Annotated in this window: 58 protein-coding genes and 1 pseudogene (1 of these 59 only partly in view); 45 read left to right on the top strand and 14 right to left on the bottom strand. The window is 66.1% G+C overall.

Annotated elements, in window-relative coordinates:
• A protein-coding gene (locus A5699_RS03425; RefSeq protein WP_231965551.1) for a DUF3060 domain-containing protein crosses the window boundary here: on the bottom strand, positions 1-136 show its 5' end (the start). 281 nt of this gene lie to the left of the window's left edge; 136 of the gene's 417 nt are visible here — the first part of the coding sequence; the start codon lies at positions 134-136; its stop codon lies beyond the left edge, outside the window.
• A 32-nt stretch (positions 137-168) separates the two neighbouring features.
• The gene (locus A5699_RS03420; RefSeq protein ID WP_067765367.1) at positions 169-558 is read right to left on the bottom strand and encodes a DUF3060 domain-containing protein; all 390 of its coding nucleotides are present in this window, start codon (positions 556-558) and stop codon (positions 169-171) included.
• Between the two features lie 162 nt (positions 559-720).
• On the opposite strand from A5699_RS03420, the gene A5699_RS03415 reads away from it, so the two are divergent.
• The 11 genes from A5699_RS03415 (at position 721) to A5699_RS03365 (ending at position 10,992) form a co-directional block, all read left to right on the top strand.
• Entirely contained in the window at positions 721-1,296 is a 576-nt protein-coding gene (locus A5699_RS03415; protein WP_067765364.1) for a DUF3558 domain-containing protein, read from the top strand.
• 55 nt (positions 1,297-1,351) lie between these two features.
• A complete protein-coding gene (locus A5699_RS03410; protein ID WP_082957552.1) occupies positions 1,352-1,828 on the top strand; it encodes a DUF3558 domain-containing protein in 477 nt (158 codons plus the stop codon).
• Between the two features lie 95 nt (positions 1,829-1,923).
• Positions 1,924-2,547 carry a TetR/AcrR family transcriptional regulator gene (locus A5699_RS03405; protein WP_067765361.1) on the top strand — a complete coding sequence of 208 codons (624 nt, stop codon included), beginning with the start codon at positions 1,924-1,926 and terminating at the stop codon, positions 2,545-2,547.
• 269 nt (positions 2,548-2,816) lie between these two features.
• Positions 2,817-3,191 (top strand): 30S ribosomal protein S12, encoded by a 375-nt coding sequence (gene rpsL / locus A5699_RS03400; protein ID WP_066901499.1) that lies wholly within the window; start codon positions 2,817-2,819, stop codon positions 3,189-3,191.
• On the top strand, positions 3,191-3,661 hold the full coding sequence (gene rpsG, locus A5699_RS03395; protein ID WP_018601866.1) for a 30S ribosomal protein S7: 471 nt from the start codon (positions 3,191-3,193) through the stop codon (positions 3,659-3,661). Before rpsL ends, rpsG begins: the two co-directional genes overlap by 1 nt.
• Positions 3,662-3,748: 87 nt before the next feature.
• Positions 3,749-5,851: an elongation factor G gene (gene fusA, locus A5699_RS03390; RefSeq protein WP_067765357.1), complete on the top strand. Its 2,103-nt coding sequence runs from the start codon at positions 3,749-3,751 to the stop codon at positions 5,849-5,851.
• 88 nt (positions 5,852-5,939) lie between these two features.
• Positions 5,940-7,130, top strand: coding sequence for an elongation factor Tu (gene tuf / locus A5699_RS03385; protein WP_067765353.1), 1,191 nt, complete (start codon positions 5,940-5,942; stop codon positions 7,128-7,130).
• Between the two features lie 165 nt (positions 7,131-7,295).
• Positions 7,296-8,195, top strand: a complete 900-nt coding sequence (locus A5699_RS03380; protein WP_067765345.1) for a hypothetical protein — start codon at positions 7,296-7,298, stop codon at positions 8,193-8,195.
• A gap of 118 nt (positions 8,196-8,313) precedes the next feature.
• Entirely contained in the window at positions 8,314-9,150 is an 837-nt protein-coding gene (locus A5699_RS03375) for a cutinase family protein (protein WP_231965550.1), read from the top strand.
• A 56-nt stretch (positions 9,151-9,206) separates the two neighbouring features.
• Positions 9,207-10,043 (top strand): SHOCT domain-containing protein, encoded by an 837-nt coding sequence (locus A5699_RS03370; protein WP_067765342.1) that lies wholly within the window; start codon positions 9,207-9,209, stop codon positions 10,041-10,043.
• A gap of 91 nt (positions 10,044-10,134) precedes the next feature.
• Positions 10,135-10,992: a mycofactocin-coupled SDR family oxidoreductase gene (locus A5699_RS03365; protein WP_067765334.1), complete on the top strand. Its 858-nt coding sequence runs from the start codon at positions 10,135-10,137 to the stop codon at positions 10,990-10,992.
• On the opposite strand, the gene A5699_RS03360 is transcribed toward A5699_RS03365, so the two are convergent.
• From A5699_RS03360 to ddaH, 3 genes are read right to left on the bottom strand one after another with little or no spacing between them, the layout of a single operon-like run.
• Complete coding sequence (locus A5699_RS03360; RefSeq protein ID WP_067765331.1) at positions 10,982-12,478, bottom strand: amino acid permease; 1,497 nt, start codon at positions 12,476-12,478, stop codon at positions 10,982-10,984. The two genes, A5699_RS03365 and A5699_RS03360, sit on opposite strands and share 11 nt — an antisense overlap.
• A 27-nt stretch (positions 12,479-12,505) precedes the next feature.
• Positions 12,506-13,744 (bottom strand): ornithine--oxo-acid transaminase, encoded by a 1,239-nt coding sequence (gene rocD, locus A5699_RS03355; protein WP_067765328.1) that lies wholly within the window; start codon positions 13,742-13,744, stop codon positions 12,506-12,508.
• Positions 13,741-14,607, bottom strand: a complete 867-nt coding sequence (gene ddaH, locus A5699_RS03350; RefSeq protein WP_067765322.1) for a dimethylargininase — start codon at positions 14,605-14,607, stop codon at positions 13,741-13,743. The genes rocD and ddaH overlap by 4 nt, the downstream gene beginning before the upstream one ends.
• Before the next feature lie 113 nt (positions 14,608-14,720).
• Here ddaH and A5699_RS03345 point away from each other — a divergent pair, with 113 nt between their 5' ends.
• Positions 14,721-15,182 (top strand): Lrp/AsnC family transcriptional regulator, encoded by a 462-nt coding sequence (locus A5699_RS03345; protein ID WP_067765427.1) that lies wholly within the window; start codon positions 14,721-14,723, stop codon positions 15,180-15,182.
• Positions 15,183-15,247: 65 nt separating this feature from the next.
• Entirely contained in the window at positions 15,248-16,435 is a 1,188-nt protein-coding gene (locus A5699_RS03340) for an NAD(P)/FAD-dependent oxidoreductase (RefSeq protein ID WP_067765320.1), read from the top strand.
• Positions 16,436-16,572: 137 nt separating this feature from the next.
• Here A5699_RS03340 and A5699_RS03335 read toward each other — a convergent pair whose 3' ends face one another.
• The 3 genes from A5699_RS03335 to mftR are packed head-to-tail and all read right to left on the bottom strand — an operon-like array spanning position 16,573 to position 19,049.
• Complete coding sequence (locus tag A5699_RS03335; protein WP_067765318.1) at positions 16,573-17,862, bottom strand: VOC family protein; 1,290 nt, start codon at positions 17,860-17,862, stop codon at positions 16,573-16,575.
• A complete protein-coding gene (locus A5699_RS03330; RefSeq protein WP_067765317.1) occupies positions 17,859-18,386 on the bottom strand; it encodes an RNA polymerase sigma factor in 528 nt (175 codons plus the stop codon). Before A5699_RS03330 ends, A5699_RS03335 begins: the two co-directional genes overlap by 4 nt.
• 54 nt (positions 18,387-18,440) lie before the next feature.
• On the bottom strand, positions 18,441-19,049 hold the full coding sequence (mftR, locus tag A5699_RS03325) for a mycofactocin system transcriptional regulator (protein ID WP_067765424.1): 609 nt from the start codon (positions 19,047-19,049) through the stop codon (positions 18,441-18,443).
• A 104-nt stretch (positions 19,050-19,153) separates the two neighbouring features.
• Here mftR and mftA point away from each other — a divergent pair, with 104 nt between their 5' ends.
• From mftA to mftG, 7 genes are all read left to right on the top strand, one after another.
• Positions 19,154-19,249 (top strand): mycofactocin precursor MftA, encoded by a 96-nt coding sequence (gene mftA / locus A5699_RS03320; protein WP_076241817.1) that lies wholly within the window; start codon positions 19,154-19,156, stop codon positions 19,247-19,249.
• A gap of 2 nt (positions 19,250-19,251) precedes the next feature.
• Positions 19,252-19,566 carry a mycofactocin biosynthesis chaperone MftB gene (mftB, locus tag A5699_RS03315; protein WP_067765313.1) on the top strand — a complete coding sequence of 105 codons (315 nt, stop codon included), beginning with the start codon at positions 19,252-19,254 and terminating at the stop codon, positions 19,564-19,566.
• Positions 19,563-20,765, top strand: a complete 1,203-nt coding sequence (gene mftC / locus A5699_RS03310) for a mycofactocin radical SAM maturase (RefSeq protein ID WP_067765311.1) — start codon at positions 19,563-19,565, stop codon at positions 20,763-20,765. Before mftB ends, mftC begins: the two co-directional genes overlap by 4 nt.
• 3 nt (positions 20,766-20,768) lie before the next feature.
• Complete coding sequence (gene mftD / locus A5699_RS03305) at positions 20,769-21,962, top strand: pre-mycofactocin synthase MftD (RefSeq protein WP_067765308.1); 1,194 nt, start codon at positions 20,769-20,771, stop codon at positions 21,960-21,962.
• A gap of 134 nt (positions 21,963-22,096) precedes the next feature.
• Positions 22,097-22,840: a mycofactocin biosynthesis peptidyl-dipeptidase MftE gene (gene mftE, locus A5699_RS03300; protein WP_082957549.1), complete on the top strand. Its 744-nt coding sequence runs from the start codon at positions 22,097-22,099 to the stop codon at positions 22,838-22,840.
• Positions 22,837-24,249, top strand: coding sequence for a mycofactocin biosynthesis glycosyltransferase MftF (gene mftF / locus A5699_RS03295; RefSeq protein ID WP_067765303.1), 1,413 nt, complete (start codon positions 22,837-22,839; stop codon positions 24,247-24,249). The genes mftE and mftF overlap by 4 nt, the downstream gene beginning before the upstream one ends.
• 33 nt (positions 24,250-24,282) lie before the next feature.
• Positions 24,283-25,698 (top strand): mycofactocin system GMC family oxidoreductase MftG, encoded by a 1,416-nt coding sequence (gene mftG, locus A5699_RS03290; protein WP_067765301.1) that lies wholly within the window; start codon positions 24,283-24,285, stop codon positions 25,696-25,698.
• Here the strand turns inward: mftG and A5699_RS03285 are convergent.
• A complete protein-coding gene (locus A5699_RS03285; protein ID WP_067765298.1) occupies positions 25,628-27,268 on the bottom strand; it encodes an MFS transporter in 1,641 nt (546 codons plus the stop codon). The genes mftG and A5699_RS03285 overlap by 71 nt on opposite strands.
• A gap of 82 nt (positions 27,269-27,350) precedes the next feature.
• Here A5699_RS03285 and A5699_RS03280 point away from each other — a divergent pair, with 82 nt between their 5' ends.
• A complete protein-coding gene (locus tag A5699_RS03280) occupies positions 27,351-27,998 on the top strand; it encodes a TetR/AcrR family transcriptional regulator (protein WP_067765296.1) in 648 nt (215 codons plus the stop codon).
• Here the strand turns inward: A5699_RS03280 and A5699_RS03275 are convergent.
• A complete protein-coding gene (locus A5699_RS03275; protein ID WP_067765293.1) occupies positions 27,983-29,236 on the bottom strand; it encodes a cytochrome P450 in 1,254 nt (417 codons plus the stop codon). The two genes, A5699_RS03280 and A5699_RS03275, sit on opposite strands and share 16 nt — an antisense overlap.
• Before the next feature lie 107 nt (positions 29,237-29,343).
• On the opposite strand from A5699_RS03275, the gene A5699_RS03270 reads away from it, so the two are divergent.
• Entirely contained in the window at positions 29,344-30,945 is a 1,602-nt protein-coding gene (locus tag A5699_RS03270; RefSeq protein ID WP_067765290.1) for a carboxylesterase/lipase family protein, read from the top strand.
• Between the two features lie 5 nt (positions 30,946-30,950).
• Positions 30,951-31,304, top strand: coding sequence for a nuclear transport factor 2 family protein (locus tag A5699_RS03265; RefSeq protein ID WP_067765421.1), 354 nt, complete (start codon positions 30,951-30,953; stop codon positions 31,302-31,304).
• A 64-nt stretch (positions 31,305-31,368) separates the two neighbouring features.
• On the opposite strand, the gene A5699_RS03260 is transcribed toward A5699_RS03265, so the two are convergent.
• Positions 31,369-31,803, bottom strand: coding sequence for a hotdog fold domain-containing protein (locus A5699_RS03260; RefSeq protein ID WP_369806649.1), 435 nt, complete (start codon positions 31,801-31,803; stop codon positions 31,369-31,371).
• 504 nt (positions 31,804-32,307) lie between these two features.
• Between A5699_RS03260 and rpsJ the strand changes: the two genes are divergently transcribed.
• Genes rpsJ through rpsQ form a run of 11 tightly spaced genes read left to right on the top strand, consistent with a single transcriptional unit; the run spans position 32,308 to position 37,672 of the window.
• Positions 32,308-32,613, top strand: a complete 306-nt coding sequence (gene rpsJ, locus A5699_RS03255; RefSeq protein ID WP_003883485.1) for a 30S ribosomal protein S10 — start codon at positions 32,308-32,310, stop codon at positions 32,611-32,613.
• A 13-nt stretch (positions 32,614-32,626) separates the two neighbouring features.
• Positions 32,627-33,277: a 50S ribosomal protein L3 gene (gene rplC, locus A5699_RS03250; RefSeq protein ID WP_067765285.1), complete on the top strand. Its 651-nt coding sequence runs from the start codon at positions 32,627-32,629 to the stop codon at positions 33,275-33,277.
• Positions 33,277-33,924 carry a 50S ribosomal protein L4 gene (rplD, locus tag A5699_RS03245; protein ID WP_067765282.1) on the top strand — a complete coding sequence of 216 codons (648 nt, stop codon included), beginning with the start codon at positions 33,277-33,279 and terminating at the stop codon, positions 33,922-33,924. Before rplC ends, rplD begins: the two co-directional genes overlap by 1 nt.
• A complete protein-coding gene (gene rplW / locus A5699_RS03240; protein WP_067765279.1) occupies positions 33,924-34,226 on the top strand; it encodes a 50S ribosomal protein L23 in 303 nt (100 codons plus the stop codon). The genes rplD and rplW overlap by 1 nt, the downstream gene beginning before the upstream one ends.
• Positions 34,227-34,256: 30 nt before the next feature.
• Positions 34,257-35,093, top strand: coding sequence for a 50S ribosomal protein L2 (gene rplB / locus A5699_RS03235; RefSeq protein ID WP_066901425.1), 837 nt, complete (start codon positions 34,257-34,259; stop codon positions 35,091-35,093).
• Positions 35,094-35,114: 21 nt separating this feature from the next.
• Positions 35,115-35,396: a 30S ribosomal protein S19 gene (gene rpsS / locus A5699_RS03230; RefSeq protein ID WP_003883480.1), complete on the top strand. Its 282-nt coding sequence runs from the start codon at positions 35,115-35,117 to the stop codon at positions 35,394-35,396.
• Positions 35,393-35,863 carry a 50S ribosomal protein L22 gene (gene rplV / locus A5699_RS03225; RefSeq protein ID WP_067765274.1) on the top strand — a complete coding sequence of 157 codons (471 nt, stop codon included), beginning with the start codon at positions 35,393-35,395 and terminating at the stop codon, positions 35,861-35,863. Before rpsS ends, rplV begins: the two co-directional genes overlap by 4 nt.
• Positions 35,863-36,708 (top strand): 30S ribosomal protein S3, encoded by an 846-nt coding sequence (rpsC, locus tag A5699_RS03220; RefSeq protein WP_003883478.1) that lies wholly within the window; start codon positions 35,863-35,865, stop codon positions 36,706-36,708. Before rplV ends, rpsC begins: the two co-directional genes overlap by 1 nt.
• Positions 36,709-36,711: 3 nt before the next feature.
• Complete coding sequence (gene rplP / locus A5699_RS03215; protein ID WP_065461613.1) at positions 36,712-37,128, top strand: 50S ribosomal protein L16; 417 nt, start codon at positions 36,712-36,714, stop codon at positions 37,126-37,128.
• Positions 37,128-37,361, top strand: a complete 234-nt coding sequence (gene rpmC, locus A5699_RS03210; RefSeq protein WP_067765272.1) for a 50S ribosomal protein L29 — start codon at positions 37,128-37,130, stop codon at positions 37,359-37,361. Before rplP ends, rpmC begins: the two co-directional genes overlap by 1 nt.
• A 2-nt stretch (positions 37,362-37,363) precedes the next feature.
• Positions 37,364-37,672: a 30S ribosomal protein S17 gene (rpsQ, locus tag A5699_RS03205; RefSeq protein ID WP_067765270.1), complete on the top strand. Its 309-nt coding sequence runs from the start codon at positions 37,364-37,366 to the stop codon at positions 37,670-37,672.
• Positions 37,673-37,858: 186 nt separating this feature from the next.
• Here rpsQ and A5699_RS03200 read toward each other — a convergent pair whose 3' ends face one another.
• The gene (locus A5699_RS03200; RefSeq protein ID WP_369806648.1) at positions 37,859-38,368 is read right to left on the bottom strand and encodes a fasciclin domain-containing protein; all 510 of its coding nucleotides are present in this window, start codon (positions 38,366-38,368) and stop codon (positions 37,859-37,861) included.
• Positions 38,369-38,639: 271 nt separating this feature from the next.
• On the opposite strand from A5699_RS03200, the gene A5699_RS03195 reads away from it, so the two are divergent.
• The 8 genes from A5699_RS03195 (at position 38,640) to A5699_RS03160 (ending at position 50,235) form a co-directional block, all read left to right on the top strand.
• Positions 38,640-40,355, top strand: a complete 1,716-nt coding sequence (locus tag A5699_RS03195) for a cytochrome c biogenesis protein DipZ (RefSeq protein ID WP_067765265.1) — start codon at positions 38,640-38,642, stop codon at positions 40,353-40,355.
• A gap of 42 nt (positions 40,356-40,397) precedes the next feature.
• The gene (locus A5699_RS03190; protein ID WP_082957551.1) at positions 40,398-40,955 is read left to right on the top strand and encodes a sigma-70 family RNA polymerase sigma factor; all 558 of its coding nucleotides are present in this window, start codon (positions 40,398-40,400) and stop codon (positions 40,953-40,955) included.
• A 1-nt stretch (position 40,956) separates the two neighbouring features.
• Positions 40,957-41,652, top strand: coding sequence for an anti-sigma factor (locus A5699_RS03185; protein ID WP_067765261.1), 696 nt, complete (start codon positions 40,957-40,959; stop codon positions 41,650-41,652).
• A gap of 339 nt (positions 41,653-41,991) precedes the next feature.
• The gene (locus A5699_RS03180; RefSeq protein WP_067765255.1) at positions 41,992-43,542 is read left to right on the top strand and encodes a hypothetical protein; all 1,551 of its coding nucleotides are present in this window, start codon (positions 41,992-41,994) and stop codon (positions 43,540-43,542) included.
• Between the two features lie 78 nt (positions 43,543-43,620).
• The gene (locus tag A5699_RS03175; RefSeq protein WP_067765252.1) at positions 43,621-45,543 is read left to right on the top strand and encodes a hypothetical protein; all 1,923 of its coding nucleotides are present in this window, start codon (positions 43,621-43,623) and stop codon (positions 45,541-45,543) included.
• Entirely contained in the window at positions 45,540-47,072 is a 1,533-nt protein-coding gene (locus A5699_RS03170; protein ID WP_157561060.1) for a hypothetical protein, read from the top strand. Before A5699_RS03175 ends, A5699_RS03170 begins: the two co-directional genes overlap by 4 nt.
• Complete coding sequence (locus A5699_RS03165; RefSeq protein ID WP_067765249.1) at positions 47,069-48,553, top strand: glycosyltransferase; 1,485 nt, start codon at positions 47,069-47,071, stop codon at positions 48,551-48,553. The genes A5699_RS03170 and A5699_RS03165 overlap by 4 nt, the downstream gene beginning before the upstream one ends.
• Positions 48,550-50,235, top strand: coding sequence for a glycosyltransferase family 39 protein (locus A5699_RS03160; RefSeq protein WP_067765247.1), 1,686 nt, complete (start codon positions 48,550-48,552; stop codon positions 50,233-50,235). Before A5699_RS03165 ends, A5699_RS03160 begins: the two co-directional genes overlap by 4 nt.
• On the opposite strand, the gene A5699_RS03155 is transcribed toward A5699_RS03160, so the two are convergent.
• Both A5699_RS03155 and A5699_RS03150 read right to left on the bottom strand, forming a co-directional pair.
• Positions 50,232-51,581: an alpha/beta hydrolase family protein gene (locus A5699_RS03155; RefSeq protein ID WP_067765242.1), complete on the bottom strand. Its 1,350-nt coding sequence runs from the start codon at positions 51,579-51,581 to the stop codon at positions 50,232-50,234. The genes A5699_RS03160 and A5699_RS03155 overlap by 4 nt on opposite strands.
• 21 nt (positions 51,582-51,602) lie before the next feature.
• A complete protein-coding gene (locus A5699_RS03150; protein WP_067765239.1) occupies positions 51,603-52,796 on the bottom strand; it encodes a lipase family protein in 1,194 nt (397 codons plus the stop codon).
• 97 nt (positions 52,797-52,893) lie between these two features.
• On the opposite strand from A5699_RS03150, the gene A5699_RS03145 reads away from it, so the two are divergent.
• The 3 genes and pseudogenes from A5699_RS03145 to A5699_RS28330 form a co-directional block, all read left to right on the top strand.
• On the top strand, positions 52,894-54,177 hold the full coding sequence (locus A5699_RS03145) for a glycosyl hydrolase family 28-related protein (RefSeq protein ID WP_082957546.1): 1,284 nt from the start codon (positions 52,894-52,896) through the stop codon (positions 54,175-54,177).
• 120 nt (positions 54,178-54,297) lie between these two features.
• Complete coding sequence (locus A5699_RS03140; RefSeq protein WP_231965549.1) at positions 54,298-56,379, top strand: alkyl/aryl-sulfatase; 2,082 nt, start codon at positions 54,298-54,300, stop codon at positions 56,377-56,379.
• 35 nt (positions 56,380-56,414) lie between these two features.
• Positions 56,415-56,621 (top strand): annotated as a pseudogene (locus A5699_RS28330) (NUDIX hydrolase); the annotation flags it as partial.
• Between the last annotated feature and the right edge of the window lie 76 nt (positions 56,622-56,697).

Genomic DNA, 56,697 nt, shown 5'->3' with positions numbered 1-56,697 from the left:
TGACGCCGGAGGATCCGGCGGTGGCACTCGGGCTGGTGGTGTCCGAACTTTCCGAGCCACACGCCGCAAGCGTGAGCGTGGCGACGGCGGCACCGGCGCCGAGGATCAACGGGGCGGGGCGAAAACGGGCGATCACGGGTCTGTCTCTACTTTCTTCCTCAGGCTTCCTCAAGCGGGTACGCGGCTGATCTGGTTGACCAACGCCAGTTCACGGCCGCGGTCGATCAGCGCCGGGTCACCGTTCTTGAAGAACACCGTCTGATCCCAGCCGTACACGGTGATGTCGTTGATGACGTTCTCCGCGATCACCACGTTGGAGGACCCCTGCACCGTCACGGCCCAGCAGGTACCCATCGCGTTGATCCGGTTACCGGTGCCGTTCACCAACAGCGTGGAGTTGTTGCAGTCCAACGTTTGTTCGAGGCCCTGGCCGGTGATGTGGGTGTCGCCGTTCTTGGCTGCTGCGCTGGGCACCCCGACGGTCGAGGCGAGCGGCAATACGAGCACACCGACGGCCAGCCCAACGAGCTTCGTCCGTCCCACAGCTGTCCAATTCACGGTGAGATCCCCTTCCGATCCGCTGCGACTCTGCTGCAACGCACAGTCCGCTGCAACGAAGAGTACGGGGCGGCCTCGGCGCGGCGGCAGGTGTTGCCCAGTTTGGCGCGGGCGGCGCCGACGAGTCGCGGGCGGTGTCCGTGCTGGGTACCGTGGTCAGCAATGCGTCGGTGTGTTGCTCGGGCTGCTGCCGTGGCGGTCACAGCCGTGGTGACCGTCGCGGGGTGTGCGCACACCATCGACGGGGCGGCTCAGCGCGCGTCGACTGACACCGCCGATCCAGACCGCAGCTTCGGATACGTCGACGACCGGTGCGGGCTGTTGGTCGACAGCACGATCCAGGAGATTCTCACCGCCGACAACATCGTCCGGCCCTACAGCGGCGCGGTGTGTCAGTACGTGCTGTCACGCAAGCTGAACCCCGGCGCCGGGCCGGATTCCGAATCGCTGGCGATGCTCGACGTCATCTTCGCGTGGTTCGAGGAGGGGTCTTTGGCGCGTGAGCGGGCGGTGGCCCGCAGCCGCAACGCCGAGATCACCGATGTCGTGGTGGAACGGCACCAGGCGTTCCTGGCGCGGCGGGACGTCACCGGTGCGGCCTGTTCGGCGACCGCGGCCGCCGGATCAGGCGTGATCAGCTGGTGGGTGCAGTTCCGGGGCGCCGGCAGCGTCGGCAAGGGCGACCCGTGCCGCGACGCCAAGAAGCTGCTTTCGGCCACCCTGCAATCGGAACTCTGACGTGGCGCACCGCTCCCGCACTGCGTTGTGCCTGGCCGCCGTGGCGGCCGGGCTGATGACGCTGGCCGCCTGTGGTCGGTCCGACACCGCGCCGCCCCCGGAGCCGGAATCCATCGGCGGGGGCTTTCACGGCGCGGATTGCAACGGCATCACCGATGCCGACATCGTCGAGGCGGTGGGCTCGTCGATGTTCAGCAAGGCCGTGGTCAGCGACACCGGCTGCTTCTGGCAGGAGAACTCGATGCTGGGCACCTTCGGCGCGGGCATGGGCATCTCCACCTGGTGGTACCGGGGTAGTGACATGGACACCGAGCGCACGTTGGAGACGCGAGCCGGACGGACTCTGACGGAGCTGACGATCGACGGGAACAAGGGTTTCCGTGCCTCGGACGCGAACGTGTGCAGCATCTATGTGGCCAAGGGCCACGACGTCATCACCTGGTCGATTCAGACGATGAACCCGGCCACACTGCCCGATCTGTGTCAGATCACGGAGAAACTCGCCCGGCTCAGTCAGGGCCGGGTGAACTGATCTGACCTGCCTGAGGGGCTAGAGTTTCACGGCGACCCCACGGGGGCCGTACTTCGTGAACCCCAAGATCCCCTCGACCCGAAGGCAGTGCCCACATGTCAGCTCGGCCGGAGCCACAGGCGGCTGGCACCAAACGTGCCCAGGTACGGCCGGCGCGGACCACCAAGCTCAGCCGCGAGACCATCGTCAACGCGGCACTGACGTTTCTGGACCGTGAAGGTTGGGATGCGCTGACGATCAACGCGCTCGCCGGGCAGCTCGGCACCAAGGGGCCGTCGCTCTACAACCACGTGCACAGCCTCGACGACCTGCGCCGGACGGTGCGCATGCGGGTCATCGACGACATCATCGAAATGTTGAACACCGTCGGCGCCGGCCGGACCCGCGATGATGCGGTGTCGGTGATGGCCAGTGCCTACCGCAGCTATGCGCACCACCATCCGGGCCGCTACTCGGCGTTCACCCGCATGCCGTTCGGCGGCGACGACCCTGAATACTCGGCAGCCACCCGGGCCGCGGCCGGACCGGTGATCGAGGTCCTGGCCTCCTACGGGCTGCAGGGGGAGGACGCGTTCTACGCCGCCCTGCAGTTCTGGTCGGCCCTGCACGGTTTCGTGCTGCTGGAAATGACGGGTGTGATGGATGACATCGACACCGATGCGGTGTTCACCGATATGCTTCGGCGGTTGGCCTCCGGTATGGGGCAAACGGGGTCGTAGCGTCTGACCTGGGAATAGGTCGTCGTGAGCGGGTTTGGTTCGGCACGGCCAGCCCTGGTATTGTGGTAGATCGTGCCTGGCCGGAAGGCGCACGCGGCTGAGTGCTTCGCAAGCGTGCCCGCACGCCGGGCCACTCTGCATGTCTATCACGCATCGGAATTCCGCCGGTGTAGGAACGTGCGACACGCCCGGACGCGGGGTACGCGGTCGGGGGATAACTGCAGTACAGAGACTTAAACAGCAAGAAGCAACACAGAGAAAGCCGGTACATGCCAACCATCAACCAGCTGGTCCGCAAGGGTCGCCGCGACAAGGTCGCCAAGGTGAAGACGGCGGCTCTCAAGGGCAGCCCGCAGCGCCGCGGCGTGTGCACCCGCGTGTACACCACCACCCCGAAGAAGCCGAACTCGGCGCTTCGCAAGGTCGCACGCGTGAAGCTGACCAGCGCGGTCGAGGTCACCGCCTACATCCCCGGTGAGGGCCACAACCTGCAGGAGCACTCGATGGTGCTGGTGCGCGGCGGTCGTGTGAAGGACCTCCCCGGCGTTCGCTACAAGATCATCCGCGGGTCGCTCGACACCCAGGGCGTCAAGAACCGCAAGCAGGCCCGTAGCCGTTACGGCGCGAAGAAGGAGAAGAGCTGATGCCGCGCAAGGGACCCGCGCCGAAGCGTCCGTTGGTCAACGATCCGGTCTACGGGTCGCAGCTGGTCACCCAGCTGGTCAACAAGGTTCTGCTGGACGGCAAGAAGTCGCTGGCCGAGCGCATTGTCTACGGTGCGCTGGAGCAGGCCCGCGACAAGACCGGTACCGACCCGGTCGTCACCCTCAAGCGCGCGCTGGACAACGTCAAGCCCGCCCTGGAGGTGCGCAGCCGTCGCGTCGGTGGTGCCACCTACCAGGTTCCGGTCGAGGTGCGCCCCGATCGCTCCACCACGCTGGCCCTGCGCTGGCTGGTGAGCTTCTCCAAGGCCCGTCGCGAGAAGACCATGGTCGAGCGCCTCGCCAACGAGATCCTGGATGCCAGCAACGGCCTCGGTGCCGCTGTGAAGCGTCGTGAGGACACTCACAAGATGGCCGAAGCGAACCGGGCTTTCGCGCACTACCGCTGGTGATATCCGCGCCCGGCATCCAGCGTCGGGTGCAGGCGGGCGCGTAATCGAACACCTAATCAAGCAAGCGAAAGAGTTGGGAAGACTTCCGTGGCACAGGACGTGCTGACTGACCTGAACAAGGTCCGCAACATCGGCATCATGGCGCACATCGACGCCGGCAAGACGACGACGACAGAGCGCATCCTCTATTACACCGGCGTCAACTACAAGATCGGTGAGACGCACGACGGTGCCTCCACGACCGACTGGATGGAGCAGGAGCAGGAGCGTGGTATCACCATCACCTCCGCCGCCGTCACCTGCTTCTGGAACGGCAACCAGATCAACATCATCGACACCCCCGGGCACGTCGACTTCACCGTCGAGGTGGAGCGCAGCCTGCGCGTGCTCGATGGTGCCGTCGCCGTGTTCGACGGCAAGGAAGGTGTCGAGCCGCAGTCCGAGCAGGTGTGGCGTCAGGCCGACAAGTACGACGTGCCGCGGATCTGCTTCGTCAACAAGATGGACAAGCTCGGTGCGGACTTCTACTTCACCGTGCAGACCATCAAGGACCGCCTCGGCGCCAAGCCGCTGGTGATCCAGCTGCCGATCGGTGCCGAGAACGACTTTGAGGGCATCGTCGACCTGGTCGAGATGAAGGCCAAGGTGTGGCGCGGCGAGACGAAGCTCGGTGAGAGCTACGAGACCGTCGAGATCCCGGCCGACCTGGTCGAGAAGGCCGAGCAGTACCGCAGCGAGCTGCTGGACACCGTCGCCGAGACCGACGAGGAACTTTTGGAGAAGTACCTCGGTGGCGAAGAGCTCACCATCGATGAGATCAAGGGCGCCATCCGCAAGCTGACCGTGAACAGCGAGCTGTACCCGGTGCTGTGCGGCAGTGCGTTCAAGAACAAGGGTGTGCAGCCGATGCTGGACGCCGTCATCGACTACCTGCCCTCGCCGCTGGACGTCGAGTCGGTCAAGGGTCACGTCCCCGGCAAGGAGGACGACGAGGTCCTGCGCAAGCCGTCGGTCGACGAGCCGTTCGCCGCACTGGCATTCAAGATCGCCGTGCACCCCTTCTTCGGCAAGCTCACCTACGTCCGGGTGTACTCGGGCAAGGTCGAGTCCGGTGCGCAGGTCATCAACGCCACCAAGGGCAAGAAGGAGCGGCTGGGCAAGCTGTTCCAGATGCACGCCAACAAGGAGAACCCGGTTGAGTCGGCCTCCGCTGGTCACATCTACGCGGTGATCGGTCTGAAGGACACCACCACCGGCGACACCTTGTGCGATCCGAACCAGCAGGTCGTGCTCGAGTCGATGACCTTCCCGGATCCGGTGATCGAGGTGGCCATCGAGCCCAAGACCAAGAGTGACCAGGAGAAGCTGGGCACCGCGATCCAGAAGCTCGCCGAAGAGGACCCCACCTTCAAGGTGCACCTGGACGCCGAGACCGGCCAGACCGTCATCGGCGGCATGGGCGAGCTGCACCTCGACATCCTCGTCGACCGTATGCGTCGCGAGTTCAAGGTCGAGGCCAACGTCGGCAAGCCGCAGGTGGCCTACCGCGAGACCATCCGCCGCAAGGTGGAGAAGGTCGAGTTCACCCACAAGAAGCAGACGGGTGGCTCGGGCCAGTTCGCGAAGGTGCTGATCGACCTCGAGCCGTTCGTCGGCGAGGACGGTGCCACCTACGAGTTCGAGAACAAGGTCACCGGTGGCCGCATCCCGCGTGAGTACATCCCGTCGGTGGATGCCGGTGCGCAGGACGCGATGCAGTACGGTGTGCTCGCCGGTTACCCGCTGGTGAACCTGAAGGTGACGCTGCTCGATGGCGCCTACCACGAGGTCGACTCCTCGGAAATGGCGTTCAAGGTGGCGGGTTCGCAGGTGCTGAAGAAGGCCGCTCAGGCGGCCCAGCCGGTCATCCTGGAGCCCATCATGGCTGTCGAGGTCACGACGCCCGAGGACTACATGGGCGACGTGATCGGCGACCTGAACTCCCGCCGTGGTCAGATCCAGGCCATGGAGGAGCGCAGCGGTGCGCGTGTCGTCAAGGCACAGGTGCCGCTGTCGGAGATGTTCGGCTATGTCGGCGACCTTCGGTCGAAGACCCAGGGCCGGGCGAACTACTCCATGGTGTTCGACTCGTACGCCGAGGTTCCGGCGAACGTGTCGAAGGAGATCATCGCGAAGGCGACGGGTCAGTAAGCTCTGGCCCGCCCCTCAGCGGAATCACAACTGAACACATCAACACTGCTTAAGTACAAGCACCAACACAGTCCAGGAGGACACCACAGTGGCGAAGGCGAAGTTCGAGCGGACGAAGCCGCACGTCAACATCGGGACCATCGGTCACGTTGACCACGGCAAGACCACGCTCACCGCAGCAATCACCAAGGTTCTGCACGACAAGTACCCCGATTTGAACGAGTCGCGCGCATTCGACCAGATCGACAACGCGCCTGAAGAGCGTCAGCGCGGTATCACCATCAACATCTCGCATGTTGAGTACCAGACCGAGAAGCGCCACTACGCACACGTGGACGCCCCCGGCCACGCCGACTACATCAAGAACATGATCACCGGTGCCGCCCAGATGGACGGCGCGATCCTGGTGGTCGCCGCGACCGACGGCCCGATGCCGCAGACCCGCGAGCACGTGCTGCTGGGCCGTCAGGTGGGTGTGCCCTACATCCTCGTGGCGCTGAACAAGTCGGACATGGTCGACGACGAGGAGCTCCTCGAGCTCGTCGAGATGGAGGTCCGCGAACTGCTGGCCGCCCAGGACTTCGACGAGGATGCCCCGGTCATCCGGGTCTCCGCGCTGAAGGCGCTCGAGGGTGACCCCAAGTGGGTCAAGTCGGTCGAGGACCTCATGGAGGCCGTCGACGAGTCGATCCCGGATCCGGTTCGTGAGACCGACAAGCCGTTCCTGATGCCCGTCGAGGACGTCTTCACCATCACCGGTCGTGGCACCGTGGTGACCGGTCGCGTCGAGCGTGGCGTGATCAACGTCAACGAAGAGGTCGAGATCGTCGGCATCCGCCCGACCACGACCAAGACCACCGTCACCGGCGTGGAAATGTTCCGCAAGCTGCTCGACCAGGGCCAGGCCGGCGACAACGTCGGTCTGCTGGTTCGTGGCATCAAGCGCGAGGACGTCGAGCGTGGCCAGGTTGTGGTCAAGCCCGGCACCACCACCCCGCACACCGAGTTCGAGGGCAGCGTCTACATCCTGTCCAAGGACGAGGGCGGCCGCCACACGCCGTTCTTCAACAACTACCGTCCGCAGTTCTACTTCCGTACCACGGACGTGACCGGCGTGGTGACCCTGCCCGAGGGCACCGAGATGGTGATGCCCGGTGACAACACCGACATCTCCGTCAAGCTGATCCAGCCCGTCGCCATGGACGAGGGCCTGCGCTTCGCGATCCGCGAGGGCGGCCGTACCGTCGGCGCCGGCCGGGTTACCAAGATCATCAAGTGATGATCTGACCTAGCACGACGAACGGCGCTCACCCGAAAGGGTGGGCGCCGTTTGCTATTCCACGAACTTCTGGCCTTGAAACGTGGGGACTCGATATAGTGCGCCATTAGCCGATGGCGAATAGAGTTGACGGCTACGAGCTCCCGCCGAAAGCCGAGGTGTGACGTGGACGTCGAGGTAACCGAACCGACGCCGACGGTGACGACGCGCGCCGAACAGATCCGCGGTCAGCTGACCCCGTCGCGAATCGTCGCGGGCATCTCGACGACAGTCGCCGTTGTCGCGGTAGCGGCCCTGATCGGGGTCACCACAAAGCGGCCGGAGACCGCGCCGGCCGAGAACACGGGCCCGGCCGTCGCCGCGTCGTCGCCCGCGGCACCGGCGCCAGCGCCAGCGCCAGCGAAACCGGTTGCCGCCCACTCGGTCGCACCCAACTTGGAAGCACTTCTGCCGACGTCACCGTCAACCTCCGCCCCGAAGCCCGTCGCTGCGGCCACACCTGCGATCGATTCGGGTGGGGGACTGGCCGACATCTTCGCCGTCCCGACCGTGCCGCCGGCCAAGGTCGTTTCGCCGGCTCCGCCGGCCCCGGCTGTGTCGGCGGCTCCTGCTGCCGTGCCCCCAGCATCGGCGGCCGCGCCGGCCTGGCCGGCTCTCGACTTCGGCCTCGGGCCGGTGAACCCCGCCTGGCAGTCCGCCATAGCGGCGGCGAACGCCCAGCCCGGTATCGACGCGTTGATCAGTGCCGTGACCGGGACGACGGGGTGGGTCGGCAACGGGGCGCTGAACGTGTTGGCCAACTTCCTCATCGCGTGGGACAACCAGAACCGCCAGAATCCCTGGGGAAATCCGGCGGTACCTCCGGCGGATGGGCTGTCGGCGTTGATGCTGGGCCCGGCCGTTGCAGCCGGTGCGAACCTTCCTGCGGTGGACTGGACGAAGGTCCCCCCGCCGCAGCTGCCGCCGATTGATTGGACGAAGATCCCGCCGCCGCAGCTGCCGCATTTCGAGGATCCGTTCGCCAAGCTGCCGAGCATCACCCGGGCGATCGGGCTCCCGTTCTAATCCCTCCCATGTGGTGGGCGCCGTTTCGTGCGCTGGCCTGGATTCTCGTTCGGTGTAACGCGTGTGACGGCTGAGCCGATCTCTATTGCATAGACGAGCTACACGGGTTGGGGACAACATGTTGCGACAGATGTGGGCGCTGGCGGCGGCCGCCGTGCTCGGTGGGTCGGCGGTCGGACTGGCCGCGAGCCCAGCACAGGCGGCGCCCGGTTGCCCGGACGTCCACTGGATCGGCGTCGCCGGTTCCGGTGAGCGTGACGATCCGACGGCCGATGCCGGCATGGGCCGGGTGGTCTACAACTCTCTGCGAGACCTCGGCGGGTGGGTGCAGCAGGACGGCCGGACGATGACTGCCGAGCCCGTGGTCTATCCCGCCGCGCCGGTCCCCGCCGACGGCGACCTGCTGGGCTGGGGCGGTTTCATGAGCAGTGTGGACGCCGGGGTGGCGGCGCTGGCCAACCAGTACGCGGCGTTCACCCAGCAGTGCCCGTCGACCAAGGTGGTGCTGGCCGGCTATTCGCAGGGTGCGATGGTGGTACACCGAAATCTGGCGGCTCTGGCCGGTAGCCCGAATCTGGCGGCCGCCCTGTTGGTCGCCGACGGCGACCGGTTGCCGACCGATCCGACGCTCAACCTCGGCACGGCGACCGCGATACGCGGAGCCGGTAAAGGTGTGGCGCAGGACTGGCCGATCCTGGCCCATGCCCCGGGCCCGCTGCCCGCCTCGATCGGCAACCGCACGATCAGCGTGTGCGACCGCGGCGACGCAGTCTGTGATTACGATCCGGACGCCGACGAGGTGACGGCCACCGCAATCGCCGTGCACACCAGCTACGCCCGCTCCAGCAGCGGAGGGTACCGGTGGACCCGACCGCTGTACGGGCTGCTGGGTCCGTCGCCGATGCAGCAGGTGGTGCCGACGGCCGTCGCGGCCGATGGCGTCGTTCACTCCTGACCTGGGCGGTTGCGGGCGTTAATCTGATGGCGCCCAGCCGACGACGGGAGCGCGCGATGTCCACTTTCTGGCGTTACGTACGTATTCAGGCTTTCGTGCTGATGTGTGGCATCGTCGGCCCCATATTCTTGACCATCTACTTCGTCACCGGCGGTGATCCGGTGATGAAGTGGATGTTCTGGACGGGCCTGCTGATCACCGCGGTCGACGTACTGATCGCGTTGGGGATCACCGCCGCCGGGTCGAGGTCGGCCGCGCAGAACAGCAGGCTGGAACAGGTCGGCGTGCTGGCACTGGCCCAGGTCACCGGTATCCACGAGACCGGAACCCGCATCAACGAACAGCCTTTGGTGAAATTGGACCTGCAGATCTCCGGGCCCGGCCTCGCGCCGTTCGCCAGCCAGGATCGAGTACTGGCCTCGGTGTCACGGCTTCCGATGATCACCAACCGCAAGTTGGTCGCCCTCGTCGACCCGACCACCAACGAGTACCGGATCGATTGGGAGAGAAGCGGTTTGATCGGTGGGCTGATGCCCGCGACGTTCGCCATCGCCGAGGAGAACAAGACCTACGACCTGACCGGTCAGTCCGGCCCGTTGATGGAGATCCTGCAGATCCTCAAGACACATGGCATCGAGATCAACGACATGATCGATCTGCGGTCCAATCCTTCGGCGCGCCAACAGGTTCAGGCTGTGGTTCGGCGCGCGGCGGCCGAGGCGGCGCCTGCGGCGCCGGCCGTGCCGGCCGCCGCACCGGGCGCACCGTTGCTCGTGCCGCCGGCACCCTCGACGGCGCAACGTCTCCAGGAGCTCGAAACCTTGCGCGCGACGGGCGCCATCAGCGAAGACGAGTACACCGCGAAGCGGCAGCAGATCATCGCCGAGCTCTAGATTTTGGGTTGTCCCACTGACTGGCCCCAGTCCAGGAACACGTTCTACTTCTGGTGTTAGCCTGTGCCCAGACTCCAGAAAGGACCCTGGCATGGCGGCAGGTAAGGCAACGTCGTTGGAAGGCCGGGTGGCGTTTGTCACCGGCGCTGCACGCGGTCAAGGGCGGGCCCACGCGGTGCGGCTGGCAAACGAGGGCGCCGACATCATCGCGATCGACGTATGCCGACCGGTCGATGACACCATCACCTACCCGGCCGCCACATCGGAGGAACTGGCCGAGACGGTCGCCGCGGTGGAGGCCGCCGGCCGCAAGGTACTCGCGCGCGAGGTCGACATCCGGGACCTGGCCGCCCAGCAGCAGGTCGTGGCCGACGGTGTCGAGCAGTTCGGCCGGCTCGACATCGTGGTGGCCAATGCCGGTGTGCTCAGCTGGGGCCGGCTGTGGGAGCTGAGCCCAGAACAGTTCGACACCGTCATCGACGTCAACCTCAACGGCACCTGGCGGACCATCCGCGCGGCGGTTCCGGCCATGATCGACGCCGGCAACGGCGGGTCGATCATCATCGTCAGCTCGTCGGCGGGAGTGAAAGCCACTCCGGGCAACGGTCATTACGCGGCCTCCAAGCACGGCTTGGTGGCGTTGACCAACACCCTGGCGCTGGAGGTGGGCGAGTACGGTATCCGGGTCAACTCGATCCATCCCTACTCGATCGACACTCCGATGATCGAACCGGAGGCGATGGCCGAGATCTTCGCCAAGTTCCCGAGCTTCCTGCACAGTTTTGCGCCGATGCCGTATCACAAGGTAACCGACGGCAAGAACGAAGGACTCGCGGCGTTCATGGCGCCCGAGGAAGTTGCCGATGTGGTGGCGTGGTTGGCCGGTGACGGGTCGGCCACGTTGTCGGGCAGTCAGATCGCGGTCGATCGCGGCGTGCTCAAGTACTGAGGTTCCGCCGGGTCGCACCGGCACCGGCCGCCGGGCCCGGGATGTTGCCGTCACCTCCGTCGCCCAGCGCACTGTGATGCCGGCTCCACAACAGGTAGAAGGTCAACACCGACGCGACCCAGAGCCCGAACCACAGCCAGGTGACGGACGGCAGGCCGTAGAGCACGAACAGGCAGGCCAGGACGGAAAGAACTGGGGTCACCGGGTATCCCGGCACTTTGAAGGCCCGGGGCAGCTCTGGCTCGCGCACCCGCAGGATGATCACTCCGACCGAGACCACGATGAATGCCACCAGGGTGCCGATGGACACCAGATCCCACAGATAGTCCAACGGCACGAACCCGGCGAGGCCGCCGGTGACCACGGCGACGACGATCGTGTTGTTGACCGGGGTCATGGTGCGCGGGTTGACCTTTGCGAACAGCGGCGGCAGTAGGCCGTCACGGCCCATGGCGAACAGGATGCGGGTCTGGCCGTACATCACCACCAGGGTGACCGAGAAGATCGAGATGACCGCGCCCGCAGCCAGAATCGTGCTCGCCCAGGTCTGGCCGTGCAGGATGTCGGTGAGCATGACCGACATTCCGGCCTCGGCCTGCTCCTCAGAGCCGAACGCGTTGGCGGACTGGGTGCCCAGGCCGGCGAACGCCACCAGGATGTAGACGCTGGTGACCACCACCAGAGCCGCGAGGATCGCCCGGGGCATGGTCTTCTGCGGATTCTTCACCTCATCGCCTGCGGTCGACACCGCGTCCAGGCCGATGAAGGTGAAGAAGATGGTGCCGGCCGCGGCGGTGATGCCGGTGAACCCCTTGTCCCAGAACCCGGCGAAATGATCGGTGCTGAACGCGGTGAACGCGACGGCGACGAACATGCCGAGCACGCACAGCTTGAGGATCACCATGACCGTGTTGACCGCCGCGGATTCACTGGCTCCCCGGATCAGCAAGAGGGCACACATCACGATCAGCACCGCGGCGGGCAGGTTGATGATCCCCGGGTCATCGCCCCAGGGTGCCGCCGACAGCGCGTGCGGGAGACGCCGGTCAAAGACGTTCTCCAACAGCTTGTTCAGGTAACCGCTCCAGCCGACTGCCGTCGCCGACATCGATACACCGTATTCGAGCAGCAGGCAGGCTGCGACGCCCATCGCGATGAACTCGCCCATCGTGGTGTAGGCGTAGGAGTAGGTGGATCCCGAAACCGGCACGGCGGCAGCCATTTCCGCATAACAGATTGCCGACAACCCGGCGGCGACACCGGCAGCCACGAACGAGACGAGAACCGCGGGACCGGCTTTGGGCACGGCCTGCTGCAGCACGATGAAGATGCCGGTGCCGACCGTTGCCCCGACACCGAACAAGGTGAGCTGAAACGTGCCGATGCTTCGGCGCAGGCGGTCGGAGGCGCCGTGGGCCACCGGTGCACCGATGGCCGGTCTGCGCCGCAACATCTGGCCGGTCAGGTTGTTGGCTGGGGCCGACATCGTGCCTCCTTGTCGCCGATCAACCGATTATCGGCGCCCCTCGGCCAAGGTGTCGGCGAATTGGTCAACGGCCCAGTCGAGCTCGTCGGCGGTCACCACCAGGGGCGGCGCGAACCGCAAGGTCGAGCCGTGAGTGTCCTTGACCAGCACACCGCGTTCGGCCAGTGCCAGGCCGAACTGCTTGCCGGTGCCGAGGGCCGGATCGATGTCCACGCCGGCCCACAGTCCCATACCGCGCACGGCATCGACACCGTGGCCGACGAGTTGGGTCAGGCGCTCGTGCAGCCGCTCGCCGAGTTCGGCTGAGCGACGCTGGAACTCGCCACGGCGCAGAATCCCCACCACAGTGGTGCCGATCGTCGCGGCCAGCGGGTTGCCGCCGAAGGTGGAGCCGTGCTCGCCGGGATGCAGCACGTCCAGTACATCGCGATCGGCGACCACGGCGGACAGCGGGACCACGCCACCGCCCAGGGCCTTACCGAGCAGGTACACGTCGGGGGCCACATCCCAGTGGTCACAGGCGAACGTCCGGCCGGTGCGGGCCAGCCCGGACTGAATTTCGTCGGCGATCATCAGCACGTTGCTCCTGGTGCAGATCTCCCGGACCCGGGGCAGGAAGTCGCTCGGTGGGACGATGACGCCGGCCTCGCCCTGGATGGGTTCGATCAACACCGCCACGGTGTTCGTGTCGATCGCATCTTCGGTTGCCCGATGGTCTCCGAAGGGCACGGAGCGGAACCCCGGGGTGTACGGGCCGAAACCGCGGCGCGCGGTCTCGTCATCGGAAAAACTGATGATCGTCGTGGTTCGCCCGTGGAAGTTGTTGTGTGCCACGACGATGTTGGCAGCGCCGGCCGGCACCCCTTTGACGTCGGTGCCCCACTTACGGGCCACCTTGATGCCGCTCTCCACGGCCTCGGCACCGGTGTTCATCGGCAACACCATGTCCTTGCCGCACAACCCGGCCAATGCCTCGGCGAACGGGCCGAGTGCCTCGGAATGGAAGGCGCGGCTGACGAGGGTGAGCCGGTCGAGTTGGGCGTGCGCGGCGGCCATGATCTCGGCGTTGCGGTGGCCGAAGTTCACCGCCGAATACGCGGCCAGACAATCCAGGTAGCGGCGGCCGGTCACATCGGTGATCCAGGCTCCCTCGGCCTCGACCGCGACCACCGGCAACGGTGAATAGTTGTGTGCGACATGGCGGTTGTCGAGCTCGATCGCCGAGGCGGTCGTGGTGGCCGGCTGCACGTGGTCGAGCGCGGTCATGGATGCAGCTCCAAGGTGCAGCATTTGACCGAGCCGCCGCCTTTGAGAAGCTCGGACATGTCGACACCGATCGGCTCGAACCCGGCGTGGCGCAGTTGATCGGCCAACCCGGTGGCGGCCGCGGGCAGCACCACATGCCGCCCGTCCGACACCCCGTTGAGGCCCAGCACATAAGCGTCGGCCGAACCCACTTCGATGGTGTCGCTGAACAATTCGTGCAGCGTTTGGCGCGCGGCGGCACTGAAGGCCAGCGGATAGTAGGCGATCGTCGAGTCGTCGAGCACGGTCAGGGCGGTGTCGAGGTGATAGAACCGCGGGTCGACGAGCTCGAGGCTAGTGACGGGTAGGCCGGTGAGGCTCGCGATCTCGTCGTGAGCACGTCGGTCGGTGCGAAATCCGTATCCGGCCAACAGATTCGACCCGGCAAGAAGCAGATCGCCCTGGCCCTCGTTGACGTGCTCGGTGTACCTCGGCCGGTAGCCGTGCGAAGCCATCCACTCGGCGTACGCCTCGGCTTCACCGGTGCGCTGCGGAAACGCGAAGCGGGCCACCACCGCGGTGTCGCCGATCAGGAAGCCGGCGTTGGCGGCGTAGACCATGTCGGGCAGACCGGGGCGGGGCGTGACGAGTTCGACGGTGTGGCCGAGATCGGTATAGGCCTGCCGCAACGTCTCCCATTGGGCAAGCGCAAGTGCGGTGTCCACGGGGACGGTGACATCCATCCACGGATTGATCGCGTACTCGACGGTGAAGTGCCGCGGCGGGGTCATGGCGTAGCGGCGGGGCGTCGCGGTGCGTGGGTGCGAGGCCGGGCGGGCGGTTTCGGATACGGCGGGGTTCACGAGTTCACCCGAAATCGTCATGAATCGACGATATGAGCGACCTCTGACGCAATCAATCGCATCTTGTTGCTTGTACTGCAGGGATATCTTGCGTCAAACTCGCTATCACGAACATTCGTTGCGTGGAGGTGGTCGTGGAGCGGCTGGATGACACAGACGAACGAATCCTGGCCGAACTCGCCGAGCACGCCAGGGCGACATTCGCCGAGATCGGCCAACGGGTGAATCTGTCGGCGCCCGCGGTGAAACGGCGGGTCGATCGCATGGTCGCCGACGGGGTGATCCGCGGCTTCACCACCGTCGTCGACCGTAACGTCCTCGGCTGGCGCACCGAGGCGTACGTCCAGGTGTTCTGCCAGGGCACCATTGCCCCGGACCAATTGCGCGCGGCCTGGATCGACATTCCCGAGGTGGTGAGCGCGGCAACGGTGACCGGCACCGCCGACGCCATCCTCCACGTACTGGCTCGCGACATGCGTCACCTCGAGGAAGCGCTGGAACGGATCCGCACCACCGCCCGCATCGAGCGCAGCGAGAGCATCGTGGTGCTGTCCAACCTCATCGACCGCAGGCTGCCTGACGCGGACGTGACGTGAGCGGATGGCCTGCACAAACGCAGGGTGGCGCACAACGCTCAACCGCGATCGTGTAAAAACCCCACGTGACTACATCAACGGGATCCGCGGCGGGCATCGTCATCGTCGGCGGTGGTCTGGCTGCCGCCCGGACGGCCGAACAGCTGCGCCGTTCGGAGTTCACCGGGCCCGTCACGATCGTCAGTGACGAGGACCATCTGCCCTACGACCGGCCGCCGCTGTCCAAGGAAGTGCTGCGCGCCGAGACCGACGACGTCACGCTCAAGCCGGCCGAGTTCTACGCCGAGAACAACATCACGTTGAGGCTCGGATCGGCGGCGCGGTCAGTGGACACCGCCGCCAAGAAGTTGACGCTGGCCGACGGCACCGAGGTGGCCTACGACGAGCTCATCATCGCCACCGGGCTGGTGCCCAAGCGCATCCGGTCCTTCGGCGACCTGGCCGGGATCCACGTGTTGCGGTCCTACGACGAGAGCATGGCCCTGCGTGCGGATGCCGGAAAGTCTCGGCGCGCCGTCGTGGTCGGGGCCGGCTTCATCGGCTGCGAGGTGGCTGCGAGCCTGCGCAAGCTCGGTGTCGAGGTGGTGCTGGTGGAGCCCCAGCCGACGCCGCTGGCTTCTGTGCTGGGCGAGAAGATCGGTGCGTTGGTGACCCGGCTGCACGAGGCCGAGGGGGTCGACGTGCGCTGCGGTGTCGGCGTCACCGAGGTCCGCGGTACCGACAAGGTCGAACAGGTGGTGCTGGGCGACGGAACCGAGGTCGACGCCGATCTGGTGGTGGTGGGCATCGGGTCGCATCCCGCGGTCGACTGGCTCGAGGGCAGCGGTATCGAGCTGGACAACGGCGTGGTCTGCGATGACCTGGGCCGCTCCAGCGCCCCGAACGTGTGGGCCATCGGCGATGTGGCGTCCTGGCGGGATCACGTGGGCGGCCAAGTGCGCGTTGAACATTGGAGCAATGTCGCCGATCAGGCGCGGGCCATGGTGCCGGCCATGCTGGGCCAGGAAGCCTCGCCGGTGGTCTCGGTGCCGTACTTCTGGAGCGATCAGTACGACGTCAAGATCCAGTGCCTGGGCGAGCCCGTGGCCGACGACGTCGTGCACGTGGTGGAGGACGACGGCCGCAAGTTCCTGGCCTTCTACGAGCGCGACGGCGTGGTGGTCGGCGTGGTCGGCGGCGGCATGCCCGGAAAGGTGATGAAGGCCCGCGGCAAGATCGCCGCCGGCGCCCCCATCTCCGACGTCTTGGGCTGACTTTCCTGCCCAACACTTCCTGCCGCACACTTCCTGCCGAACACTTCCTGCCGAACAGACGCAAACCCGTACCTTTTCGCGTGAAAAGGTACGGGTTTCTGTCTGCTCGCGGAGAGCTCGCGGGGAGAAGGTACCGCTCAGAACTGGCCGAGGTAGAACCGCGATCCCTGGTCGTCGGTGCACTCGGCCATCAACCCGTAGGGCTGTCGTGACGGCTCCTGCAGCACGGTGCCACCGGCCTCGCGGACCCGGTCGACCGCGGCATCGATATCGGCGACCGTCCACATCGGCACAGCGGTGGACCGGGCCGCACCGCCGGCCATACCCGACATGGGCTGGCTGCCCTGAACAGCCCAGCCGTCGTCGACGCGCCCCGGCTCGAAGCTCCACGACAGCACCTGGCCGTAGAACTCCTTGAATGCCGCCGAATCGGGAACCTCATAGGTGAGGTACGAAAGTTCGCCCGGCCCAGCCCCATTGAGTTCAGGTCGGGGGACCGCGGTGGCCGGCTGGAACACCGCGAACGCGGTACCCGCCGGGTCGGTCGCGTCGAGCACCGTGCCGAACTCCCGCACCTGCGGCTCGCCCACGGTGCCGCCGGCGGCGGTGATCGCCCGCTGTGCCTCGTCCAGATCAGCCACCGCGTAGCAGCAGAACAGCGTGGGCGGGCCGTCGGCGTCGAAGATGCCGATGTGTTGCTCGGTGTTGGTGACCTGGCGCGTGGCCGGATCGAAGGCCCAGCCCAGCACCTGGCCGTAGAACCGGGCGGCACGCTCGATATCCGGGGCCCAAACCGAGACGTAACCGACGTCGCCGTGCTGGATCACCTCGGTGCGGGCACTGGTACCGGTCACCGGCCCCGAGAGCATCCAGCGGTGCCCGGACGGGTCGACGATGGTGGCGGCGCGGGTGCCGTAGTTCTCATACGGCTCGCGCTGCACCTGGGCCCCGTGGGTCCGGGCCCGCTGCAGCACGTCGTCGGTGCTGGCCACGTGCAGCATCAGGCTCACCGAATTCTCTTGTGGGCGAGGCGCCTTCAACCCCAGCTCGGGAAACTCGTCGGCCAGGTAGAAAACTCCACCGGCGATCGCAAGCTCGGCGTGCCCGATCCGGCCGTCCTCCATCACGACGGGTTCGCCAACGGGTTCGGCGTCGAACACGTCGACGTACCAGGCGATGGCCGCTCGGGCGTCGTGGGCTGCCAGATAGGGGATCACTGCCGAGCGTGGGGCCGGCGGGCTGTCGGTCGATTCGTTCAGTTCGGCGATCGCAGTGTCGGTTCCGCTCATGTCGACTCCTTCGGTGTGGTCGGGAAGGGTGAGGGCCGATTCCAGCCGCGCCCGTAGTCGGGCCGCGAACGCCGGGTCGGGGGAGACCGGGTGGTCCGCACCGCTCAGCACGGTCAGCGGATCGTGGCTGTTGTTCACGACGTCCCTCCCTCCTGCGCCGGGTTCTGGAATGGGTATTGAGACCTGAAGGCGCGTCGGGCCCGCACCAGCAGGGCTTCGGTGGCGTGGACGGTGCGGCCGATCAACTCGGCGCATTCAGCCACAGTGCAGTCGTCGAGGTACCGCAGGGCGAGCACCGTCCGGTGATGTTCGGGTAAGCGAGCCAGGACTGCCTCGGCGACAATGCGATCCAGCTCGCCATCCCAGTCGTCGACCGGGTCGACCGGTTCGGGCAGTTCGGCCACCGGCACGCTGAACCGGTCGTGTCGGCGCCGGTAGTGGTCGGCGAGTTTGTGCCGGGCCACCCCGATCAGCCAGGGCACCGAGAGCTGCGGCGGGGATGGTTTGCGGGCCGCGTCCATGGCGGCCAGGAACGTCTCCGACGTCAGGTCCTCGGCGGTTCCGCGGTCACCACAGCGGCGGACGAAGTAGCCGTACACCGCCGGTAGCGCCTCGTCATACAGCGCCAGTAGCTTCCGCGGAGCGTCTGTTTCGGCGCTCACACCCTTATCGTCGCCGCGGGACGCCGATCTCCGACACCCCCTGGGAAAGTTTTTTCAGCGGCGGTCGCCGAGCGCCTCCAGGCCGGGCCTGGCCACTTCGAAGGCCTGGCCGATGGCGTGGGCCAGAGACACCGACTCATCGGCGAGCCAGTGCTCATAGGCCGACAGCGCGACTCCGAGCATCAGCCATCCCACGGTCTGCGGCATCAGGTCACCGGGGTCGGCGCCGATCCGCTGTGCCACGAAGGTGGCGATGACCTCCCGCCAGCCGGCATACATCGTCATCGAATATGCCTGTAGCCCAGCGGTTTCCAGGATCACGCGCATACGAAGACGGTGTTGGGCCATCTCCTGCGCGTCGTAGGTGTTGAAGGACAGCAGCGCCTCGCGCAGTGCGTCGGCCAGCGGTGTGTCGGTGCTGAGCGCGGCCAGCAGCTCACGTAGGTGTTGCAGGTGAGCGTCGAAGTCGCCCCAGGGGATGGCGTTCTTGGAGGCGTAGTAGCGGAACAGCGTGCGGCGCGCGATGCCGGCGGCTTTGGCCACGTCGTCGACGCTGACCTCATCGAAGCCGCGGGTGGCGAACAGGGCCAGCGCGACGTCGGTGATGTGGTCCTGTGTGGTGGACGGACGCCGACCGACCCGGGGTCCGGATGCCTGCCGCATGAAACCGCCCTTCCATTTGTGCACTCGATGCCATATTCTTGCGACTCAGGTCACAAATGTCGAGACCCACAGTTACCGGAACAGCCGAAAGAAAGGTGCGACTCATGGATCAGAACCCGCAGACGGAAACCGAAACCCAACTCGTCACCGAGACGCTCGTCGAAGAGGTCTCGATCGACGGTATGTGCGGGGTTTACTGACGGTGTCCACACAGGTCGCCGAAACGGCTGGGCGCACTGGCGTCGTCTTCGACCCGGATGTCAGCTGGCGATTGCACCATCAGGTGGCGGTGCGGCCAGAACCGTTCGGCGCCCTGCTGTATCACTTCGGAACCCGCAAGCTGTCGTTTCTGAAGAACCGGACGGTCGTCGAGGTGGTCAACTCTCTGGCTGACCACCCCGACGCCCGGTCCGCGTGCCGCGCGGCCGGAATCTCGGACTCCGACCAAGGTCCCTACCTGCACGCGCTGAGCGTGCTGGTGTCATCGAAAATGCTGATCCCCGGGAATTGCTCATGACTTCTGTTGCACCTGCACCTGTTCGAGTGCCGCGCCTCGTCGAACAGTTCGAAAGCGGGCTCGACGCCCCGATCTGCCTCACCTGGGAGCTCACCTACGCCTGCAACCTGGCCTGCGTGCACTGCCTGTCCTCCTCGGGCAAGCGCGACCCGCGCGAGCTGTCGACGAGGGAGTGCAAGGACATCATCGACGAGCTGGAACGCATGCAGGTGTTCTACGTGAACATCGGTGGCGGCGAACCGACTGTGCGCCCGGACTTCTGGGAACTCGTCGACTATGCGACCGAGCATCACGTCGGGGTCAAGTTCTCCACCAACGGTGTGCGCATCACGCCCGAGGTCGCCGCGAAGCTGGCGGCCAGCGACTACGTCGACGTGCAGATCTCGCTGGACGGCGCCAACGCCGAGGTCAACGATGCCGTGCGCGGTAAGGGTTCGTTCGACATGGCCGTGCGCGCGCTGGAAAACCTCGCTGCCGCAGGCTTTTCCGACGCCAAGATCTCCGTCGTGGTCACGCGGCACAACGTCGACCAGCTCGACGAGTTCAAGGCGCTGGCCGACCGTTACGGTGCCACGCTGCGGATCACCCGGCTACGTCCCTCCGGCCGCGGTGCCGACGTCTGGGACGAACTGCACCCCACGGCCGACCAGCAGCGCCAGCTCTACAACTGGCTGGTCTCCCACGGCGAGCGGGTGCTGACCGGAGACTCGTTCTTCCACCTGTCGGGGCTCGGCGAGCCCGGCGCGCTGGCCGGGTTGAACCTGTGCGGCGCCGGCCGGGTGGTGTGCCTGATCGATCCGGTGGGCGACGTGTATGCCTGCCCGTTCGCCATCCATGACAAGTTCCTGGCCGGAAACATCTTGGAAGACACCGGATTCGGGTCGGGCTTCCAGAACGTCTGGCAGAACTCGCCGCTGTTCCGTGAGCTGCGCGAGCCGCAGTCGGCGGGCGCTTGCAGCGGTTGCGGGCACTACGACGCCTGCCGCGGCGGCTGCATGGCGGCCAAGTTCTTCACCGGTCTGCCGATGGACGGCCCGGATCCCGAGTGCGTCGAGGGCTGGGGCGAACCGGCGCTCGCACAGGAACGCACCAAGCCCAAGCCCAGCGGTGATCATTCGCGTGGCACCAAACAAGGCCCGGTGGCGCTCAAACTGCTGACCAAGCCGCCCGCCCGCATCTGTAACGAAAGTCCGGTGTAACCCATGGCTCGTGATACCTGGTTCGAGACCGTCGCCATCGCCCAGCAACGGGCCAAGAAGCGGCTGCCCAAGTCCGCATACTCGTCGCTGATCTCTGCCAGTGAGAAGGGCGTGACGGTCTCCGACAACGTAGAGGCGTTCGCCGAGCTCGGCTTCGCACCGCACGTGGTGGGTGCCACCGAGAAGCGTGAGATGGCGACAACCGTGATGGGGCAAGACATTTCGATGCCCGTCATCATTTCGCCCACCGGTGTGCAGGCGGTCGACCCCGACGGTGAGGTGGCGGTGGCCCGGGCCGCGGCAGCCCGTGGCACCGCCATGGGCCTGTCCTCCTTTGCCAGCAAGCCGATGGAGGAAGTCACCGCCGTCAACGACAAGATCTTCTTCCAGATCTACTGGCTCGGGTCTCGCGACGAGATCGCCGAGCGGGTGCAGCGCGCGAAGGATGCCGGAGCCAAGGGCCTGATCGCCACCACCGACTGGAGCTTCAGCCACGGTCGGGACTGGGGCAGCCCCAAGATCCCGGAAAAGATGGACCTCAAGACGATGATCAAGATGTCGCCGGAGGTGATCACCAAACCGCGCTGGCTGTGGAGCTTCGGCAAACACCTGCGGCCGCCGGATCTGCGGGTACCCAACCAGGGCCGGCGTGGCGAGCCCGGACCGCCGTTCTTCGAGGCGTACGGGCAGTGGATGGGCACCCCGCCACCGACCTGGGAGGACATCGCCTGGCTTCGTGAGCAGTGGGGTGACGCGCCGTTCCTGCTGAAGGGCATGGTGCGCGTCGACGACGCCAAACGTGCTGTTGATGCCGGTGTTTCGGCGATCACGGTGTCCAATCACGGCGGCAACAACCTCGACGGCACCCCGGCGGCGATCCGTTGCCTGCCGGCCATCGCCGAGGCGGTCGGCGACCAGGTGGAGGTTTTGCTGGACGGTGGCATCCGGCGGGGCAGCGACGTCGTCAAGGCCGTGGCGCTCGGGGCCCGGGCGGTGATGATCGGTCGCGCCTACCTGTGGGGCCTGGCTGCCAACGGCCAGGCGGGCGTCGAGAATGTGCTGGACATCCTGTCCGGTGGCATCGACTCGGTGCTGCGCGGGCTGGGCAAGTCCTCGATCCATGATCTGACGCCGGATGACATCCTCGTTCCGGAGGGCTTCCTGCGGACCCTGGGCGTTCCCCGCGCCGACGCCTGAGGTGGCCTTACCGTCACCCTGAGGTGCAGCGTGACGGGGGTGGCAGGAGAGACGTACGTGATGCTCGCGGCCGGTCCGCGGAAACCGGAGGCAAATCAATTGCTGCTCGTGCTCCAACAATTGGCGCACAGTAAGTGAATTCGGCCTACGATCGGCACGTGGCTTTCCCCAGCGGGCTCGGGAACTCAACGTCGAGGCAGCTACGCAGCATGTCGCCAATGTTGATCGTCCCCATCGGCTCAACCGAGCAACATGGCCCGCACCTGCCCTTGGACACCGACACGCGGATCGCCGCCGCCGTCGCCGACGCGGTTGTCCAGCGTCTCGACGCCGCATCCACGGGTGACTGGGTGGTCGCACCGCCGGTCTGTTACGGCGCCTCCGGCGAACACGAGGGGTTCCCCGGCACGGTCTCGATCGGCACCGTCGCGCTGCGATCGTTGCTGGTGGAGTACGGGCGCTCGGCGTCGAGCTGGGCCGGTCAGCTGGTTTTCGTCAACGGCCACGGGGGCAACGTGGAGGCGCTGGCGGCTGCGGTGCCGCAGCTGCGCGAGGAAGGCCGCGACGCCGGCTGGGTCCCGTGCGCCGCCGCCGACGCCGACGCGCATGCGGGGCATACCGAAACGTCTGTATTGCTACATATTTCACCCGGTCTCGTCGTCCTCGACGACGTGATCCCGGGGAACACCGCCCCGCTGGCGGAGCTCATGCCGGCGATGCGCAGTGGGGGGATCGCCGCGGTCAGTGAAGTCGGGATACTCGGTGACCCGACAACCGCGACCGCGGCCGAGGGAGGGCGTATTTTTGCTGAGATGGTCGAGGGCTGCGTGGGTCGGATGAGGCGGTGGCAGCCGGACCGGAATGGATTGCTGATATGACCGGACCGAGGCTGCCCGACGGTTTTGCCGTGCAGGTGGATCGCCGGGTCAAGGTGCTCGGGGCCGGCGCGGCCTTGCTGGGCGGGTCGCCCACGCGCCTGCTGCGGCTCGCACCGACGGCGCAGACCATGCTCAACGGCGGACGGCTGGAAGTCCATGACGCGCAGAGCGCGCAATTGGCACGGACTTTGCTCGACGCCACGGTGGCCCACCCCCGTCCGCCCAGCGGACCGTCACATCGGGACGTCACGGTCATTATCCCGGTGCGTGACAACGTATCCGGGCTGCATCGGTTGATCGCAGCGTTGCGCGGGCTGAAGGTGATCGTCGTCGACGACGGTTCGGCGGTCCCGGTGGCGCAGTCCGAGTTCGCCGGTATGCACTGCGATGTACAGGTGCTGCGGCACCTGACCAGCAACGGCCCGGCGGCGGCCCGCAACACCGGCCTGGCCGCGTGTGAGACCGATTTCGTGGCTTTCCTGGACTCCGATGTGGTACCTCGTCGCGGCTGGCTGGAGGCGTTGCTCGGCCACTTCTGTGATCCGGCCGTGGCCCTCGTGGCGCCCCGCATCGTGGGCCTGCACACCGCCGACAATGCGGTGGCCCGGTACGAGGCGGTGCGGTCATCGTTGGACCTCGGGGTGCGCGAGGCGCCGGTGGTGCCCTACGGCCCGGTGTCTTATGTGCCGAGTGCGGCCATCATCTGCCGGCGGTCCGCGCTGACCGCGGTGGGCGGGTTCGACGAGACCATGCAGTCCGGCGAGGACGTCGACCTGTGCTGGCGGCTGGTCGAGTCCGGGGCCCGGCTGCGGTATGAGCCGATCGCCCTGGTGGCGCACGACCACCGGACCGATCTGCGAGAGTGGTTCCACCGCAAGGCCTTCTATGGCACGTCCGCCGCGCCACTGACGGTCCGGCACCCGGGCAAGACCGCGCCGGTGGTGATCTCCGGCTGGACGTTGATGGTCTGGCTGCTGATGGCGATGGGGTCGTGTGTCGGTTACCTGGGCTCGGTGGTGCTCGCGATCTTCACCGGCCGGCGCATCGCACGATCCCTGTCCACGGTCGACACCGAACCCACCGAGGTCGCCGCGGTGACCGCGCGCGGGCTCTGGTCCTCGGCCCTGCAGCTGTGCTCGGCGATCTGCCGGCACTACTGGCCGGTGGCACTGATCGCTGCCCTGCTGTTCCGTAGGGCCAGACATGCGGTGCTGGTGGCGGCGGTGCTCGACGGGGTGGTCGACTGGGCGACCCGGCGCGGCAACGCCGACGACGACACCAAACCCGTCGGCCTGCTGACCCATATCCTGCTCAAGCGCCTCGACGATATCGCCTATGGCCTCGGCCTGTGGACGGGTGTGATGCGGGAACGCCAGCTGGGTGCGCTCAAGCCGCAGCTGCGGAGCTAAGACCAATTGCAGCGGCTAACGCGTCCTCCGCGCGTGCGGGACGTCCTGATCGTCGGTGCGGGCAGCGCCGGATCAATTCTGGCCGAACGCCTTTCCGTCGATCCCGAATGCAATGTCACCGTCGTCGAGGCCGGCCCGGCTCCGAGCGACCCGCGGGTGGCAGCGCAGATCACCGATGGCCTGCGCCTGCCGATCGGCGCGGCGAGTTCGGTGGTGCGGCACTACGCGTCGGTGCTGACTGAGCGGCCACCTCGGCACACCGAGATCATCCGGGGGGCGGTGGTCGGCGGTTCCGGGGCGGTCAACGGCGGCTACTTCGGGCGGGGCTTGCCCACGGACTTCGACACCTGGGCCGTCCCTGGCTGGTCCTGGGACGAGGTACTGACGCATTTCCGGGCGATCGAGACCGACGTCGATTTCGACAATGCCCTCCACGGGGACAGTGGTCCGATCACCGTTCGCCGGGTACGTGAATTCGACGGGTGCACAGCCTCTTTCGTCGATGCCGCCAAGCGGGCCGGTTTCGGCTGGATCGATGACCTCAACGGTTCGGATGCCGGTGCGGCCCTGCCCGCCGGTGTCGGCGCAGTGCCGCTGAACATCAACGGCGGCACCAGAGTTGGCCCCGGTGGCGCCTATCTGCAACCGGCGCTGGACCGGCCGAACCTCAAGCTGCTGACCGACACCAGGGCCCACCGGGTGCAGTTCCAGGCCAACCGTGCGGTCGGGGTGCGCTGCGACAACAACTCCATCCTGACCGCGGATCGGATCGTGTTGTGTTCCGGGGCAATCGGATCAGCTCACCTGTTGTTGCTGTCCGGTGTCGGACCCGCAGCCGAACTGGAGCGGCTGGGTGTGCCGGTGGTGGTCGACCTGCCGGTCGGCACGCATACCGTGGATCACCCCGAGTGGGTGCTTCCCGTCTCCTGGACGCCCACCCATGACCTGCCACCGTTGGAGGCCGTGCTCACCACGGCCGACGGCATCGAGGTGCGTCCGTACACGGCCGGGTTCTCGGCGATGGTGCATGGCCCCGGGCACGATCCCGCGGAGCTTCCGCACCTCGGGGTGGCGCTGATGCGCCCGCACTCGCGCGGCCGCGTGCGGTTGGTCTCGGCCGATCCGATGGTGGCCCCGGTCATCGAACACCGCTACGACACGGTGCCAGAGGATGTCGAGGCGCTGCGTCGTGGCGCCGAGCTGGCGCGCGAACTGGTCTGTCACACAGCCGAAGTCGGTGAGCCGCAGTGGTCGACGTCGCAACACCTGGCCGGGACGGCGCCGATGGGAGCCGGGCCCGCCGCGGTGCTCGACCCCACCTGCCGAGTGCTGGGGGTCGAGAGCCTGTGGGTGGTGGACGGGTCAATCATGCCGAGCATCACCAGCCGCGGCCCGCACGCGACCATTGCCATGATCGGTCATCGGGCGGCGGAGTTCCTCGCGTTCTGAGCCGACGGACGAACGCGGCCTGACGTCCGTCGGCGCCCGGCGCCCAGACCCCGACGAACACCGCGGCCACCCCCAACACGATGGCCATCACCAGCAGCGCGGAGTTGGTTGCTTCCAGGAATGCCTGCTTGGCCAGCTCGGCAACCGCCGGCCCCTGCGGGCCCAGTTGGCCCGCCACGGCCAGAGCCTCGGCGAGTGAACCCAGGATCGGTTCACGCAGCGCAGCGGGCAGGCCGGGCAGTCCGTCGAGAGCTCCGGCGAGCTGGTTCTGGTAGTGCGCGGCCAGGATCGAGCCGGCCACCGCTATGCCCAGTGCGGCGCCCACTTCACGGCCGGTGTCGTTGACCGCCGAGGCCACTCCCTGCTTCTCGTCCGGTACTGCGCCCATGATGGCCGATGTGGTTGGTGCGGTGCACAATCCGATACCCGTGCTCATGATGAACAACGGCCAGCTGTAGTCGAGATAGCCCGAGTCCACCTCCAGCAATCGCATGCACAGCAGGCCGACCGCGATCACCAGCAGGCCGGCGCACACGCACGTTCGCAGACCCAGCCGAGGTAGGTACAGGTGGGTGGTGGCGCCCAGTGCCAGCACCGGAATCATCAACGGGCACAGGGCGAATGCGGTCTGGATCGGACTGTAGCCCATGACCAGCTGGATGTACTGCATGCTGACGAAGAAGTAGCCGAAGTTGGCGAAGAACAGAAACGTCACGCCGACGGCGCCGGTGGCGAAGTCGGGTTTGGCGAACAGCCGGACATCCAGCAGCGGGTGTGGATGCCTGAGTTGTGCCACGGTGAACGCCGCACCGAGCGCGACACCGGCCGTCAGGCAGCCCCACACCGCGGGATGCGTCCAGCCCCGCACCGGCGCCTCGACCACGCCGAGCACGAACACCGCCACGGCGGCGCCGATCAACACCGCGCCGATCCAGTCCAAGGGCGCGGACGTCTCGTCGCGCGAGGAGGGCACCGTGCAGGTCAGCGCGAACAGGGCCACCGCGGCGATGGCAAAGGTGGCGAAGATGGACTGCCACGGCCAGAGATGAAGCAACCCGCCGGTGATCAGGAAACCGAAAACTGCCCCCGATCCGACCACGCCGGCCCAGATTCCAATTGCCTTGTTGCGCTCGGACTTCGGAAAGGCGGCGGTGAGCAGGGACAGGGTGGCGGGCATGATGAAGGCGGCACCGGCGCCGGCGATGGCCCGGGCCACGATCAGTTGTACGGGGCTGTCCCAGACCAGGGGTGCGGCCGAGGCCAGGGTGAAGACCGTCAGGCCGATCAACAGCGCGCCGCGCCGGCCGTAGCGGTCGCCGATGGCGCCGGCCGGGAGGAGCAGGCAGGCCAGGGCCAGGGTGTACCCGTCGATGACCCACGTGAGTTGGGCCTGGGTCGCCGTGGTCTGGCGGGCGATATCGGGCAGCGCGGCATTGAGGGCCACCATCGAGGCGATGACGATCGAGACGTCCATGCACGCCACCGTCAACAGCCAGTAGCGTCGCCGGATCGACAGTTCGGCCATCGCGGGGTCGATATCCTGACCGGACTCGACGAGGGTGGTCGACATGCACGGCTCCTACGTCGGGGAAGTTTTGAGACTATCAGTCTCGGAGTAAGACGGTAAGTCTGGTTTCTGGAGGTGATGACGCATGGCGGCCGAAAGCGGTGACCCGCGCCCGGCCCGTTCCCGGGCCCGGCTCCTGGAGGCGGCGACATCGTTGCTGCGGTCCGGCGGGCCGAGCGCGGTCACGGTCGACGCGGTCACGCGCGCCGCGAACGTGGCCCGGGCCACGTTGTATCGGCACTTTCCCAGTGGAAACGACTTGTTGGCGGCGGCATTTCGCGCGCTTCTGCCGGTGGCGCCCATGCCGCCCGAGGACGGCCCACTGCGCGATCGGCTGATTGCCCTGGTGCAGGCGCAGGCCGATTCGATCGCCGAGGCGCCGATCAGCGTCACCGCAATGTCATGGCTGGCCCTCGGCGGGGACATGGAGAAGCTGCCCTGGCGGTCCGACGACAGCCCCGAGGTGCGGACCCTGCGGGAGCAGGTGGCCGAACACTACGCGTTGCCGTTCGACGCGATCTTCGACAGCCCTGAGGCCGTCGCCGAACTGGGTGAGGTGGATCGGACGCAGGCCGCTGCACTTCTGTTGGGGCCGATCGTGCTGGGCAAGCTGAGCACGCTGACCGAATTCGACTACACCTCCTGCGTACGGGCCGCGGTGGATGGCTTCCTGGCCACCCACCGCCGGCCGACAGCGGCCGAGAAGGCTCAGCAGGCTCAGCGCAGCGAGTAGCGAACCGGCAGGTGCTTGAGCCCGCCGACGAACGTCGTCGCCGAAAGCTCGGGCTTTCCGGCCAATTCGATCGACTCCAGCCGGCCCAGCAGCTCGGTGAACAAGCTGTTCATCTCCATCCGGGCCAGCGCAGCCCCCAGGCAGAAGTGCACCCCGTACCCGAAGGCCAGGTGCTTGTTGGGGTCCCGGCTGACGTCGAAGCGGTGCGGGTTGTCGAACACGTCTTCGTCGCGGTTGCCGGAAACATAGGCCAGATAGACGGATTCACCCTTGGCGATCGGTACCCCGCGCACCGTGGTGTCCGCCGTGGCGGTCCGCATGAACTCCTTGACCGGCGTTGTCCACCGGATCATCTCCTCCACCGCGGTGCCCATCAACTCGGGATTGGCCTGCAATGTGGCCAGCTGGTCCGGGTTTTCGATGAGGGCGTGCAGCCCGCCGGAGATGGCGTCCTTGGTGGTGTCGTGGCCGGCACTGGCGACGATGACGTAGTAGGACGCGGTGTCGACATCCGACAGGGGTTCACCGTCGATGGTCCCGTTGGCGATGGCCGAAGCCAGGTCCTCGGTCGGATTGGCGCGGCGCGCCGCGGTCAGGGTGGAGAAGTAGGCGAAGAAGTCGAGGAGCACCGAGAGCTGGTCCTGCAGTGAGCCGCCCTCACGCTTGTACTCGTCGTCGTCACCACCGAACATCTCCTGGGTCAGCATGTGCATCCGGGAGTAGTCCTCCTCGGGCAGGCCCAGGAGCGACATGATGACGTACAGCGGGAAGTGCACGGCGATCTCGGTGACGAAGTCGCACTCCGGTCCGATGTCGCGCATCTGGTCGACGTAGCGTTTGGCCAGCTCGTCGACCCGGACCTTCAGTGCACGCATTGCCTTGGGCCGGAACCAATCTGCGCCGATGGCGCGAACCTTGCGGTGGTGCGGATCGTCCATGTGGATCAGGGTGCGCAGACCCATTCCCGCTTCCAGCTGTTGTTTGGCCAGATCGTCGGCGGCCGCGGTGGCCAGCAGCGGCCGTGGCTCGCTGATGAACAGTTCGTTGTCCCGCTCGATGGCCATGATGTCGGCGTGTTTGGTGATCGCCCAGAACGGCCGGTAGGGCCGCTGATCCACCCAGGCCACCGGGTTGTTCGCGCGCAGGTGGGTCAGCGCGGCGTGCAGGCGTGCGTCGTCGGCGTATGCCGTCGGGTCGGCCAGCACCTTCGCGGCTTCATCCATCGTCGGCGCGCTCATGCGGTCTCCTCCGGTCGCGTTCTTGACGGGTGTCAATTCTTACCCTATGTGATCGGTGCCACTCAAGAGGGCTGATTCGCCGCGATCCGCCCCGTACGCTCGCAGCCATGCGGTCGGGGCGTGGCGTCGTCGTGTTGCTGGCACTGCTGGCGACGCTGCTGGCAGGGTGTGCGCGCGGTGACGGCCAATCGGTTCCGGCCGGACCGGCATCGAGTCACCCGCAGAGTCAGGATCCGGCGCTCGTGCGGATCGCGGCCGGAACCTTGCGCGGCACAGTGGCATCCGGTCATCGGCTGTTCGCCGGCATCCCGTACGCGGCCGCACCGGTTGGTCCGTTGCGATTCGCCCCACCGGCTCCAGCGCCGGGATGGCCGGGGGAGCGCGACGCCACCCGCCCCGGCCCGCGGTGCATCCAGGATCCCGATTCCGACCCGGAACACGGCGCCAACACGGCCGAGGACTGCCTGAGCCTGAACGTCTGGACGCCGCCGGTTTCGGAGGAGAAGCGCCCCGTGATGGTGTGGATCCACGGCGGAGCGTTCATCGGCGGCAGCGGCGACATCTACGACGCGGGACGGCTCGCCGCGCGCGGTGACATCGTGGTGGTGACGATCAACTACCGGTTGGGCGCGCTGGGGTTCCTGGCGCACCCGGCGTTGGGGCCTGGCGGTGACGTCGGCAACTACGGGTTGGCTGATCAGCAGGCGGCGTTGCGCTGGGTGCGGGACAACATCGCCGATTTCGGTGGCGACCCCGAAAAGGTCACGGTCGCAGGTGAATCCGCGGGTGGAATGTCGGTGTGTGACCATCTCGTGTCACCGGGATCGGTGGGCTTGTTCCACGCCGCGATCCTGATGAGCCCACCGTGTCAGGCCCAGGCCGATCTCACCGTGGCGGCCCGTCGGTCACAGGACTATGCGGCCGCGGTGGGGTGCCCGGATCCCGCCGCGGCGGCCGCCTGCCTGCGCGCGCTTCCGGTCGGGCGGCTGCAGACGCCCGTCTGGTACTACAACATCGGCAGTGACCAGCTGACCGGTCCGGTCACCGCGTCGGCATCGATCCCCAGCGCGCCGCTGACGGCCTTCGCCACCGGCCGGGCCGAGCGGGTGCCGGTGCTGATCGGCACCACTCGTGACGAGTTCACGCTCTTCGTGGCGTTGCGGTACCTCAGGCAGGGGCAGCGTTACACCGCGGCCGACTATCCCCGGCTGCTGGTCGAGACGTTCGGGCCAGACGCGGCGGCGGTCGGAACGCACTATCCGATCGAGCGTTACGGTGGTGCGGCGCAGGCATATTCGGCGGCAGTCACCGATGGAGCGTTTGCGTGTGTGTCGGATCGGATCGCCACCGGGCTCGCCGGCGACGGTCCGGTCTACGCCTACGAGTTCAACGATCGCACCGCCCCGGCGCCGGAGGTGATGCGCACGCTGCCCTTCCCGGTCGGGGCCAGTCACTCCCTGGAGCTGCGCTACCTGTTCGACGTCGGCGGGGCGCCGCCCATGAATCCGGCGCAGCAACAACTTTCAGACCAGATGATCGACTACTGGGCCGCCTTCGTGCGTAACGGCAACCCGGCAGTCGAAGGTCAACCGGATTGGCCAGAGGTGGGCAGCGGACGAATGTCGTTGCAGGCCGACGGCAGCCGCGTGGACACTGACTACCCGTCGGAACATCAATGCCCGTTCTGGGCGGGGTTGAAGGAGAAGTGAACTCGATGGCCACTCCGGATCCGCAGGCCTTCGCCGAGGAATGGGTGAGCGCGTGGAACGCGCACGACGTGGAGGCGGTGCTCGCCCATTTCCACGACGACGTGGTGTTCAGTTCTCCGGTCGCCGCGCGCATCTTTCCCGAGACCGGGGGAGTGGTGCGTGGCAAGGACTCCCTGCGCCACTACTGGACGACGGCGCTGGCCGGCATGCCGGATCTGCACTTCGAGGTGCTCGCCACCTATCGCGGCGAATCGGCGTTGGTGATCCACTACCGCAATCAAAACGGCGGCCTGGTCAACGAGGTGCTGTTGTTCGACGGCTCACTTGTGCGCGAGGGGCACGGCACCTACTTGGACTAGCGCCGATGGTGCACTCAGATCGTGGTTTCGGCGAAAACCGCGATCTGAGTGCACGCTCGGTGATCTAGACCGGCGTCACCCAGGTGGTGATGTCGGCGTGCACCACTTCGACGCCGTCGCGGTCGGTGATGCTGACCGGGACCACGAGGTCGGTGCCCTCGGTGATGGCGGTGAAGTCCGGCGGCGTGAGTTGCGCGGTTGCCCGCAGCGAGGTCGTCGCCTTCGCCAGGTACTGCACCGTCATCGCCTTGGGGATCCAGCGGTGCGTGGTCGGCACGGTGGCCTCCATGAGCATGCCCATTGCCATCTCGGCGGCATTGCACGACGCGATGGCGTGCACGGTGTGCAGGTGGTTGTAGATGAAGAACCACTTGGGCACCGTCACCTCGGCCAGCCCGGGTTCCATGCGCACCACATGCGGCACGATCGAGGCGAAATAGGGCACGCGCGCCACCGCGGCCGCGGAGAACAGCCGCGTGCCGCCGGGCAGCGCTGACATCTTCTTCCAGGCACGGTGCGTGGCGGTGGTGGTCACGGCGCCTACCTTACTCATCAGTAAGGTCCGATCTCGGGGACGCTGCGCTGGTGGTCGCACGAGATTGAAGCCAGGGACAAAATCGGCGCCGGATTTGTCCCTGCGTGCAATCTCGGCGAGGGTGAGCGGGAGGCATCCCGAGCTGCTTGATCCTGGATTTGGAGCACGCCCAGATCTGGGGCATACTGTTCGGGTTGCCTTGCGCCGGGTACGCACCTGGCCGGGCATACGACCGGCGCCCTCGGGCGCATCCGGTTCCAAACACAGATCGCACGGAAATATCCAGGCGAGAATGTGTGCGCGAGGGCGACACGCCCGACCGCGGGGATCGGTGGACCACAGACAGGTAAACAGCGGCGGCAATACTCGGCGCATCCGCGCCGGGGCACCAGGCCCGACGGGCTCGATGGTTTTTTCATCGAGTTCCCGGTACGGCCGGCCGATGAACGAAGTAGAGGTAGGAGAAGCGTGGCGGGACAGAAGATCCGCATCAGGCTCAAGGCCTACGACCATGAGGCCATTGATGCCTCGGCGCGCAAGATCGTCGAAACGGTCACCCGTACCGGTGCCAGCGTGGTGGGCCCCGTGCCGCTGCCGACCGAGAAGAACGTGTACTGCGTCATTCGGTCGCCGCACAAGTACAAGGACTCGCGGGAGCATTTCGAAATGCGCACCCACAAGCGACTGATCGACATCCTCGACCCGACGCCGAAGACGGTTGACGCGCTCATGCGTATCGATCTGCCGGCCAGTGTCGACGTCAACATCCAGTAGGAGACCAGAAGAGATGGCAAGAAAAGGCATCCTGGGCACCAAGCTGGGCATGACGCAGGTGTTCGACGAGAACAACAAAGTCGTCCCGGTGACGGTCGTCAAGGCCGGACCCAACGTGGTGACCCGCATCCGCACCACCGAGCGCGACGGCTACAGCGCCGTGCAGCTCGCCTACGGCGAGATCAGCCCGCGCAAGGTGAACAAGCCCGTCGCCGGCCAATACGCCGCCGCCGGTGTGAACCCGCGCCGTCACCTCGCCGAGCTGCGGCTCGATGAGGCTGCCGCCGCCGAGTACGAGGTCGGCCAGGAGCTGACGGCCGAGATCTTCGCCGACGGGGCATACGTCGACGTGACCGGCACCAGCAAGGGCAAGGGCTTCGCCGGCACCATGAAGCGCCACGGCTTCCGCGGCCAGGGCGCCGCGCACGGTGCCCAGGCAGTGCACCGTCGCCCCGGCTCCATCGGTGGCTGTGCCACCCCGGGCCGCGTGTTCAAGGGCACCCGGATGTCGGGCCGTATGGGCAACGACCGGGTGACCACGCAGAACCTCAAGGTTCACAAGGTCGATGCCGAGAACGGCGTGCTGTTGATCAAGGGCGCCATCCCCGGACGCAACGGTGGTCTGGTGGTTGTCCGCAGCGCAATCAAGCGAGGCGAGAAGTAATGACTTTGAAAATTGACGTCAAGACTCCGGCCGGTAAGACGGACGGTTCCGTCGAGCTGCCCGCCGCGCTGTTCGACGTCGAGCCCAACATCGCTCTGATGCACCAGGTCGTCAACGCTCAGTTGGCCGCCAAGCGCCAGGGCACCCACTCGACGAAGACCCGCGGTGAGGTCTCCGGTGGCGGCAAGAAGCCGTACCGGCAGAAGGGCACCGGCCGGGCGCGTCAGGGTTCGACCCGCGCACCGCAGTTCACCGGTGGTGGCATCGTCCACGGCCCGCAGCCGCGCGACTACAGCCAGCGGACCCCGAAGAAGATGATCGCCGCCGCCCTGCGCGGTGCGCTCTCGGACCGGGCCCGCAACGAGCGCATCCACGCGATCACCGAACTGATCGAGGGCCAGACCCCGTCGACCAAGAGCGCCAAGGCGTTCCTGGCCACCTTGACGGAGAACAAGAAGGTCCTGGTCGTCATCGGCCGCACCGACGAGGTCGGCGCCCGCAGCGTCCGCAACCTGCCTGGTGTGCACGTGATCTCGCCGGATCAACTGAACACCTACGACGTGCTCAACGCTGATGACGTGGTGTTCTCGGTGGAGGCCCTGAACGCCTACATCTCGGCGAATACCAAAGAAGGAGCGTCGGTCTGATGGCAACGATTACCGACCCCCGCGACATCATCCTGGCCCCGGTCATCTCGGAGAAGTCGTACGGGCTGATCGAGGACAACGTGTACACGTTCATCGTGCACCCGGACTCGAACAAGACGCAGATCAAGATCGCGATCGAGAAGATCTTCGACGTCAAGGTGAGCTCGGTGAACACCGCCAACCGGCAGGGCAAGCGCAAGCGCACCCGCTCGGGCTTCGGCAAGCGCAAGGACACCAAGCGCGCGATCGTGACCCTGGCCGAGGGCAGCAAGCCCATCGACCTGTTCGGAGCACCGGCCTAACCCGCCGGGAACTAAGAGGATTTAACTGATATGGGAATTCGCAAGTACAAGCCGACGACCCCGGGTCGTCGCGGTGCCAGCGTCTCCGATTTCGCCGAGATCACTCGTTCGACTCCGGAGAAGTCGCTGGTTCGCCCGCTGCACGGCAAGGGTGGTCGTAACGCCCACGGCCGCATCACCACTCGGCACAAGGGTGGTGGCCACAAGCGCGCCTACCGCGTCATCGACTTCCGTCGCCACGACAAGGACGGCGTCAACGCCAAGGTCGCGCACATCGAGTACGACCCCAACCGCACCGCGAACATCGCGCTGCTCCACTTCCTCGACGGCGAGAAGCGCTACATCATCGCGCCGCAGGGGCTGAAGCAGGGTGACGTGATCGAGTCGGGTGCCAACGCCGACATCAAGCCCGGCAACAACCTGCCGCTGCGCAACATCCCCGCCGGCACCGTGATCCACGCTGTGGAGCTGCGGCCCGGTGGCGGTGCCAAGCTGGCCCGCTCGGCCGGTGTGAGCATCCAGTTGCTCGGCAAGGAAGGCACCTACGCCTCGCTGCGTATGCCCTCGGGTGAGATCCGTCGCGTCGACGTGCGCTGCCGCGCCACCGTCGGCGAGGTGGGCAACGCCGAGCAGGCGAACATCAACTGGGGCAAGGCCGGCCGTATGCGGTGGAAGGGCAAGCGCCCGACTGTCCGTGGTGTCGTGATGAACCCGGTTGACCACCCGCACGGTGGTGGTGAAGGCAAGACCTCCGGTGGCCGTCACCCGGTCAGCCCGTGGGGCAAGCCCGAGGGCCGCACCCGCAAGCCCAACAAGCCGAGCGACAAGCTCATCGTCCGTCGCCGGCGCACCGGCAAGAAGCGCTAGGCCGCGGAAGGAGTAGCAGCGATGCCTCGTAGTCTCAAAAAGGGTCCGTTCGTCGACGACCATCTGCTCAAGAAGGTCGACGTTCAGAACGAGAAGAACACCAAGCAGGTCATCAAGACCTGGTCGCGTCGGTCGACCATCCTCCCCGACTTCATCGGGCACACCTTTGCGGTGCATGACGGCCGCAAGCATGTCCCGGTGTTCGTCACCGAGGCAATGGTCGGGCACAAGCTCGGCGAGTTCGCCCCGACGCGCACCTTCAAGGGTCACATCAAGGACGACCGGAAGAGCAAGCGTCGATGAGCACTGTCACTGAATATCCGTCTGCACAGGCGAAGGCGCGCTTCGTGCGCGTCTCGGCCAGCAAGGCCCGCCGCGTCATCGATCTGGTCCGCGGCAAGAGCGTCGAGGAAGCCCTCGACATCTTGCGGTGGGCGCCGCAGGCCGCCAGCGAGCCGGTCGCCAAGGTGATCGCCAGTGCTGCCGCCAACGCGCAGAACAACGAGGGCCTGGACCCGACGACCCTGGTGGTCGCCACCGTCTACGCCGACGAGGGTCCGACCGCCAAGCGCATCCGCCCGCGTGCCCAGGGGCGTGCGTTCCGGATTCGCAAGCGCACCAGCCACATCACGGTGATCGTCGAAAGCCGGCCGCCCAAGAGCAACGGAGGCGCGGGTGCATCTACTTCCGCTCGTAGCCGTCGGGCGCAGGGCAGCAAGGCCGCGACCGCCACGAAGAAGTCTGCCGAGACGAAGGGAGGCTCGGAGTAGTGGGCCAGAAGATCAATCCCCACGGCTTCCGGCTCGGTATCACGACCGAGTGGAAGTCCCGGTGGTACGCCGACAAGCAGTACAAGGACTACGTGAAGGAAGACGTCGCCATCCGGCGTCTGCTGGCCACGGGTCTGGAGCGGGCCGGCATCGCCGACGTGGAGATCGAGCGCACCCGTGATCGGGTTCGCGTTGACATCCACACCGCGCGTCCCGGCATCGTCATCGGTCGCCGCGGCACCGAGGCCGACCGGATCCGTGCCGACCTGGAGAAGCTGACCGGCAAGCAGGTTCAGCTCAACATCCTCGAGGTGAAGAACCCTGAGTCGCAGGCTCAGCTCGTCGCCCAGGGTGTTGCCGAGCAGCTGAGCAACCGTGTGGCGTTCCGCCGCGCGATGCGCAAGGCGATCCAGTCGGCCATGCGTCAGCCGAACGTCAAGGGCATCCGGGTGCAGTGCTCGGGTCGCCTCGGCGGTGCTGAGATGAGCCGCTCGGAGTTCTACCGCGAGGGTCGCGTTCCGCTGCACACGCTGCGCGCGGACATCGACTACGGCCTGTACGAGGCCAAGACCACCTTCGGCCGGATCGGCGTGAAGGTCTGGATTTACAAGGGCGACATCGTCGGTGGCAAGCGTGAGCTCGCCGCTGCCGCGCCGGCCAGCGATCGGCCGCGTCGTGAGCGTCCGTCGGGCACCCGGCCGCGTCGCAGCGGTTCCTCGGGCACCACGGCGACGAGCACCGAAGCCGGCCGCGCTGCGACGGGCGGAGACGACGCCGCTGCAGGCACTACTCCGCAGGCCGCTGCTGTCGAGGCAGCGCCGGCCGCTGAGAGCACGGAGAGCTAAACCATGCTGATTCCCCGTAAGGTCAAGCACCGCAAGCAGCATCACCCGCGTCAGCGTGGCATTGCCAGCGGCGGCACGTCGGTGAGCTTCGGTGACTACGGCATCCAGGCACTGGAGCACGCCTACATCACCAACCGGCAGATCGAGTCCGCTCGTATCGCCATCAACCGGCACATCAAGCGTGGCGGCAAAGTGTGGATCAACATCTTCCCGGACCGTCCGCTGACCAAGAAGCCCGCCGAGACCCGCATGGGTTCCGGTAAGGGTTCGCCGGAGTGGTGGGTTGCCAACGTCAAGCCCGGTCGCGTGCTCTTCGAGCTCAGCTACCCGGACGAGAAGATCGCCCGGGACGCGCTGACCCGCGCGATCCACAAGTTGCCGATCAAGGCACGCATCGTGACTCGAGAGGAGCAGTTCTGATGGCAGTGGGAACTACGCCTGGTGAACTGCGCGAACTGACCGACACCGAGTTGACGGACAAGCTGCGCGAGTCGAAGGAAGAGCTGTTCAACCTGCGCTTCCAGATGGCTACCGGTCAGCTGTCCAACAACCGTCGGCTGCGCACCGTGCGCCAGGAGATTGCACGGGTGTACACCGTGCTGCGTGAACGTGAGTTGGGTCTGGCTTCCGGGCCCGGAGGTGAGGAAAGCTAAAAATGGCAAACGACAAGGGCACCCAGCCCGGTCCTCGGCACACTCCGCGCACCGAAGAGACCCGTGGCCGTCGCAAGACCGCCATCGGCTACGTGGTGAGCGACAAGATGCAGAAGACCATCGTGGTCGAGCTGGAAGATCGTAAGAGCCACCCGCTCTACGGCAAGATCATCCGGACCACCAAGAAGGTCAAGGCGCATGACGAGAACGGCGACGCCGGTATCGGCGACCGCGTCTCGCTGATGGAGACCCGGCCGATGTCCGCCTCCAAGCGGTGGCGCCTGGTCGAGGTTCTCGAGAAGGCGAAGTAGCGAAGGCTTCTTCTTTCTCAACGCGAGTAGTAGAAAGTGCCCCAAACCCGTCGGGTTTGGGGCACTTTGCGTCTGCTCGACAACCGCGCTCGCGCCGTTTTCGACATGGGGGTTGGCATCTGCGCCGCGCCACGACCCTCATGTCGAAAATGACGGGGCGCCCGCGACTTCGACTGCCCGGTGCTCTCAGCTAGGCGGCATGAGCACGGTGTCGATGAGATAGACGGTGGCGTTGGCGGTGTGGACGCCGCCGCACACCACCGATGCGTCGTTGACCTTCAGCGCGTCACCCGAACCGGTGACCGTCACAGATGCGCCCTGCACGGTCGGCCGGGTGCCGACGACCTTGGCGGGACTGGCCTGACCGGGCACGACGTGGTAGGTCAGGATCTTTGTCAGCATCGCCGAATCCGTCTTGAGCACCTCCATGGTGGCCGGATCGATCTTGGCGAACGCGTCGTCGGTGGGAGCGAATACGGTGAACTCACCGCCGTTGAGGGTGTCCACCAGGTTCACGTTCGGATTCAGCTTTCCGGAGATGGCGGCGGTCAGCGTCGTCAGCATGGGGTTGTTCGACGCGGCGACGGTGACGGGATCCTGCGCCATCCCGACCACCGAACCGGGACCGGACGGCACCTTTTCCGCGTAGGACTTACAGCCCGGCCCCACCAGGTCTGCCGCCGGGTCCGCGGCCATGGGAGCGGCCGACGCACTGGTGACCTCTGGCGTGCCGGGTGCGGACTGTGCGGTGTCATTCGAGCAGGACGGCAACGCGAACATTGCCGTGGCTGCCATTGCCGCGGCCGCGGCCGTCTTGTACTGAAGGTTCAACATTTTCCGACTCCCTATGGGTGATTGACGGTGACCGCCGTCACTTTCTCGGTCAGTGGGTATTCGGTGCGGGGGTCGGCGCAGATGGGTTCGGATCCTGACCAATCCGATAGTCCGTCGGCGCCGAATACCGGCCATGTACACCCTGGTGCTCATCGGATTTCTCGGCGGCCTCATCACGGGCATCTCGCCGTGCATCCTGCCGGTACTGCCCGTCATCTTCTTGTCCGGTGCGCAGAGTGCCCGCGTCACCGAGTCGGACGGCGCGACGATCGTCGCGGTGAAACCGACATTGGCCACCACCTCCCGTCCTTATCGCGTGATCGCCGGGCTGGTGCTGAGCTTCAGTGTCGTGACGCTGGCCGGCTCGGCCTTGCTGCAGTTGTTGCACCTGCCTCAGGACGCGCTCCGCTGGGCGGGCCTGCTAGGACTGACGCTGATCGGTCTCGGCCTGATCTTCCCACGCGTCGAGTTGCTGCTGGAGAAGCCGTTCAGCCGGATTCCACAGACGCAGTTCGGTTCGGGGAGTGGCGGTTTCGGCTTGGGGTTGGCGCTCGGTGTGCTCTATGTGCCGTGCGCGGGACCGGTGCTCGCGGCGATCGTCGTCGCCGGCGCGACGGGTTCGATCGGCGTAAACACCGTTGCACTGACCGTTTCGTTCGCCATCGGTGCCGCGCTGCCGCTCCTCGCCTTCGCGCTCGCCGGGCGTCGAGTTGTCGAGCGGGTCAACGCATTTCGTCGGCAACAGCGCAAGATCCGGCTGATCGGTGGGGTGGTGATGCTGGTGTTCGCGGTGGCGCTGGCCGCCGACGTTCCGGCGAAGCTGCAGCGGGCGATCCCGGACTACACCAGTGGACTGCAGGACCGGGTGGCGACCGCCGGTGAGGTGGCGGACCGGCTGAGCCCGACCGGTAGCGGAGCGTTGTCGCAATGCGCCGAGGGCGCCGAGGAACTCCAGAACTGCGGGCCGGCGCCGGAGATCACCGGAATCACCCAATGGCTCAACACCCCCGGCGGAGCACCCGTGACCCTGAAAGACCTGCGCGGCAAAGTGGTACTGATCGACTTCTGGGCCTACTCATGCATCAACTGCCAACGCGCGATTCCCCACGTCGTCGACTGGTATGACCGCTACCAGGATTCCGGCCTGACGGTGATCGGGGTGCACACACCGGAGTATGCGTTCGAGCGGGTGCCCGGCAACGTGGCCGCCGGTGCCGCCGACCTGGGCATCACTTACCCGGTGGCCCTGGACAATTCGTACTCCACATGGACGAACTACGAGAACCGGTACTGGCCGGCCGAGTACCTGATCGACGCGAACGGTGTCGTACGGCACGTGAAGTTCGGTGAGGGCGGCTACGACGTGACCGAACGGTTGATCCGCGAGTTGCTCGTGGACGCGAAGGGCGCCGCCTTACCGGCGCCGGTGAATGCGCCGGACGTCACGCCGACGTCGGCCCTCACCCCTGAGACCTATCTGGGCGTCGGTAAGGAGATCAACTACGCCGGCGGCGGCGCATACGACGAGGGCGACGCGAGGTTCGACTATCCCGCGAACCTGCCCGCGGACTCGTTCGCCCTGCACGGGCCTTGGCATCTGGACTACCAGGGCGCGACCGCCCGAGGGGCGGATTCGGCCATCAAACTCGACTACCAGGCCAAGAACGTCTATCTGGTCGTGGGTGGCACCGGCACCGTGACCGTGGTGCGGGGTGGTGAGACCACGACCGTGCCGGTCGGCGGGCCGCCCACGCTGCGGCAGATCGTCAGCGACCGCGCTGTGCATCGGGGCCAGATAGAAGTCCGATTGAGCCAAGGGCTCCAGGCATTTTCGTTCACCTACGGGTGACCGGCGATGCGCACCGTCGACTCGGCGCTAGGCTACCCATCGATGGCAGGTATGCCGGACGTGAGCAACGTACTCGACGCTCAACTGCGCCGGGTCGCCCGCGGCGACGCCGAGGCGTTCGCCGGGTTGTATGACGCCACCAGTGCCCGGGTGTACGGGTTGATTCTGCGTATCCTGCGCGATCCCGGCTACAGCGAGGAGACCACGCAGGAGGTCTACGCCCAGGTGTGGCGGCGCGCGGCGGACTACGACCCGCAGCAGGGGTCAGCGCTGTCCTGGCTCATGACGCTGGCCCATCGCCGCGCGGTGGACCGGGTCCGGTCCGAGGTGGCCTCCAGTCGGCGCGAGGCCCACTACATCGCGGTGAGCACCGAACCTGACAGCGACGTGGTCGCCGACTCGGCGATCCGCTCTGACGAGCAGCGGCAAGTGGCCGACTGTCTGGGATCACTGACCGACCTGCAACGCCAGGCGATCGAGCTCGCCTACTACGACGGTCTGACGTATCCGCAGGTGTCCGAACGGCTGTCGACGAGCCTGGGCACGGTGAAAACCCGGATGCGCGACGGACTGCGCAGGCTCCGTGACTGTCTGGGGTGACATGACAGAAGATTCGGAGCTGCCGGATCTGGCGACCGCGTACGCGTTGGACGCGGTTTCCGACGCCGAGCGTACCGACATCGAACGGCGGCTGGCCGCGGCCGGCGCTGAGACCGCGCGGGCATTCCGCGGCGAGGTGCGGGTGGTCCGCGAGACGATGGCGAAGGCGTCGTCGACGGTCGCCGTGCAACCGCCGGTGTCCCTGCGTGAACGTGCGCTGGCGGTTTCCCGCGAAGGGCATCGTGACCGATCGCGTTGGCGCACAGGGCTGTCGAGTGCCGCCGCCGCGGTGTTGATCGCCGCAGCGGGCTTCGGTGCGGGGCTGGCCCTGCGCCCGGCGAGTGCGCCGACCACCGCCGAGCAGGTGATGGCGGCAGGCGATGTCCGCACGGCGACTGCACAGCTCAGTGCCGGGGGCACCGCGACGTTCGTGTACTCGCGCGACGAGCGGAGCGGTGTCGTCGTGATGAACAACGCGGCCCCGCCACCGCCCGGGATGGTCTATCAGATGTGGCTGATGACCGATCAGGGGCCGGAGTCGGCGGGGACGATGGGGGCCGGCACACCCTCGACGCCTTCGATCACCGCCATGGTGCGCGGTCTCGGAGATTCGACCGCGCTGGCGTTCACCATGGAACCCGAGGGCGGGTCGCCGCAGCCGACGGGGGACATGGTGGCGCGGCTTTCGTTGACGTGAGGACGACGGCGGCGAAGATCGCACAACAGCGTGGCCTGCTGACGGGGGCGTGTCGAAATTGTCGCGGCGGCCGGTGTGAGATTCGCCCATTCTGACCGGTGGGTCGAAAGCCGTCGGGAAGTGGGCGTGACGTCGTGTGGGCTTGATTTGCCACCTTCGTCAGTCCGCGCGCAATTTGCGCTTTGAATCCAATTATGGGTTTGCTCACCGGGGGCCGTCCAATACCATCGCGCTCATGTCGGCGCAGGTGTGGCGTGGTATTCGGTCGCTTCCCGGTGGCGGATATCGAACCATATTATTAACTGATACGTTAACGGCGGCCCGGGGTATCTAGATCCGATGACTGCCACGTCGTCGTCGCCTTCCGGGCTGACCGCATTCCTCACCTGGTACTACGACGTCCATCCGACTTTCCGGCTGGTCATCCGATGGGCCCTCATCATCGGTCTGACGGCGTTCGCATTTCACAACAGCTTCAAAAGCCTGGTCATCACGACCGTCGAAGGCGGCATCGGCGGATATGTCTGGACGGTGCCGGTCGCCGCCACCCTGGTGGCGTTGGGAGTGGCCCGGCGCAACCGGACCGAGCTGCCGATTCATGACCGGCAGACCGACATCATCGTCGGCATCATCGGTTTGGGTTTTGCGCTGATGGTCCAGGCCGCGCTGCTCGACCGGTACGCCTTGTACTTCCACCTGCTGCGGCTGGATCTGGTTGCCGCCTGGCTGTTCGTCTTGTGCTGTTGCATAGTTCTTTTCGGTCTCCGTCCGGTGACGCGGTTCTTCTGGGTGTGGCTGCTCTCGGCGATGGTCTTCTCCCTGCCCTACTACCTGACGGTGGTGCTGCTCGGCGGCGGGAAGTTCGCAGCCGGCGCGGCGACACTGCTCATCGCGGCTGTGGGCACCGGCATCGCCGTCGGTCGGACGTTCCGACGAGGAGTGATCGGCTCGCTCGGGGCCTGGGTGGTGGGATTCGCCGTGCTGATCGCGATGAGCCAACTTGCGCCCGGCCTGCCGCTGTTGGCTTTCCAGCAGGTGCCTGCCCTGTCGGCGATCTGCCTGGTGGGGCTCACCATGTATCTGCGCTCGCGTCGGGGCAGTCCGAAACGCCTTCTCGACCGCAAATTCGAACCACTTGCGGCAAAACAGGTCTGGGCCGGTGTGCCGTTGGTGACGGTGGCCGCGGTGGCCTTGTCCTTGTGCCCGTTGCCCACTGTGGTCACCACGGCTCCCATCAGCCGGCCGAGCCCGATCGCGCTGGCATTCGACTCCGAGCTGACCGCGCCGCGTGGCTGGTCGGAGACCGCCCGCGAGGACTATCCCGTCAATCGTCTCTACGGTGACAACGCGGTGCTGGTTCGTCAGTACCTGCGGGCCAACTTCGGAAATCGGCGGTGGGACAAGCTGTCCCGGCCCAGGACGGTGGTGGTGGACAGTATCGTCAGTGGGCGCCCGTTCACGTTCGGGGTGTATCCGGCCCGCGTGCTCTACGGTCTGACCAGCGTACGGTTGAGCCGGTTGCGTCACGTCGACCTGGGTTTCGGGGTGGACGGACTGCTGCTGTCCGTGGTCGACGACGAGTTGCTGGTCACCTGGAACTCCCTGCAATTCGCCTGGGGTGATTCGAGATTGGCGCAGCGGGTCACGATCCTGGCCGTGGACAACCACGATGCCGACGCACCGTTTCCGGGTCCGTCGCTCAGCATCGCCTCGAATCTTCGCACGTTGGTCACGTTGCTGTTCCGCGGTAACGCGGTGCTCGACGCCGGTGCCGGGGTGTTCAAGGACGAAGAGCTTCTGACCAGATTCGGCCGCGGACTCGTCGCCGCCCAGTTCCCCTCAGGGGACTCACCCACGGGTGAGTCCGCCCCATCGTCACCGAGAAAGTGAAGGTCTATGGCCGGCGATACGCATGAATTTTTCGGCGAAGGCGGGTGCCCGCCGCTGGTGCGGCCTAGTCTTCGACAGATGACCGCCCGAATACTTCCGGTGTTCGCCGCCGCGATCGTCGCCGTTGGAACCGCGTTGCCCGGTGTTGCTGTGGCCGCGCCAGAAGATCAACCGTCGCTGGTCAGTTCTCCCGTCCTCGATTTGCGCACGCTCGGCGTCAACGGTGACATCGCGCTCTACGGGATTCAGGGTTCGCAAACGCTGACGATCCCGGTGCCACGGGGGCTGGCTCCGGCGGAGTTGACTGCCACGGTGCAGGTTCCGGTCAACACCCGTGGCGGCACTCTTGAGGTGACCCAGGATCAGCGGGTCCTGTCACGCACACCGTTGCCTGCCGAGCAGGCGCCGATCGTCATACCGCTGGCCGGGGCGAGAGTGGTCGACAACGCGGTGACCGTGCAGTTGACCAGTTACCTGACCATGCCGGACGGCTACTGCACGTATGACCCGACCAACCCGCTGCGGCTGATCAACGGTGGTGTTCGCTTCACCGGCGTGGAGATGCCGCCGACGGCGATCGCGGATTTCCTGCCGCCCGTCCTGGACAAGCTCACGGTATTCGTTCCGCCGGATCCGTCGCAGTCCGAATCCGACGCGGCCATCCGGGTGGCCACGGCCGTGGTGGCGCGGTATGGGTTCCAGCATCCGGCCGTCGAGGTCGTCGCGGTAGGCGACGGCCCGGTCGCCCCGCCGCAGCCCCTGGAACGCCAGGTCATCGTGCGGGAGGGGCCGGAATCCGGGTTGAGTCTGCAGGGGCCCAATGCCGTTCCGGCCCTGCTGATCTCCGGTCCGCCCGGAGAGGTGACCAACCAGGCGCGCCTGCTGTCCAGCGACATCTCGAAGCTTGCCGTGGAGTCAAAGGCCGTGGTGGGGCCGCTGTCCAACACGCCCGCGCTTGCCGGTGACCACACCACGATCCGTCAGCTGGGTCAGCCCGGGGTGAACTCCACCGCCTTGGTCAATCCCAGGGTGACAGTTCCCTTGGACCAGACGCGGCTGGGCAGAGCGGTCCACGACGTGCGGGTTCATCTGCAGGGCTCGTACACCCCGCTGCCCGCCAGTATCGCGGGCCAGGTGGTGGTGAGCATCGCCGGTCAGACCATCGACCGTTGGCCGGCCGAGGCCAGTGGCCGGATCGACCGGTGGATTGACGTGCCGAATTCGCGTCTGCAGCGTTACACCAACGTCGACATCGCGATCGAAGCCGCCGGCAACACCGGCCGGTGCGGTGAGTTCCAACCGATCACCCTGACGATCGACGGCGAGACGCCGGTGGAAAGCAAAGAGGCCAAACCTCCTGTTCCGCAAGGCTTCCAGTCGTTGCCGCAGGCGATGATGCCGCGGATCGAGGTCGGGATCGATTCCGGCCTGGTCAATCTGCGGCGTGCGATCCAGATCTTGACCGGCCTGCAGCGCCTGAGTTCGCGGCCCTTCGACGCCGAGGTGCGTACGGTGTCCGAGGCCGTCGCCTCCCCCAACCCCGCGTTGCTGATCAGCGCCGACGGCTGGAACGACGATCGGATCACCCTGCCGGTCGCGATGAACGCCGACGGTGTGATCACCGTCGAAAACGTCGACGGGTCCGGCAATTCGTCGACGGTGACGCTCGATCCGTCGGTGGGCTTCGGCTCACTGCAGACGGTGTACGCCGGAGGGCGGACGGTGCTGGTCGCCACCTCGACCGGTGCATCCGGAGAACTGGACCGGCTGTTGGGTTGGTTGGACGCCGACACGGCGCGATGGTCTGACTTGTCCGGCAACGCCGCGATCGCGATGCCCGGACGCGACCCCTTCACGCTGTCCACAGCGGTAGCTCCGGCGGAAACGTCAGCCCCACACCAGAAGTCGCTTCGGTTGTGGGTCGGTGCCGGAGTGGTGGTGCTCGCGGCGCTCGGTGCCGGACTGGTCGCGTGGCGTGGGCGGTCCCGGGGCCAGTCGTGACGACGACCACGGCGCAGGGCGTCCGCGACGAGTGGTCCCGGCTGGCCGAGTGGTGGTTTTCGCTCAGCCACGGGGTCCGGCTCGGGTCCCGCTGGGCGCTGATCGTCGTGCTCACCGCCGTGGCGTTCTGGGACAGCCTGGTCAACCTGTGGCAGACCACGTTGGCCGGCGGCCTGATCGGCTATATGTGGATGGTCCCGATTGCTGCCGCCCTGGCCGCTCTCGGAATCGTCTACCGCGGCCGGGCGGAATTGCCCATCCACGACCGGCAGACCGATGTGATCGTCGGAATCATCGGTCTCGGCCTGGCGCTCATGGTCCAGGGAGTGCTGCTCAAGAGATACTCGGATTTCTTCTATCTGCTGCGCCTCGACATCTTCGCGATGGGGGTGTTCATCCTCAGCAGTGCCCTGGTGTTGTTCGGGATACGGCCGGTGGCGCGGTTCGGTTGGGTGTGGCTGTTGTTCGGCTTGTCATCGGCGCTGCCGTATCAGGTGGTGGTCATCGTGTTGGGCGGTGGCAGGTTCGCCGCGGCCGCCGCGACGCTGGTGATCGCCGCGGCCGCGGCCGCGATCGCCATGGGCCGCCCGCGCAGGAGGGCGATATTCGGGGCAGGCGCCACCTTCGTGCTCGGCCTGGTGATCGTGGGCGTCATGGCCGTGGTGGCTCGCGAGGCGCCCGTGTTCGCCTATCAGATGATCCCCTCACTGCTGTCGCTCGTCATGGTCCTCGGGGCGGCGTACGGGTACAGCAGGCGCCGGCATGAGACGAAAGGATTGTTCGCCCGGCTCGTCGAACCTCTTGCCGCCCGCCAGATCTGGGCGGCGGTGCCGCTGGTGATCGCGGTCGGTGTCGCGCTGGCGCTGATGCCCCTGCCCGCCTTGACCACCACCACCAAGATCAGCCGCGCCGCACCGTTCGATCTGGTGCCGGGGCGGGCGCTGGTGGCGCCGCCGGGTTGGTCCATCACCGACGAGCACACCGCGGTCGGAGTGAGCCGCTACTACGGTGACGACGCGCGGCTCGTGCGTCAGCGGATGACCGCTGACATCGGTGATCCGCGGTTCGACAAACTCGCGGCACCGCGCACTCTCATGGTGGACAGCATCGTCAGTGAATTGCCGTTCTCCTTCGATGCGTATCCGGGCCAGGTGCTCTACGACACCACCGCAGCCCGGCTCAGCGCCCCTCGCCTGGTCGACCTCGGCCACGGGGTGAGCGCGAAGCTGATATCGGCGGTCGACGACCGATTGTTGGTCACCTGGGATCTGCTGCGGTTCGCCTGGGGCGACAAAGAACGTGAACAGATCATCGACATCTTCGCGGTGGACAACCATCGGCCCGACGCGCCCTTCCCGGATCCGCAGCGTGGCCTGGCCGCGACCCTTCGCAATCTGTTGACCGTGCTGTTCCGCGGGAACGCGGTGCTCATCCAGAGCCGGCCGTCGTTCAAAGACGAAGAGCTGCTGCTGGAATTCGGCCGGGCGTTCGTCACCGCCCAGTTCGAGAACACCGGAGCCGCACGATGAACGGCGAGCAGACCTTCGATCCGGAAGCCGCGACCGAGCAACAGCGCGCGTACGCCCTGGACCGTGCGATCAACGGTCTGCGTGAGGACGAGCCGCTGCATTCGGCATCCCAACCGTTGATGGGCTGGCAGAAGCCGGTGCTGTGGGGGTTGCTGGCCGTCGTCGTGGCGCTGGGTATCTGGCGACCGCTGGACACCACGGTCGTGCTGATCGGGTTGTGCACCCTGGCCTATCTGTTGACCCTCGGCGACCGGGTGCTGATCTTCAAGCGCGGGTTGGCGTCGCGTCCCATTGTCATCCCCGACGAGGTGGCCAGGGCCATCCCCGACGAAGAACTACCGCCGTACACGATCTTGGTGCCGGCATACAACGAGCCGGAAGTGGTGGCCGACCTCATCTCGGCCATGGATGCCCTGGACTATCCACGGGACCGACTGCAGGTGCTGCTGCTGCTCGAGGCGGACGACGACGTGACCATCGAGGCCGCGAAAGAGTGTGGGGAATCGGACGTCATCACGATCCTGCTGGTGCCGCCCGCCGATCCGCGGACCAAACCCAAGGCGTGCAACTACGGTCTGCACTTCGCCACCGGCGAGATCGTGACGATCTTCGATGCGGAGGATCTGCCCGAGCCGCTGCAGCTGCGCCGGGTGGTGGCGGCATTTCGCGACCTGCCCGACGAGGTGGCCTGCGTGCAGGCGAAATTGGTGTACCACAACGGCCACCAGAATCTGCTCACCGCCTGGTTCACCGCCGAGTACGCGCTGTGGTTCGGCTACCTGCTGCCGGGCATGATGGTCAGTTCGTCGCCGATACCCTTGGGCGGCACCTCGAATCATCTCCGCCGTGACATTCTTCGCAGAATCGGGGCGTGGGATCCGTTCAACGTCACCGAAGACGCCGATCTCGGCCTGCGGATCGCGTCCAACGGATATCGCACCGCGGTGATCGATTCCTACACCTTGGAAGAAGCCAACAGCGATCCGATCAACTGGGTGCGTCAGCGGTCGCGCTGGTACAAGGGCTACCTGCAGACCTGGCTGGTGCACATTCGTGAGCCGCTGAAGCTGTACCGCACGTTGGGTTTACGAAGCTTCATCCGCTTCACCCTGGTGCTGGCGGGCACCCCGGTCATCGCGGTCCTCAATCTGCTGTTCTGGTTCATCACCGTGCTGTGGTTCCTCGGCCAGCCCGCGGTGGTGGCCTCGGTGTTCCCGGCACTCATCTACTTCCCGGCCTTGATCGCGATGATCATCGGCAACGTCACTGTCATGTATCTGAACATGCTGGCGTTGCGGGAGGACGACCGGTCCGATCTGCTACTGGCCGCTCTGAGCGTGCCGTTGTTCTGGCTGATGATGAGTGTCGCCGCGGCCAAGGGCGTCTACCAGATGATCCGGCAACCGTCGTACTGGGAGAAGACATTTCACGGATTGGCCGCGCGTCCTGAGGACGCCTCGGGGGAACCGGCCGCCGCATGACGAACACCGTCCTCGGCGGCTCGGACCGACGGCTGAAGCTCACCATCTTCTTCGCCACCCTGGTGCTCTACCTCGCCGTCGGGTACTGGCTGCAGATTCGCAACGGCTTCATCATGGGCGACACGTTGTCGCGCGTGGTCGCCACCCAGTCGGTGCTGTTCAGCCGGGATCCGCATCTGGCGGCCTTGGGGTTCATCTTCACCCCGGTGGCGGCGATGGTGCAGATCCCGGCGGTCGCGCTGAGCCCGCTCTGGCCCGACATGGCGGTCCGGGCCTTCGCCGGCACCATCATGTCGTCGGCGTTCATGGCGGGTGCGGTGGTGCAGATCTTGAGCATGGGCACCGATCGTGGTCTGCCACGCGGCTATTCGGTGACCATCACGCTGCTGTTCGCGCTGAACCCGATGATCGTGTTCTACGGCTCGAACGGGATGAGCGAGGCACCGTTCATCTTCTTCATGTCATGGGCGGTGCGCCGGATCATCATGTGGATGGTCGACGACGACGTGCATCACCTCGTCGCGGCCGGCGGCATCGCGATGGGTCTGGCCTACCTGACCCGTTATGACGCGCTGGCCTCGGTCGGCTCCGCGGGGCTGCTGGTCGGGGTGACGACGTATCTGCGCGCCAAACCGCCACCTCGGTTGCGGCGTGCCATCTTGGACATGCTGATCGTGAGCGGGCCGGGTGTGCTGGCCTTCCTCGGTTGGGCCGCAGCGGGTTGGTTGATCACGGGCGAGGCATTCGCCCAATTCACTTCGCAGTACGGCAATACCGCGATCATCGAGCAATCCGGCAAGAGTGCGCCGAATTTCGCCCACGGGCTGGAATTCTCCCTGATCTGCATCATGTTGTTGGCGCCGACGCTGGTTCCGCTGGCAGTGTGGGTGGCGATCCAGCGGTGGGGCCGGCCGAATTGGCAGGTGCTTGTCGTGCCGCTGACCATGTTCGGTGCCGTGCTGGCATTCCAGGCCTACAGCTACGCCTCGGGGTCGACGTTCCCGTTCCTGCGGTTCTTCATCACGGCGATCCCGATGACCGCCTGTCTGGCGATGCTCGCGGTACCCGACGGCGTGCTCGCCAAGCCCACCCGGCGCGGGAGATATGCACCGGCCGTGGTTCCCGATCGGTCGCCGCCACGATCTGCGACGCGGTATGTGGCGGTGGCCCTGACCGTGGCGGTCGGTATCCCGGTGACGGTGTTCGGTATGGCCCAACCGGATTACGCGCCACAGGAATACGGGCTCGGCGCGGTGCTCACACCGGACCCGTACAACGTCACCGACCGTAAGGCGATCGAGCACCAGATCGCCCGCACGTTCGGAACCGAACGAAAGATCGCGGCCTATCTGGAAAACCTGGACCTGCCGGACAGTTCGGTGATCACCGACACGGTCTACGGGTTCGGGGTGCTGGCCGCGTCGAGCCGGCCCCGGGTCTTCGTGATCCCCTCGGATCCCGATTTCACCGAGCTGCTCAATGACCCGACCGGCAACGGCATCAAGTATCTGCTGGCGGTGCCGGCGACCGGGCGCGGCACGGCCGACGCTCTCAACGTGCGATATCCGACGCTCTATGACACCGGTGCCGAGGTTGCCACACTGGAGTTGGAGATTCCCAACGATGGTGACGGCCAGCCGGATTGGCGGTTGTATCGGGTGAACGAGCCGGTTCGGCGTTAGCCGGGCAGCGGGATTTTCTCGACGTTCGGGGTGCCGAGTTGCCCGGCCAGCCAGGGCAGTGCGTTGGCGAACCCGACACCGGCCGCGTCGAACGTGTGCGAGCCCGGATAACCGACTACCGAGCATTGCGCGTGGTGCGCGCTCAACAGCACACACAGCTTGTTGGCGTTGGCCGCGTGGTCCTCGGAGTACTGGTCCCAGTCGGCGATGGCGCCCGGATCATCCAGGGTTTCGCCTGCGGCACGGTGGATCGTCGGGGTTTTCTCCGAAACCCCCAGCCAGGCAGACATGTTGTCGTAGCGTCCGTGCTTTTCGATGATCGTCCTGGGATCGAATGCCGCCCATGCCGCGGCATCGCCGCCGAAGAGCCGTGCGATCGTCTGGTCTTTCGTCCCGCTGTTGGGGCCGAGTTGACCGTCGAGGGCGACGAACGCGCTGAACAACTCTGGGTGCTTGACCGCCAGCATCACGGCGCACGTGCCGCCGGACGACCAGCCGGTCAGGCCCCAGTGCGCCGGGTCGGGACTCACGCCGAAGTGGGAGATCACGTACGGACGAACGTCTTTGGTGAGGTGATCGGCGGCGTTGCCGCGCGGTCCATTGACGCATTCGGTGTCGTTGTTGAAGGCGCCGGTGGCATCCGGGAACACCACCACGGGGGCGTATCCGTGGTGGAATGCGGCGAACTGGTCGAGGGTTTTGAGGGCGTTGCCGGACTCCGGCCAGTCGGAGGGGTGGCTGAACTCCGCTCCGATCGCCATCACGGCAGGCAGTTGCGGTGGGGGATCGGACCGGAACCAGGCCGGTGGCAGGTATACCAATTCGCGGCGATGGCCGAAACCTGAGGCATCTCTAGGGATGTCCACCCACGTGATGGTTCCGCGGGTCGGCTCCTCGCCGCCCTGGCGCATCGCGGCCAACTCGGCCTCGTCGATCCATTGGGCCGGTTCCGATCCCGTCGCACGCTGCCACAGTGCCTGCACGGTGGGGAAATACCCGGTGGCGATGTTCAGGTGGGCGAATGCGCACAGCACCGCGAGCGCGACGGCCAGCAGCGAGACGATGCGCCGTCCCCACGCGTTCTGCCGCCAGGCCAGAATCATCATGGCTGTGGCAAATCCGATGATCACCACCCAGATCACGGTGCCCACCGAGGCGGCTCGCTCCGACCAGCCCTGGTATTTCACCACCGCCCGCACGATCACCGCGAACAGCACACCCGACAGCAGCGCGGTGGTCGCCCATCGCAGCAGCGACGACCGCGAGGGTCTCCCGATCGCGAACACCAAGGCCGCGAGCGCGAGTACCTGGAGCGTGATCGGCAGCCATCCACTGGTCAGTGACATCGGTTCCTCCGCGGTCGTCGGTCATCGGTGGTGGCCGGCGAGGAATGCCGGGCAATCGTTGGCCGCCGGAATCGACTTCATGCGCTCGGTGAGCCAGCCCAACGCTGCGACGGGCTCGATCTGCTCACGTGTGTTGTCCGGCCAGAAAGCGATCTGGATACCGTCGCCCATCGTGCACGCGTCGGTCAGCGCGCGATCTGTCCACACCGCCGGGATCACGTCGTCCCGGCCGCCGTAGATGACGTACATCGGCGCCTGCGTGGGCCCCTGTGGAAGATTCGTCTTCTGGAGATATCCCTGCAAGGCTTGCATTGCCTCGGGGGTGGCCGGGCGCAGGTCGTCGGCACTGATCTGCTCGGCCAACGCTGTCCGCTGCGCCGGATCGGTGCAACTGAGCAGAGCGTCCCAGTGTTGTTGGGCGGCCCCCCGCCGATAGTCGTCGAGCTCGAAATCGTAGTAGTACTGGTCTTTCAACGCCGCGAGATAGCCGACATACGCGAGTTTCTGGCCGGTGGTCAAGGTGCCGGCCGCGGCAGCGTCGGCGAGGCCGTCGATGTCGGCCATGGGGGCCAGGGCCGCGGTGGCCACCAGGTTGAGGCCATGGCCGTAGTTGTCGACGAGTTCGTTTGCTGCCCAGGCAGCTTGGCCGCCCTCCTGGGCGCCCAGCGCCGCCCACGACGTGGATGTGGTGGGCACGACCGTCCGCGCCGCCCGTACGGCGTCGATCATGTTGTATGCGGCGGTGGTCGAGTCGAGGTAGGGGTGAAAGTCGTAGTCGTCGGGCGTGCTCGGCTTTCCCAGGCCCTGGTAGTCGGGCACGGTGACCACATAGCCGGCATTCAGCAGGGCCACCACCGTGGCGGCCTCGCCGCGCAGGTCCGGCGACAACGACGGCGCACAGTCCGCTGCGGTGCCCGCGGTGCGATGACCGAGGGCGACGATCGGAAAGCCATCTTTCGGCGGATCTGCCTTGGGCACGAACACCGTCCCCGTCACGTGCGACACCGCGTCGTTGACCCCGTTGCGCGACGCGTACGTCATCACCTTGGCTTCGGAACTGGTGTCCCGCAGTGCCGGAACCAGGTTGTCCAACGGTGATTGAGACAGGACGTGGCCCGCGTCGTCCGCGTCCTGTGCCGGGGACGGTTCTGACGATCCGCCGCACGCCGACAGCACGGTGAGAGCGACGGTGAGCAGAACGATGACTCGAACCATCGAACCTCCCCTGGACAGTGATCCATGGCTGGTTGTTGAGACTGTCATCCTCTCATCGTCACCGCGGCAGGAGGGGACATAAATAGCATTGGGCACCATGGCTGTGATCGATGTGATGGCGCACGGTGCCGTCGGCGACGGAGCAACCGATGACCACGCCGCCGTGATGAGCGCGGTCCGGCATGCCGACGCTGCCGGCGGCGGCACCGTCTTCTTCCCCGCGGGCGAATATGCGTTGTCGGACACCATCGGAAACGGTTCCGACGGATTCGCTCATGTGTGTCTGCTCGGTGCCGGTGAACACGCGGCTCGGCTGCGGGTGACGACGAATGTCGCACCGATCAGCGGCCGGTGGACCGAATGTCGTATCGAAAATCTCATCGTCGATGCGAACTCTGCGGGTGCGCCGGGATTCGACGTCGACCTCGACAAGAGTTACCTCAGGCACTGCTGGGTCCTGGGGTGGACCGGATACGGCATGCGTTTGAACCATACGGTCGAAGGCCTGTTGAACTGGATTGACGACAATTTCGTCGAACAGTGCTCCGGCTACGGCATCCACACCACGTATCGCTTCTACGACTCGTGGATCGTCAACAACAACATCGGCTCGACGGGCCCCAACCTGTCGATCGAGGCCGGGCCGGTGCGCATCATCGCCAACCACCTCGACGGGGCTCCGCAGCACAACATCGAGTTACGCGGCAACAAGCAACTCACGATCATCGGCAACATCTGTGAGGGCGCCCGCCGCGAGGCAATCGTGTTCACGATGCCGTCGTGGATGACATCCGATCACGAACAAGTGGCGATCGTCGCCAACAACATCACCAATGGCGGTAAGGGTGCGCCGAACACGTATCCGGCCATCGGCATCTACTCGGTCGACGCCGAGCATCGGACCAAAGGCTTCAGCATCACTGGAAACTTCATCGCCAACACCGACGATGGCGCCGGATGGAGTTATGCCGTCGACGCGCAGTACGTCGATGACCTCGCGATCTCCGGAAATCAATGGGACAACAACGGATACAGTGTGGCGCCGGTCCGGGCCGAGGGGCGCAACGTGGGTATCGCCGGAAATACGTCGGGAAACCGCGTGGTTCCGCAGCGTTCGGTTGTCACACTGTTCGGTCCGGCGACGTTCGGCAACGCGCCCGGCGTGGATTACGTCTATCTGCTGGATACCGGTGCCTCAGCGGTCACATTTCCCACTGCGCGCAACAACCTTTCGCGATACACGGTCAAGAACAATTCCGGTGCCGATGTGAGAATGCACGCTCAGGCCGGCCAGCTCATCGACGGTGAGCCGGAATTCACGCTGGTTACAGGCACATCCGTGGATGTGATTTCCGACGACGTGAGTTGGTGGACCATTTGAGGACTTCTGTTGCCCGAATTCTCGGTGTGGAAACACCAGCGGCGACGTTATCCGATCTTCGCGCCGCCGTTACGGTGTTTTGCCCGCAGATCACCGCGGGCGGCGGCATAATTTGCGCACATGGATCCGAATGCGAAGTCGTATCAAGCCGAAAAGCTCCACGAATCGCGTGCGCAGTTCCCACGGCGCCGGGTGTTGGGCGGGCTGGCCGTGGCGGGTGTCGCCACCACGCTGATCGCCGCGTGCAACGACGAGACCAACAGTGGATCATCGTCCGGCGGTGACGGAGTCAAGACCGACAGCGGCGTCAAAGGCGCGACCGAGGCCACCAAGGCGGCCAACCGAAAAGTCGCGGAATCGTTGCCGTTCAACGACAAATCGGATTTCGAGGACGCCAAACGGGGGTTGATCGAGCGCCCCGAAACCCTGACCATCAAGAACGCCAACGGCGATGTGGTCTGGGACCTTGAGGAATACAAGACCTATATCGCCGATGACAAGCCGGCGCCGGATACCGTGAACCCGAGTCTTTGGCGTAATGCCCAACTGAACATGCAATACGGCTTGTTCGAGGTGGTACCCGACCGTATCTACCAAGTCCGTGGGTATGACTTGTCGAACCTGACCCTGGTCAAGGGTGACACCGGTTGGACCCTCGTCGACACGATGGTCTCGGCCGAGACGGCCAAGGCCGCCTTGGATCTGGCGAACGAGAAGCTCGGAGCGCGTCCGGTCGTGGCGGTCATCCATAGTCACTCCCATGTCGACCATTACGGAGGCGTGCGCGGTGTCGTCGATCAGGCGGACGTCGACTCGGGCAAGGTGAAAATCGTCGCCCCGGCCAACTTCGTCGAAGACGTCGTCAGCGAGAACGTGATCGCCGGTAACGCGATGAGCCGCCGTTCGATCTACATGTTCGGGGCTCTGCTGCCACGCAACGCGCAAGGGGGCGTGAATGCCGGTCTGGGGCAGACCAACTCGACGGGTACCGCGGGCATGATCATACCCACCGACATCATCACCCAGACCGGACAGAAGATGACGATCGACGGGGTGGACATGGAGTTTCAGTTCACCCCGGGCACCGAGGCGCCCACGGAGATGAACACGTTCTTCCCGCAGTTCAAAGCGATGTGGATGGCCGAGAACACCACCAACACCATGCACAACCTGTTGACCCTGCGTGGTGCACAGGTGCGAGATGCACGGATCTGGGCCAAGTTCATCGACGAGACGATCCGCCGCTACGGCCCGAATACCGAGGTGAAATTCCAGAGCCATCACTGGCCGATGTGGGGCCGCGACAAGATCATCGACTACTGGAAAAAGCAGCGTGACATGTACAAGTACATTCACGACCAGTCCGTGCGGATGCTGAACAACGGTCTCATCGGGTCGGAGATCGCCGAAGAGATCCAGATGCCGCCGGAGCTCAACAACTTCTGGCCCGACCGCGGCTATTACGGCACGCTCAAACACAATTCACGCGCGGTGTATCAGCGTTACATGGGTTGGTATGACGGCAACCCGGCCGACCTCGACGACCTGCCACCGGAGCCGGCCGGCAAGAAGTACGTCGAGTACATGGGCGGTGAGGACGCCATTCTGCAGAAGGCCAAGAAGGACTTCGACGAAGGCAACTACCGCTGGACGGCGATGGTGCTCAAGCACGTGGTGTTCGCCAATCCGAACAACACCGATGCCAAGAACCTGCTGGCCGACAGCTTCGAGCAGATGGGTTATCAGGCCGAATCCGGGCCGTGGCGGTCGGTGTACCTGCAGGGTGCCTATGAGTTGCGCAACGGGGTGCCGAATGCCGGTGGCACAGATACCGCCAGTCCGGACACCATCAACGCCATGCCGCCGGAGATGATGTTCGACTATCTGGCCGTGCGACTCAACGGACAGAAGGCCGCAGGCAAGAAGATCGCGTTGAACGTTGATTTCACGGACCTGAAGAAACCGTACGGCCTCACAGTGGAGAACGGCGTACTCAACTACTCAGACGGGCTGCTGCCCCAGTCCGACGCCACACTCAAGCTGACCAAGGACACGATGAACCAGATTCAGCTGGGCAAGCTGAAACTTAACGACGGCATCGACCAGAACAAGGTCACTCTCGACGGCAACCGCCAGGCGGTGGACGACTTCGTGGGCATGTTGGACACATTCCCGTTCTGGTTCAACATCGTCACTCCGTAAAGGCCATAGCGTTCGCCGGCCGATAGTGTCGAGCTGTGGCTGACGAACAGGTGGCGGTGTACGACGCCGAGGGCAACACCATCGGAACCGCGTCCCGTTCCCGGGTTTACGCAGAAGGGCTGTGGCACGCCAGTTCCGGGGTGTTGTTGCGGTCCGTTGATGGCTCGCGCCTCTATGTGCATCGCCGAACGCTGACCAAAGCGGTGTTCGCCGGAATGCACGACTGCCTGGCCGGCGGCGTCCCGAGTTGGGTCATTTGCCTTAGTGCCTTGATTTCTCGGATGCCAGCGCGTCGAGAATGGTTTTGACCTCGACGTT

The organism is Mycobacterium sp. E802 (assembly GCF_001666875.1).
GTDB lineage: Bacteria > Actinomycetota > Actinomycetes > Mycobacteriales > Mycobacteriaceae > Mycobacterium.
Note: the sequence above shows the minus strand (reverse complement) of the source record. Positions and strands in the feature narration are given on the sequence as shown.

Bases quoted from the DNA above. Each gene is read 5' to 3' on its own strand.
- A5699_RS03415 (WP_067765364.1), top strand. From the start codon at position 721: ATGCGTCGGTGTGTTGCTCGGGCTGCTGCCGTGGCGGTCACAGCCGTG.
- A5699_RS03410 (WP_082957552.1), top strand. From the start codon at position 1,352: ATGACGCTGGCCGCCTGTGGTCGGTCCGACACCGCGCCGCCCCCGGAG.
- A5699_RS03405 (WP_067765361.1), top strand. From the start codon at position 1,924: ATGTCAGCTCGGCCGGAGCCACAGGCGGCTGGCACCAAACGTGCCCAG.
- rpsL (WP_066901499.1), top strand. From the start codon at position 2,817: ATGCCAACCATCAACCAGCTGGTCCGCAAGGGTCGCCGCGACAAGGTC.
- rpsG (WP_018601866.1), top strand. From the start codon at position 3,191: ATGCCGCGCAAGGGACCCGCGCCGAAGCGTCCGTTGGTCAACGATCCG.
- A5699_RS03375 (WP_231965550.1), top strand. From the start codon at position 8,314: ATGTTGCGACAGATGTGGGCGCTGGCGGCGGCCGCCGTGCTCGGTGGG.
- A5699_RS03370 (WP_067765342.1), top strand. From the start codon at position 9,207: ATGTCCACTTTCTGGCGTTACGTACGTATTCAGGCTTTCGTGCTGATG.
- A5699_RS03365 (WP_067765334.1), top strand. From the start codon at position 10,135: ATGGCGGCAGGTAAGGCAACGTCGTTGGAAGGCCGGGTGGCGTTTGTC.
- A5699_RS03360 (WP_067765331.1), bottom strand. From the start codon at position 12,478: ATGTCGGCCCCAGCCAACAACCTGACCGGCCAGATGTTGCGGCGCAGA.
- rocD (WP_067765328.1), bottom strand. From the start codon at position 13,744: ATGACCGCGCTCGACCACGTGCAGCCGGCCACCACGACCGCCTCGGCG.
- ddaH (WP_067765322.1), bottom strand. From the start codon at position 14,607: ATGACGATTTCGGGTGAACTCGTGAACCCCGCCGTATCCGAAACCGCC.
- mftR (WP_067765424.1), bottom strand. From the start codon at position 19,049: ATGCGGCAGGCATCCGGACCCCGGGTCGGTCGGCGTCCGTCCACCACA.
- mftA (WP_076241817.1), top strand. From the start codon at position 19,154: ATGGATCAGAACCCGCAGACGGAAACCGAAACCCAACTCGTCACCGAG.
- mftC (WP_067765311.1), top strand. From the start codon at position 19,563: ATGACTTCTGTTGCACCTGCACCTGTTCGAGTGCCGCGCCTCGTCGAA.
- mftD (WP_067765308.1), top strand. From the start codon at position 20,769: ATGGCTCGTGATACCTGGTTCGAGACCGTCGCCATCGCCCAGCAACGG.
- mftF (WP_067765303.1), top strand. From the start codon at position 22,837: ATGACCGGACCGAGGCTGCCCGACGGTTTTGCCGTGCAGGTGGATCGC.
- A5699_RS03285 (WP_067765298.1), bottom strand. From the start codon at position 27,268: ATGTCGACCACCCTCGTCGAGTCCGGTCAGGATATCGACCCCGCGATG.
- A5699_RS03280 (WP_067765296.1), top strand. From the start codon at position 27,351: ATGGCGGCCGAAAGCGGTGACCCGCGCCCGGCCCGTTCCCGGGCCCGG.
- A5699_RS03275 (WP_067765293.1), bottom strand. From the start codon at position 29,236: ATGAGCGCGCCGACGATGGATGAAGCCGCGAAGGTGCTGGCCGACCCG.
- A5699_RS03270 (WP_067765290.1), top strand. From the start codon at position 29,344: ATGCGGTCGGGGCGTGGCGTCGTCGTGTTGCTGGCACTGCTGGCGACG.
- A5699_RS03265 (WP_067765421.1), top strand. From the start codon at position 30,951: ATGGCCACTCCGGATCCGCAGGCCTTCGCCGAGGAATGGGTGAGCGCG.
- A5699_RS03260 (WP_369806649.1), bottom strand. From the start codon at position 31,803: ATGTCAGCGCTGCCCGGCGGCACGCGGCTGTTCTCCGCGGCCGCGGTG.
- rplC (WP_067765285.1), top strand. From the start codon at position 32,627: ATGGCAAGAAAAGGCATCCTGGGCACCAAGCTGGGCATGACGCAGGTG.
- rplD (WP_067765282.1), top strand. From the start codon at position 33,277: ATGACTTTGAAAATTGACGTCAAGACTCCGGCCGGTAAGACGGACGGT.
- rplW (WP_067765279.1), top strand. From the start codon at position 33,924: ATGGCAACGATTACCGACCCCCGCGACATCATCCTGGCCCCGGTCATC.
- rplB (WP_066901425.1), top strand. From the start codon at position 34,257: ATGGGAATTCGCAAGTACAAGCCGACGACCCCGGGTCGTCGCGGTGCC.
- rpsS (WP_003883480.1), top strand. From the start codon at position 35,115: ATGCCTCGTAGTCTCAAAAAGGGTCCGTTCGTCGACGACCATCTGCTC.
- rplV (WP_067765274.1), top strand. From the start codon at position 35,393: ATGAGCACTGTCACTGAATATCCGTCTGCACAGGCGAAGGCGCGCTTC.
- rplP (WP_065461613.1), top strand. From the start codon at position 36,712: ATGCTGATTCCCCGTAAGGTCAAGCACCGCAAGCAGCATCACCCGCGT.
- rpmC (WP_067765272.1), top strand. From the start codon at position 37,128: ATGGCAGTGGGAACTACGCCTGGTGAACTGCGCGAACTGACCGACACC.
- rpsQ (WP_067765270.1), top strand. From the start codon at position 37,364: ATGGCAAACGACAAGGGCACCCAGCCCGGTCCTCGGCACACTCCGCGC.
- A5699_RS03200 (WP_369806648.1), bottom strand. From the start codon at position 38,368: ATGGCCGCGGACCCGGCGGCAGACCTGGTGGGGCCGGGCTGTAAGTCC.
- A5699_RS03195 (WP_067765265.1), top strand. From the start codon at position 38,640: ATGTACACCCTGGTGCTCATCGGATTTCTCGGCGGCCTCATCACGGGC.
- A5699_RS03190 (WP_082957551.1), top strand. From the start codon at position 40,398: ATGGCAGGTATGCCGGACGTGAGCAACGTACTCGACGCTCAACTGCGC.
- A5699_RS03185 (WP_067765261.1), top strand. From the start codon at position 40,957: ATGACAGAAGATTCGGAGCTGCCGGATCTGGCGACCGCGTACGCGTTG.
- A5699_RS03180 (WP_067765255.1), top strand. From the start codon at position 41,992: ATGACTGCCACGTCGTCGTCGCCTTCCGGGCTGACCGCATTCCTCACC.
- A5699_RS03175 (WP_067765252.1), top strand. From the start codon at position 43,621: ATGACCGCCCGAATACTTCCGGTGTTCGCCGCCGCGATCGTCGCCGTT.
- A5699_RS03165 (WP_067765249.1), top strand. From the start codon at position 47,069: ATGAACGGCGAGCAGACCTTCGATCCGGAAGCCGCGACCGAGCAACAG.
- A5699_RS03160 (WP_067765247.1), top strand. From the start codon at position 48,550: ATGACGAACACCGTCCTCGGCGGCTCGGACCGACGGCTGAAGCTCACC.
- A5699_RS03155 (WP_067765242.1), bottom strand. From the start codon at position 51,581: ATGTCACTGACCAGTGGATGGCTGCCGATCACGCTCCAGGTACTCGCG.
- A5699_RS03150 (WP_067765239.1), bottom strand. From the start codon at position 52,796: ATGGTTCGAGTCATCGTTCTGCTCACCGTCGCTCTCACCGTGCTGTCG.
- A5699_RS03145 (WP_082957546.1), top strand. From the start codon at position 52,894: ATGGCTGTGATCGATGTGATGGCGCACGGTGCCGTCGGCGACGGAGCA.
- A5699_RS03140 (WP_231965549.1), top strand. From the start codon at position 54,298: ATGGATCCGAATGCGAAGTCGTATCAAGCCGAAAAGCTCCACGAATCG.